The 57,671-nt window shown below is 70.9% G+C and carries 29 protein-coding genes (2 of these 29 cut by a window edge); 16 read left to right on the top strand and 13 right to left on the bottom strand.

The features are described 5' to 3' along the window. Both ACH4VO_RS10240 and ACH4VO_RS10235 read right to left on the bottom strand, forming a co-directional pair. Positions 1-5,003 carry the 5' portion of an amino acid adenylation domain-containing protein gene (locus tag ACH4VO_RS10240; RefSeq protein ID WP_398440916.1) on the bottom strand. The gene continues 4,309 nt to the left of window position 1, outside the view, so the window shows 5,003 of its 9,312 coding nt (coding positions 1-5,003); its start codon is at positions 5,001-5,003; its stop codon lies beyond the left edge, outside the window. Further along, positions 5,000-8,992, bottom strand: a complete 3,993-nt coding sequence (locus ACH4VO_RS10235) for an amino acid adenylation domain-containing protein (protein ID WP_360990948.1) — start codon at positions 8,990-8,992, stop codon at positions 5,000-5,002. Before ACH4VO_RS10235 ends, ACH4VO_RS10240 begins: the two co-directional genes overlap by 4 nt. A gap of 807 nt (positions 8,993-9,799) precedes the next feature. Between ACH4VO_RS10235 and ACH4VO_RS10230 the strand changes: the two genes are divergently transcribed. Together ACH4VO_RS10230 and ACH4VO_RS10225 are read left to right on the top strand one after the other, a co-directional pair. Next, entirely contained in the window at positions 9,800-10,273 is a 474-nt protein-coding gene (locus ACH4VO_RS10230) for an Hsp20/alpha crystallin family protein (RefSeq protein ID WP_360990950.1), read from the top strand. A gap of 479 nt (positions 10,274-10,752) precedes the next feature. Further along, positions 10,753-11,016, top strand: a complete 264-nt coding sequence (locus ACH4VO_RS10225) for a DUF5133 domain-containing protein (protein ID WP_360990953.1) — start codon at positions 10,753-10,755, stop codon at positions 11,014-11,016. A 99-nt stretch (positions 11,017-11,115) separates the two neighbouring features. Here ACH4VO_RS10225 and ACH4VO_RS10220 read toward each other — a convergent pair whose 3' ends face one another. Beyond that, positions 11,116-11,472: a hypothetical protein gene (locus tag ACH4VO_RS10220; protein ID WP_360990955.1), complete on the bottom strand. Its 357-nt coding sequence runs from the start codon at positions 11,470-11,472 to the stop codon at positions 11,116-11,118. 440 nt (positions 11,473-11,912) lie between these two features. On the opposite strand from ACH4VO_RS10220, the gene ACH4VO_RS10215 reads away from it, so the two are divergent. Both ACH4VO_RS10215 and ACH4VO_RS10210 read left to right on the top strand, forming a co-directional pair. Then, a complete protein-coding gene (locus tag ACH4VO_RS10215) occupies positions 11,913-12,323 on the top strand; it encodes an ACT domain-containing protein (protein ID WP_360990958.1) in 411 nt (136 codons plus the stop codon). A gap of 123 nt (positions 12,324-12,446) precedes the next feature. After that, complete coding sequence (locus tag ACH4VO_RS10210) at positions 12,447-14,939, top strand: excinuclease ABC subunit UvrA (protein WP_360990961.1); 2,493 nt, start codon at positions 12,447-12,449, stop codon at positions 14,937-14,939. Positions 14,940-15,003: 64 nt separating this feature from the next. Here the strand turns inward: ACH4VO_RS10210 and ACH4VO_RS10205 are convergent, their stop codons facing one another. Together ACH4VO_RS10205 and ACH4VO_RS10200 are read right to left on the bottom strand one after the other, a co-directional pair. Next, positions 15,004-16,251, bottom strand: a complete 1,248-nt coding sequence (locus tag ACH4VO_RS10205) for a metallophosphoesterase (protein ID WP_360990964.1) — start codon at positions 16,249-16,251, stop codon at positions 15,004-15,006. A gap of 12 nt (positions 16,252-16,263) precedes the next feature. Continuing rightward, positions 16,264-17,742 carry an FAD-dependent monooxygenase gene (locus ACH4VO_RS10200; RefSeq protein WP_360990966.1) on the bottom strand — a complete coding sequence of 493 codons (1,479 nt, stop codon included), beginning with the start codon at positions 17,740-17,742 and terminating at the stop codon, positions 16,264-16,266. Positions 17,743-18,044: 302 nt separating this feature from the next. Here ACH4VO_RS10200 and ACH4VO_RS10195 point away from each other — a divergent pair, with 302 nt between their 5' ends. From ACH4VO_RS10195 to ACH4VO_RS10175, 5 genes are all read left to right on the top strand, one after another. Then, the gene (locus ACH4VO_RS10195) at positions 18,045-19,061 is read left to right on the top strand and encodes a thiamine pyrophosphate-dependent dehydrogenase E1 component subunit alpha (RefSeq protein WP_360990969.1); all 1,017 of its coding nucleotides are present in this window, start codon (positions 18,045-18,047) and stop codon (positions 19,059-19,061) included. Then, complete coding sequence (locus tag ACH4VO_RS10190) at positions 19,049-19,306, top strand: acyl carrier protein (protein ID WP_360990972.1); 258 nt, start codon at positions 19,049-19,051, stop codon at positions 19,304-19,306. Before ACH4VO_RS10195 ends, ACH4VO_RS10190 begins: the two co-directional genes overlap by 13 nt. Beyond that, positions 19,303-21,450 carry a 2-oxo acid dehydrogenase subunit E2 gene (locus ACH4VO_RS10185; RefSeq protein WP_360990975.1) on the top strand — a complete coding sequence of 716 codons (2,148 nt, stop codon included), beginning with the start codon at positions 19,303-19,305 and terminating at the stop codon, positions 21,448-21,450. The genes ACH4VO_RS10190 and ACH4VO_RS10185 overlap by 4 nt, the downstream gene beginning before the upstream one ends. 347 nt (positions 21,451-21,797) lie before the next feature. Further along, the gene (locus tag ACH4VO_RS10180; RefSeq protein WP_360990978.1) at positions 21,798-22,802 is read left to right on the top strand and encodes a 3-oxoacyl-[acyl-carrier-protein] synthase III C-terminal domain-containing protein; all 1,005 of its coding nucleotides are present in this window, start codon (positions 21,798-21,800) and stop codon (positions 22,800-22,802) included. A 62-nt stretch (positions 22,803-22,864) separates the two neighbouring features. After that, on the top strand, positions 22,865-23,377 hold the full coding sequence (locus ACH4VO_RS10175; RefSeq protein ID WP_360990981.1) for a hypothetical protein: 513 nt from the start codon (positions 22,865-22,867) through the stop codon (positions 23,375-23,377). Between the two features lie 513 nt (positions 23,378-23,890). Here ACH4VO_RS10175 and ACH4VO_RS10170 read toward each other — a convergent pair. From ACH4VO_RS10170 to ACH4VO_RS10135, 8 genes are all read right to left on the bottom strand, one after another. After that, a complete protein-coding gene (locus ACH4VO_RS10170) occupies positions 23,891-26,344 on the bottom strand; it encodes a M28 family peptidase (RefSeq protein WP_360990983.1) in 2,454 nt (817 codons plus the stop codon). Continuing rightward, positions 26,325-28,181 (bottom strand): BTAD domain-containing putative transcriptional regulator, encoded by a 1,857-nt coding sequence (locus ACH4VO_RS10165; RefSeq protein WP_360990986.1) that lies wholly within the window; start codon positions 28,179-28,181, stop codon positions 26,325-26,327. The genes ACH4VO_RS10170 and ACH4VO_RS10165 overlap by 20 nt, the downstream gene beginning before the upstream one ends. A gap of 319 nt (positions 28,182-28,500) precedes the next feature. After that, entirely contained in the window at positions 28,501-31,140 is a 2,640-nt protein-coding gene (locus tag ACH4VO_RS10160; RefSeq protein WP_360990989.1) for an amino acid adenylation domain-containing protein, read from the bottom strand. Between the two features lie 80 nt (positions 31,141-31,220). Beyond that, a complete protein-coding gene (gntD, locus tag ACH4VO_RS10155; RefSeq protein WP_360990991.1) occupies positions 31,221-32,225 on the bottom strand; it encodes a guanitoxin biosynthesis L-enduracididine beta-hydroxylase GntD in 1,005 nt (334 codons plus the stop codon). Positions 32,226-32,296: 71 nt separating this feature from the next. Then, entirely contained in the window at positions 32,297-36,748 is a 4,452-nt protein-coding gene (locus tag ACH4VO_RS10150) for an amino acid adenylation domain-containing protein (protein ID WP_360990994.1), read from the bottom strand. A gap of 33 nt (positions 36,749-36,781) precedes the next feature. Further along, the gene (locus ACH4VO_RS10145) at positions 36,782-36,982 is read right to left on the bottom strand and encodes an MbtH family NRPS accessory protein (RefSeq protein ID WP_069170070.1); all 201 of its coding nucleotides are present in this window, start codon (positions 36,980-36,982) and stop codon (positions 36,782-36,784) included. A 45-nt stretch (positions 36,983-37,027) separates the two neighbouring features. After that, the gene (locus tag ACH4VO_RS10140) at positions 37,028-40,147 is read right to left on the bottom strand and encodes a condensation domain-containing protein (RefSeq protein WP_360990998.1); all 3,120 of its coding nucleotides are present in this window, start codon (positions 40,145-40,147) and stop codon (positions 37,028-37,030) included. Beyond that, positions 40,144-40,917 carry an alpha/beta fold hydrolase gene (locus tag ACH4VO_RS10135; RefSeq protein ID WP_360991000.1) on the bottom strand — a complete coding sequence of 258 codons (774 nt, stop codon included), beginning with the start codon at positions 40,915-40,917 and terminating at the stop codon, positions 40,144-40,146. Before ACH4VO_RS10135 ends, ACH4VO_RS10140 begins: the two co-directional genes overlap by 4 nt. 324 nt (positions 40,918-41,241) lie before the next feature. On the opposite strand from ACH4VO_RS10135, the gene ACH4VO_RS10130 reads away from it, so the two are divergent. The 7 genes from ACH4VO_RS10130 to ACH4VO_RS10100 all read left to right on the top strand — a co-directional run. Continuing rightward, positions 41,242-43,215, top strand: coding sequence for an AMP-binding protein (locus ACH4VO_RS10130; protein ID WP_360991003.1), 1,974 nt, complete (start codon positions 41,242-41,244; stop codon positions 43,213-43,215). A 70-nt stretch (positions 43,216-43,285) separates the two neighbouring features. Then, positions 43,286-52,597, top strand: a complete 9,312-nt coding sequence (locus tag ACH4VO_RS10125; RefSeq protein WP_398440915.1) for an amino acid adenylation domain-containing protein — start codon at positions 43,286-43,288, stop codon at positions 52,595-52,597. An 81-nt stretch (positions 52,598-52,678) separates the two neighbouring features. Continuing rightward, positions 52,679-53,404, top strand: a complete 726-nt coding sequence (locus ACH4VO_RS10120) for a GPR1/FUN34/YaaH family transporter (RefSeq protein WP_360988385.1) — start codon at positions 52,679-52,681, stop codon at positions 53,402-53,404. A gap of 60 nt (positions 53,405-53,464) precedes the next feature. Next, complete coding sequence (locus ACH4VO_RS10115) at positions 53,465-54,520, top strand: hypothetical protein (protein WP_360988387.1); 1,056 nt, start codon at positions 53,465-53,467, stop codon at positions 54,518-54,520. Positions 54,521-54,674: 154 nt separating this feature from the next. Continuing rightward, on the top strand, positions 54,675-55,739 hold the full coding sequence (locus ACH4VO_RS10110) for a methyltransferase (RefSeq protein ID WP_360988389.1): 1,065 nt from the start codon (positions 54,675-54,677) through the stop codon (positions 55,737-55,739). Between the two features lie 147 nt (positions 55,740-55,886). Then, positions 55,887-56,933 (top strand): methyltransferase, encoded by a 1,047-nt coding sequence (locus ACH4VO_RS10105; protein ID WP_360988391.1) that lies wholly within the window; start codon positions 55,887-55,889, stop codon positions 56,931-56,933. A gap of 184 nt (positions 56,934-57,117) precedes the next feature. Continuing rightward, positions 57,118-57,671 carry the start of an MFS transporter gene (locus ACH4VO_RS10100; protein WP_360988393.1) on the top strand. 1,036 nt of this gene lie beyond the right edge of the window, so 554 of the gene's 1,590 nt are visible here — the first part of the coding sequence; it begins with the start codon at positions 57,118-57,120; its stop codon lies off the right edge, out of view.

Here is a 57,671-nt window from a genome sequence, read left to right as displayed (position 1 = left end):
GCCGACGGGGTGACTGGCTGCGGGTCGGTGAGATGGCGGGCCAGGGAGCGGACGGTGACGTGCTCGAACAGGTCCGCGACACTGAAGCGCAGACCGAGCGCCGTGGTGCAGCGCAGGTGGAAGCGCATCAGGGCGAGACTGGAGGCCCCGGCCTCGAAGAAGGTCTGGTCCGGTGCGATCGACGACCCGGTGACCTCCTCGAAGGCGGTGGTGAGGCGTTCCTCCGAGGCCGACAGGCCCGTGCGGGCGATCGCGGAACGACGTATCTCTTCCCCCGGTGCCCGGACGACCGCCTGCCGGTCCAGCTTGCCGCTGGGCGTGCGGGGAAGCCTCTGCAGCCTGCGGAAGCGGTCCACGCGTACGTAGGACGGCAGAAGGACCGACAGATGCGCGGTCAGGTCGTCGGCGGACGGTGCTTCGCCACGGATTTCCAGGCCGGCCGTCAACCGGTCTCCCTCCCGTGCGACGACCGCGTTGACGACCGCCGGATGGCGCAGCAGGGCCGCCTCGACGGAGCCGAGTTCAAGCCGGTGCCCGCTCAGTTTGATCTGCTGGTCGTCGCGGCCCGCGTGGTGCAGCAGGCCCGCCCGGTCGAAGAACGCCAGGTCACCGCTGCGGTAGAACAGGCCCGCGCCGGGGAGTTCGACGAAACGGGTGTCGTCGGGTGCGGTTTCGTCGAGGTAGCAGCGGGTGGCCATGGTGCCGCCGATCAGCAGTTCGCCGGTGCACCCGGCCGGGACCGGGTCGCCCTGGGCGTCCACCACGCGCAGATCGGCGCCTGCCACCGGGTGTCCGATGGCGGGCCGCTCGGGCCATTGCTCGGGATCTCCCTCCAGGCACAGGGCGCTGACCACATGTGTCTCGGTCGGCCCGTAGTGGTTGAACAGGCGCGCGCCGGGAAGACCGGCGAACCAACGCCGGATGCTGTCGGTGCACACCAGCTGTTCACCCGCGGTGACCACGTCGCGCAGCCGGGAGGGATACCTGTTCAGGCGGACGGCGTACTCGGCGAGCAGGTGCAGGGCCACGTAGGGCATGAAGATCCGCTCGGCGCCCGTGGATTCCAGCCGGTCCAGGAGCGCGGGCGCGTCCTGACGCCACTCGGGCCGTACGAGATGGAGGCTGCCACCTGTGCACAGTGTCCCGAAGATCTCCTGGAAGGACACGTCGAACGCCAGCATCGAGAACTGCTGGGTGGCCGCGGGGCCGGTCAGGCCTCCGGGGCCGGACTGCCACCTGATCAGATCGCACAGAGTGCGGTCGTGGATCTGCACCCCCTTGGGGACGCCTGTGGAGCCGGAGGTGAACAGTGTGTACAGGGGGCGGGTGCCGTAGTGTCCTGTCGCTCCGGCCGTGCCCCGGTCATACGTGCGCTCGTCGTACGAGGCATTCGTGCCGTCGCCGTCGCCCGGTGAAGGGTCGGCGGGTGCGACGAGGTGCCGTGCCACCCCCTCCGGGAGCAGCGTGTCCAGCGCCTGCAGGCCGTCCTGTGTGGTCAGGACGCACAGCGGGTCGCTCTGTGCCAGTACGCGGCGCAGCAGGTCGGCGGGGTAGGAGGGGTCGAGGGGGACCGCGGTGACGTTCAGCCTTGCCAGTGCCAGCAGCGCCACCACGTGTTCGGCGGAGGGGGCCAGGTACAGGGCTGCCCTGCACGGGCTGTCGTCGGCCGGGATCGGGTAGCGGCCGGCCAGTTCCGTGGCGAGTGCTGCGGCACGGGCGTCGAGGGCCGCGTAGCTCAGGGTGACCCCGTCGGCCGTGACGACGGCGGGGGCCTCCGGGGCGAGGGCGACCTGCCGGCCGAAGCCTTCGGCGATCGTGGTGTAGCCGGGTGCCGGGGCGGGCCCACGCCCGTGCTCCGGAAGGGATCGCCGGTATCGCGCGACGAGTTCGCGAGCGGTGCAGCTGCCACCGGCCGCGAGCGCGTCCACGCCCCGCCGGAACAACTCCGCCATCGCCTCGACCTCCTCGCCGGTGAACCGGTCCTCGGCGTACTCCCACAGCACGTCGAGTCCGTTCGCATGCTCGACCACGGAGACCGTCATCGGGCACTTGGCCTCCGAGGCCGCCCACCACAGGGGTTGCTGGGCGCAGCCGGGCAGCCGCAGCGCCCCGAAGTCGGTGTTCTCCAGGACGAACAGGAAGTCGAACGGTGTGCTCTCGACCACCCCTTCCCAGCCGGTCAGCACGTGTGTGAGCGCCACGTCCTGGCGTTCCAGAACCTGCCCTGTGTCGGTTTTGGCGCGGGCAAGGTGTGAGCGCAGGTCCGCACCGGGCACGACGGTCAGGGGCAGCAGCACGGTGTTCGCCATCATGCCCGCGCTGTTCTCGAACTCGTGCACCGGGCGGCCCGCGACCGGAGCGGCGATGCGCGGGCGGACCAGGCCGGTCACGCCGTACAGGCACCAGGTGAACACGGTCAGCAGGACCTGGAACCGGGTCAGTCCGAACGCAGAGCACAGCTGGTCGACCTGGGCCCGCCGCAGGACGTCGAGCGATGTGTGCAGCAGGTGCGCCCGCGGTGCCGGGCCCGCCTCCCCGGCCGGCAGCGGCTCCTGCGGGTCCTCCAGATCCTGGTAGAACGAGAGCAGTGCGTCGCGCTGCACCCGGTAGGCCGTACTCGCGAACCGGTCACTCTGCCAGACGGCGAAGTCCAGCGGGGTCGGAGCGGGTTCCGCGGGCCGGGCGTCTTCGGCGTAGGCGGCCGACAGGTCGTGCAGCAGGATGCTCAACGACCAGCCGTCCACGGCGATGTGGTGCAGGTGCAGCAGGAGCGTGCCGCCGCCCTCACGTGGCAGCCAGCAGGCTCTGAGCATGCGGGGGACGGCGAGGTCGAACGGCTCGCTGAAGAAGGTGTCGGCGAAGGCGCGCGCTTCGTCCTCGTCCCAGCACTGCTGGGGGCCGGGCTCGTGCCAGGGGTCGTACGGCTCGCAGACGGTCTGCTCGAGCCCGTCCGGTCCCAGGCCGAAGCTCGTCCGCAGCGCCGCGTGGCGTACCACCAGACCGCGCAGGGCGCGCCGGAGGGCAGTGGCGTCGACAGGACCGTCCACGCGGTAGGCCTGGTTGACGGAGTAGGCCCGGGAGTCCGGAGTGCGGCGCTGTACCAGCCACAGCCGCTCCTGCTCGCTGGTCGCGGGCGCCGAGCGGGCACCGGAGACCACCGGCGCCCGCACGGCGCTCTCCTCACCCGAGGAGACCGTGACGAGGGACCGGGCGACGGCGGCCAGGTCGCCGTGGAGGACGGCCGCCGGGGTCAGCTCGCGGCCCCATCGCTGTCGTACGGCGAAACAGAACCGAAGCGCCTTCAACGAGTCACCGCCGCTGGCGATCCACCGGTCACCGAGCCCGAGGCCGGCGGCGCCGAGTATCTCCTCGGCCAGCTCGACGACCCGGCGCTCCGTCTCCGTCGCGGCCGGTCCTTCGGAGTCGGAGGAGGCGGGCCGCCAGGGCCGCTCGGCCTGCCGCAGCAGCGTGGCCTCGTCGACCTTTCCGTTGGCGTTGAGCGGCAGCCCGGCCACGCGATGGATCTGGTGCGGCCGCATGTAGGTGGGCAGGTGGGCCGTCAGGTGGCTGTCGAACTCCTCGTAGGACAGCTCCTGGCACAGGACGACGAACGCCAGCAGTTCGCTGGGCCCCTCCCGGCCGGCACGGCGGGTGCACACGTGGGCCCGCTGGACCGCCGGGTGGGTGAGAACGCGCCGTTCCACCTCACCGGGCTCGATCCTGAAGCCGCGGACCTTGACCTGGCGGTCGGTTCGTCCGACGTAGACCACCAGACCCTCGTCGTCGGCCCGTGCGAGGTCACCGGTGCGGTAGTGCAGCTGCTCGCCACCGTCGAGCCACGGCAGCCGTACGAAACGCCGCTCGGTCTCCTCGGTGAGGTTGCGGTATCCGGCGGCGAGTCCGGCTCCGCTGAGCAGGAGTTCGCCGACCTCACCGGGCGCGGCTACCCGCTCCTGGCCCGGTACGGCCAGGACCGCGCCGGTCTGCGGCAGCGGTCGGCCGATCGGCACCACGTCCCCGTCGAAGTCCTGCGGGATCGGATGGCACAGGGCGAAGGTGGTGGACTCCGTCGGCCCGTATGCGTTGAACAGACGCGTGCCGCTGTCGGCGTTGTCCCGGTACCAGCGACGCATCACCCGGGCGTCGAGCTGCTCACCGCCCACAAGGACCTCGCCGGCCGCGGCGAAGCAGTCCGGCACAGCCGTGACCACCGCGTTGAACAGCGACGTGGTCATGAAGACGGTGTCCACGCGTCCGTGCCGCAGGGCCGCGGCGAGCCGCTCGGGAGTCTGCACGTCCCCGTCGCTGAGGATCACGCAGCAGCCACCGGTCAGCAGGGGCACCCATACTTCGAAACTCAGCGCGTCGAAAGCCGGATTGGCCAGGCAGGAAAAGCGCCGACCAGGATCGACGCGGATGTAGCCCGGTTGTGCCAGTCGCCGGACTCCGGCGTCACGGACCTCGACTCCCTTGGGCTGCCCCGTTGTTCCGGACGTGTAGAACAGGAAGGACACCTCGCCGGGGACGGACGGTGCCTCTACCGCGCCGGCGGCGTCCACACATGCGGGAAGAAGGGTGTCCGCGGTGAGGGCCATCACGTCCTGCGGCAGCCCGGTGACACTCTCGGTCGTCTGACACACCAGGGCGACCGCGGCGGAATCCCCGAGGATGAAGTGGCGGCGTTCGGCAGGGCTCTGCGTGTCGAGCGGTACGACCTGCGCACCCAGCCGCAGCACGCCCAGCATCACGCAGACCAGCCGCCACGACCGCGGCAGCGCCACCGCCACGGCCTGCCCCGCGGTGACGCCCTGGCGCCCCAGTTCCTGGGCGACTGCGGCGGCTGCCCTGTTCAAGGTCGCGTAGTCGAGGATGACGTCGCCATCGACCACCGCATCGGCGTGTGGTGTGAGAAGAGCCCGGCGGTGAATCTCATGGGCCGTCCCGGTAGGGGCGCCCACGTGTTCGGCCACGTCGGTGGGGGATGTCTCGACGCGCGGTTTCATCGTGCCTCCGACGTGCCTGAAGGTGTGGTGCGTTTCGTCTCGCCCTGACCGGGTCCGGTGGTCAGCCGGTCCAGTTCTGCGGTGAGGACGGCGGCGACGCGGGGTAGTTCGTCGCTCTCCAACATGTCCCAGTGACCGCAGGCGACCGGCTCGACCACGAACTCACCGTTGACACGACGCCGCCAGAACGCGCGTACTCGAGCGGCAGCACCCTCGACGTCCGCGTCCTCCACGACCGTCGCCTGCATCAGTACGACACGGGCGGGTGAATCGGGTACGGCGTAGTCGCGCGTCGTCTCGCGATGGTGGTTGTACACGTTCAGGTACCGGGCCACCTGGTCGTCGTCGATACCCGGGTACATGCCGTTGAAGCGCACCAGTTTCTCCCTGAACTCCTCCATGCCGACCGGCGCGATCGCGGTGCGCTGCTCGTCGTCCTCGGCACCGTGGGTGTCGAGGAGGACCACGCTGACCTTTCCGTGTCCGGCCGCCATCATGCTGCGGCCCATCTCGTAGGCGATCAAACCGCCGTAGGAGAGCCCGCACAGCACCACTGCCTCGTCGGGACGGGGGTCGACGAGCCGCAGATATTCCTCGGCCATCGCCTCGATACCGGGCAGGGTGGATTCGCCGGGATTGATGCCGGGCGCCTGGAGCCCCACCACGCCGACCTCGTCGGGCAGTTCGGTGGACAGTGGCAGGTAGCAGAACGCGGTTCCGCCGGCGGGGTGCACACACACCACGCGCTGTCCGCTGCCGCCCGCCCGCAATTCGACCAGGCTGCTGAGTTCCGAGGACTGCGCGGCCTCCCCGCCGCCCGTGCGCACCCGCTCGGCGAGCGTCTCGATGGTGGGGTGCAGCATGACGGCCCGGACGGGCAGGACGACGCCGAGTTCCTCCTGGACCGCGGACGCCATCTTGATCGCCGAAATCGACGTGCCGCCCAGTTCGAAGAAGTTGTCACCTATGCCGATGTCCGGGTGCAGCAGCACCTCGCGCCACACCCGGTACAGCGCCATCTCGACATGGTCGCGGGGTGCGGCCGCGTTGACCCGCCCCGCACGGGTGGCGGTCGCGACGCGCAGCACCTCCGCCCGGTCCACCTTGCCGCTGCGGTTCAACGGAAGTCGCGGGAACTCTGCCACCACGGCGGGGATCATGTAGTCGGGCAGACGGTCCTTGAGGGCCGCACGCCACTCGTACGGCATCCGCGCACCTTCGGCGTCACAGCCCACGCCGGCGACGAGGTGGGGGCCGCCGGGAGTGTCGCGATCGGCCAGGACGACGGCCTCCCGCACACCTGGGACCGCCAGCAGTGCCGCCTCGACCTCGCCGGGTTCGACACGGAAGCCGCGCAGCTTGAGCTGGTCGTCGCGGCGGCCGACGTACTCGGCGTTGCCGTCCGGCAGCCAACGCGCCAGGTCGCCGGTGCGGTAGAGGCGTTCACCGGGGACGAACGGGTCGGGCACGAAGAGTTCGTCGGTGAGGGCGGGGCTGTTCAGATATCCACGGGCCAGACTCGCTCCACCGAGGTAGACCTCCGCGGGAACTCCCACGGGTACCGGGCGCATCCGGTCGTCGAGCAGGTAGAGGCGCGTGCCACGCAGCGGCCGTCCGATGGGACACGGCCGCTCGTACGGCTGTGGGTCGGTGTAGGCAGTGGAGTAGAGCGTGGCCTCGGTCGGGCCGTAACCGAAGCAGATGCGCAGGGAGGGCAGCAGCTCGCGCATGCGGTGCAGGGTGCTCTCGGGCAGGGATTCCACTCCGGTGAGGAGCTGACGCAGGCTGGATCCGGCCAGGCGTGTGGCAGGATCCTCGCCGATCCACAGGACGTAGGAGGGAGGCAGGAACGCCTGGACGACCCTGCGTTCGCGCATCCATTCCATCAAAGCCCGCGGGTCTCCGCGTAGTTCGTCGGGAACCAGGTGGAGCACGCCGCCGGTGGTCAACGGGACCAGGAGTTCGTGCACCGACGCGTCGAAGCCGATGCTCGACCAGGCCGACGACGCCTCACCGGGGGCATCCCCCATGAGTTCATACCAGTGGTCGAGGAGATTGACGACGCTGCGGTGCGTCACCGCCACGCCTTTGGGGCGGCCCGTCGATCCCGAGGTGTAGATGACGTAGGCGAGCCGGGTCCGGTCCGCGTGGAGGGCAGGCGCCTCGTCGCGCGTCCCCTCCGCCTCCACCGTCGCCAGGGGTTCCCAGAGCTGTCCGTCGTCGTCCGCCGAGTCCTTCTGGTCGGTCAGGACGAGGACCGCTGCGGCGTCGCTCACCATGGCGGTGAGCCGCTCCGGAGGCTGGCCGGGGTCGAGGGGCAGATAGGCGGCTCCGGACTTCAGGATCCCGAGCACACCGATGACGAGTTCGGCCGAACGTCCGGCGTGCAGGCCCACCACGCGATCGGGACCGGCACCGCGCGCGATGAGCGCGTGGGCGAGGCGGTTGGCACGGCGGTCGAGTGTCGCGTAGTCCAGCTCCACCTCGTCGGCCATCACCGCACACTGCGCGGGTCGTTCGCGGACCTGCACGGCGAAGCGCTCCAGCACGCCCGGCGACTCGGGGCCGGTCACGGTGGGCCCTGTGCTGAAGGTGGCGAGGAGAACCTTCTGCTCGTCCTCGTCCAGCAGCGTCAGGTCGGCGATCTCGGCGTCGGGTCGCTCGGTCATCAGACGCAGTACGCGGAGGAACTGACGTACGTACCGCTCGATCGTCGTCCGGTCGAAGAGCGCCACCGCGTAGTCGATCTCCCCGGTGAGGCGTCGGCCCTCGTCGGCCAGGGCCAGGACCGTGTCGAACTTCGCCGGCACGTGGGCGGCGTCGTGCCGCAGCTCGACGTCCACGTGCGGAAGTTCGAGTTCCCTCCGCATGGAGGGAACCCAGGCGAACATGGTCTGGAACAGGGCCGTGTAGGCGGGACTCCGCGGTGGGTTGACCAGTTCGACGACTCGCTCGAAGGGGAGATCGACGTGCCTCAGGGCGTCCCGGATCCGCTGGTTCACCTGCTTCAGGACATCCTTGACACTGGGTGAGCCGGAGAGGTCCGTGCGCAGGGCGAGGGTGTTGACGAAGAAACCGATCAGACCCTCCACGTCACCGCGCCGGCGGTTCGACGTGGGGGCGCCCACCACGATGTCCTCCTGCCCGGAAAGCAAGGACAGCAGTACGGACCAGCCGGTGAGGACGGTCGCGTAGAGGGTGACATCGTTGTCCGAGGCCAGTGTGCGCAGGGCCCGCGTGAGGCTCTCGTCGACAGTCACCGGCAACCGGGCGCCGCGGAAGTCCTGTTCGGGCGGGCGGGGCCGGTCGGTGGGCAGGGAGACCACAGCCGGTGTCGCGGCCAGTGCGGAGGTCCAGTAGTCGGCCTGGGAGACCGGCTCGTCTCCGGACATCCACTCCCACTGCCAGCGCGTGTAGTCGCTGTACTGCCACATCAGTTCGGGCAGCGAGACCTTCTGCCCCTGTTGAAGCGCGGAGTACACCTGGCCCAGCTCCTTCAGCAGCAAGGACCGGGACCAGCCGTCGAAAACGATGTGATGAACCGTCAGGATTATTACGTGATGGTCCGGTCGGAGCGCCACCAGGCAGCCGCGCGCCATGGGCTCCTCGCCCAGGCGGAAGGGGGCGCCCTCCACCTCCCGCCGTATGCGCGTGAGCCGTTCGGCCGCGTCGGGCAGTCCCGTCAGATCCTCGAAGGTCACCGGGAACCGCGTGTCCGGCGGATCGACCACCTGAAGTGCCGTCCCCTCCGAGGGGACCAGCCGGGTGCGCAGGGCCTCGTGCCGGGCCGCGAGCACATGAAGTGCCTCGACGAGCAGATCCCGGTCCAGTGGTCCCCGGAGATCGAAGGGCATGGGCTCGTTGTAGGCGGCGCTGGCCTCTCCGTCCATGCACGCCATGACCCACAGACGTTCCTGCGCCAGCGACAAAGGCGCGCAATTCTTCTCGTCACCGGAATGATTACTGGCTGCGTTGCGGGGTAAAGACACGAATTGTCCTTCACGAGAAAGAGAGCGCGACAAGAAGCAGTGGTGACGTTCCCCGGAGTCGCTGGAATGAAGTCCGGAACGTATACGCGTAAACAAGGTGCATTCTGAAAAAATGCCTACGCTTTCAGGACATTCGGCGGGATCCCGGTCGGTGCATTCGACTGAACGGCCTGCTCAGCGCTCCGTCCGTGCTGTGGTGGCGGACCATGCCGAGCGCTTCCCGGTGCAGGTCCCGAACCGGACTTGCGCGGACTCGGCGGAGTATGGCGCGGGCGTCCGGGAATCGTCACCTGTCTGCCCAGGCTCCGTAAAGTTGCGCGAGGTGTACGAGGAGTAACGGTTGCGTGCGCTTCTGTCCAATTCGGCCGTCCGTGCGGTGGCTCATTTGCGTTGATGCTATGTGGGCTCGGATTAGATGGTCAACCGTGACCAACGCCACACGCATTCAATGGCGGAATGCTGTTTACGCTCCGCGTGTGCATCAAGGGATCTGACCGAAGACCGCGGACTGCGGGGGACACGTTCGTGGGCCTCGCCCTGCCGCGCTCGGCCGACCGCGCGGTGGCCGGTATCGCCGTTGCCGGGGGCGCCCCGACGGCTGCCGCTGACTGCGCTCCGCCACCGCACCGGCCCGCTCGTCCCCGCCGTCCGGCAGCGCCCTTCAACTCGCCATTCGATCAAGGGGAAGAGGCTCAGCGTGTGACAACGTTGATCGCGGCGTCTGCGCACCTGTCCGACTCGCGGAGGGTCGGACAGGTGTGCACCATGAGAGTGAATGTGCGCCATCGTTTCCGGAGGTGAACCGTCATGGCTCTTCCTGTCGTACACAGCAGGCCCGGCCGAATCATGGACCGGCCTTTCCCCTCGCTGGGCTGGGGGGAACCGGCCTCGGTCGACGACTTCTTCGAACGGATGAACCGCTTCCTGGGGGCCGTCGGTGCCGAGGAAGCCGGCGATATGTGGTCGCCCCTTGCCGATCTGCACGAGACGGACGAAGCCTACGTGGTCGAGGCGGAACTGCCTGGAATCGACCGTGACGACATCGATGTCGAGCTCAGCGACCGGGAGCTGCGCATCACCGGGGAGTACAAAGTGCGCGAGCGCGAGGGCGTTCTGCGCCACAGCACGCGGCGTGCCGGCCACTTCGCGTTCCGGGCCCTGCTTCCGGCGGACGTCAAGGCCGACGAGGTCACGGCGGCTCTGTCCGACGGGGTTCTGACCGTCACCGTACCCAAGGCCAAGGCCGCCAAGGCGCACCATGTGGAGATCGATCAGGCCTGAGGGATGTCGGGCGCCGCCCGGCAGACCCCACTGACACCGGACCGGTACGGGGTCGGCCGAGCCCCGCCCGGTCCGGTGTCGACGACTTACGGCACCTGGGCAGGGGCGCGGGGGCAACGCCCGCGATGGTGGACACGCTCGGTTCGTGCGGCGTGGGCGCCACGAGGGCGTGACGATGCCGGGGATCACCGGCGTCTGTCCGCCCGGGCGGAAACCGCTGCGGGCGCAGCGGATGCCTGCGTCGTCGCGGGCGCTGTCCGGGCGAACGCCCGTACCCGGGAGACCGCGGGTATCCGTCGACGCTTCACGGCTTCCACGCCGGGGAGGGTTCAAGAGGGGAAGGGGTGGAGGCCCCGCGCCCGGTGGACTCCGTGCGAGCGGGAGCGTACTCCGCCCGGGAGCGGGTACACGCAGGGACGGCACACGCGACGACGCGTTGCCCGCATCCGGCGTGATCGATCACCGAAGGAGAACCTGCTGTGCTGACACCCAGTCCTCAGGACCTGCGAGTAGCTCTGGCACGTTACGCCGACGCCCGTATCGAGGACGCGCGCCGTTCCACGGACGCCACGGTCCGAGCGGTCGAGGACGCCACCCGCACCCTGTGCGTCATGACCGGCACCCGGGAGATCTCCGAGGCGCTCCACGTCGCCGACACCAGACTCGGTCTGCGTGCCGCCGGCGCCTCCGGCAGCCAGTCCCTGACGGGGTCTCAGCAGGACAAGCGCCTTCGGGCCGCCTGATCGGCCGTCTCCCGTTCCGCCGTCGGCGGCGCTCCTGCGCCCACCGGTCGGGACACACTACGGCGCCACCGTCATGCTGCCGGTGGCGCCGCGTCATGTCTACTGCGCGACGGTGACCAGGGATGCGTAGTACGCGCCCAGCGAGCGCAGGTAGAAGAGGTCGCCGGTGTCCTGATCGCGCTCGAAGCGAGGGGCGTCCATGATCTCGTCCTTGGTGCACGCGACCGTGATCACGCGCGCGGAGTCGTCGACGGCTGTCACCAGACCCACCGGTACGACGACGCTCCTGCCGAACTTCCAAACCCCTGCGTCGACCACCAGGTGGTCGAAGCCGGGAACCTGGGAGACCCTGACGACAGTGCCCAGACCGCCGTCCTGGGTCTCCACTCCGTAGTCGATCACTTCGTCGCCCAGTGCGCGGTTCAGATGTGCCGGGCAGTCCCAGACCGTGTCCATTGTCGCCTCCTCACGGCGGCCGTCGAATCCGGCCGCGGGACTTCCATATGCCCCTGCATTCGGAGCTGAAGCGGCCCGGGAGCCGCCCTCTGCTCGATTCACTCCGATGCGCAGGCCCGTACGTTTCGACAGGGCCTCGGCCCCACCCGGCTGCCCGGCCGCGCGGGCGTCCACGCCGGCGGCGGCGGACTCGGTCAAGACGACCTCCCGCCCTCCGCTCGTCCCGCCCGCCGAGAACCCGTCAGCCTGACCGGGGGACCGGTGGCGTCCCCGCCGAGCCCCCGCGGGCGGCCCGCGCCACTTCGGGTACCGCGCGGGGTGCGCGTCACAGGTCCGACGACACGATCACACGACCGACCGACGCCGGATCGGTCGAACGACAGCCCGGGCCGCCGCTCTCGGTGCGCCCTCTGCCGACCTGGCTGTATAGGGTGTCTTCCGTGCCTGGCGAGACTGACCTGCGACGACTCCTGACCCACATGCGGCCCGAGATGAATCCGGGGCGTTACGTGTTCACCACCGTGGCCGGTGGCATCCCGCCCGGGGTGACTCCGGTCGTCACAGTGGCCGAACTCGAAGGTCTCACCCTGGTGCTGCGGCAGGAGGAGGCCGATGCGGCGGGCCTGAAGTACGACTACGTGGCCGGGTGGTTGGTCCTGCGAGTGCACTCCGCCCTGGACGCGGTGGGCCTGACCGCCGCGGTCGCCCACGAACTCGCGCGGGCCGGCGTCAGTTGCAACGTGGTGGCCGGATTCCACCACGACCACCTCTTCGTCCCGTACGAGGCGGCGGAGCGTGCCATGGAACTGCTCGAAGGGCTCTCCCGGAGATCCGCGGCAGGCGTCGCGTAGTAGCCTCAGTGGTTCTCCGGGAAGGGCCTTCGAGGTGCTCGGGACGAACGATGCCCCGGCCCCTGCCGGGCGGCGCTCCGGGCCCGTACGTCCCCTTCCCGCCGTCGGGAGAGGACTGAAGACATGACAGAAAGCGTGCGTACCTCGGAGACCATCGAGGTGGTGGGGGCGCGGACCAACAACCTCCGCGATGTCACCGTGAGCATCCCCAAGGGGCGGGTGGTGGCCTTCACCGGGGTCAGTGGCAGCGGCAAGACGTCGTTAGCGATCGACACCCTGCACAGTGAGGCCCAACTTCGCTACCTGGAAGGGCTGTCGCCGTTCGTTCGGCAGTACATCACCCAGCGCAACCGCCCCAAGGTGGACCGGGTCCTCGGTCTCGGCGCCACCCTCGCCGTCGACCAGCGCCGGCTCAACCGTAACCCCCGCTCCACCGTAGCCACCATCACCGGCATCGACGGCCACCTGGGACTGCTCTACTCCCGGCTGCCCGGCATCGGCCCGGACGTGATTCCCGGCGACGGCCATCTCAGCACCGCCCACTTCGACCGGCACAGCCCGGAGGGAAGCTGCTCCGACTGCCACGGCGTCGGCGGACGCTGGCAGGCGCGGGAAGAACTCGTCATCACACACCCGGAGTTGCCCCTCTTCGACGGAGCCTCCCCCTGGTACGCGAAGTGGCGCTCCGGCGAACACGCCTTCATTCCCGCACTGGCCGAGAAACGCGGTGTGGACCTCGCCCAGCCCTGGCAGTCGCTGCCCGAGGGCTTCCGGCACAACGTGCTGTACGGCACGGGTGACGAGAAGATCGAGGCGACCGTCGAGATGCCGAACAAGAACGAGACGTCCTCCTGGACGTACACCTCCAGCGAGCCGTTGCGCGGAGCGCTCGCCGAGGTGGAAAGGGTCTTCGCGAACGCGGCGACACCGAGCGCCAAGGAGCGCTACCTGCCGTACATGCGGAAGATGCCCTGCACCACCTGCGGAGGCACCGGTTACGACGCGATCGCCCGGTCGATCCAGCTCGGCGGGCTCGCCTACCCCGAACTGCTGGAGGTCGACGTCCGTGAGGTACGCGCCTGGGGCGAACGGGTCACCTCCGGCCTCGGCACCGGCCAGCGCGCGGTCGGCGAACCCCTTCTCCAGGACCTCGCCCGCAGACTCCGGGTCCTGGACCGTCTCGGCCTCGCCCATCTCCAACTGTCGCGCGGCGCGGCCACCCTGTCCGGTGGCGAACTCCAGCGCACCCGGCTCGCCGCCCAGCTCAGCACCGAACTCAGCGACATCATCTTCGTCCTGGACGAACCGGGCACCGGCCTCCACCCCGCGGACAAGGCCCATCTGCTGGACATCGCGCTGGAACTGCGCGCCGCCGGTAACACCGTGCTGCTGGTGGAGCACGACCCGGAACTGATCGCCCGCGCCGACTGGGTGATCGACATGGGTCCCGGCGCGGGACGGCTGGGCGGCGAAGTGCTCGTCTCCGGCACCCCCGCGGACGTCGCCGGGCACCCGAGCTCGCTCACCGGTCACTACCTCGCCGGGAAGGGGCCGCGGCTGCGCCGCTCCCGCCGGCCGGTCGGGGACGACACCCGCTGGGTGGAGCTGCACGGGCTGTCCGCGCACAACGTGACCACGGACCTGGTCCGCTTCCCCGTGGGCAGACTGACCTGTCTGACCGGGGTCAGCGGCAGTGGCAAGAGCAGTCTGCTCGGCGCCCTCGGCGCCGGGACGGAGGCGGCTCTGGCCGGGACGGTGGCCGACACCGTCCGTCGGGTCACCGGAAGCAAGTGCTTCAGCTGGGTCGCCGTGGTCGACCAGGAGCCGATCGGCCGGACCCCCCGTTCCAACCCCGCCACGTACAGCAAGGCGTTCGACATCGTGCGCAAGCTGTTCGCGGAGACCGACGAGGCGCGCAGGCGCGGCCTCAAGTCCTCCTGGTTCTCCTTCAACGCGGCGAACGGCGGACGCTGCGAGACCTGCACCGGGTACGGCCGCAAGCTGGTGAACATGCACTTCCTGCCGGACGTGTGGGTGGTCTGCGACGCCTGTGAGGGCCGCCGCTACACGCCGGAGGCCCTGGAGATCGCCTACCAGGGCCTGAGCATCGACGGGGTGCTGGAGCTCACCGTCGCCGAGGCTGTCGAACGCCTCACGGAGAACCGGCAGCTGGCGGAGGCGCTGGAGGCCATGGACCGGGTCGGCCTCGGCTATCTGCAACTCGGCCAGAACGCCACGGAGCTCTCCGGCGGCGAGGCACAGCGCCTGAAGCTGGCGTCGGCGATCCAGCGGGGATCCGCGGGCCGGAAGGCCGGACTGGTCGTGCTCGACGAACCCGTCTCCGGTCTGCACCCCTCCGACATCCAGCGCATGGTGGACGCCTTCGACCTGCTGCTGGACTCGGGCAACACCGTGGTCGTCGCTGAGCACGACATCCCCGTCGCGGCCTCCGCGGACTGGGTGATCGACCTGGGGCCGGGTGCCGGCCCGGACGGGGGCGCGGTCGTGGCCGTGGGAACCCCGGACCAGGTCGCCGAAGCCAACACCCCGACCGCGGGCTTCTTCCGCCGGTACACGGCGGGGCTGCCGCTGCTGGGCGGGCCCGGCGACCACTGAGGCACCGGTGGCGCCCCGCGCCCGGCCGTGGGCGTACACCCGCGCCCGTCCGTGGCGTGCACGGTCAGGCGTGGGGCGACACCAGTTCCACCACGGTGATGTCCGGGTCGGCGCCCAGACGGACGGGCGGCCCCCAGAAGCCGGTGCCCCGGGTCACGTAGAGCAGGGTGTCCCCGTGCCGGCTCAGCCCCGCGACGTGCGGTTCGGCCAGGGTCGCCAGCTGGGTGAAGGGCCAGAGCTGGCCGCCGTGGGTGTGCCCGGACAACTGGAGATCCACCCCGTACCGGGCGGCCTCCGTGACCTGCGCGGGCTGGTGGGCGAGGAGGACGACGGCCCGGTCCCGGTCACGTCCGCCGAGCGCGGCCTCGTAGTCGGGGCCGTCGCCGTGGTCGACGCCGCTCGCGTCCTCGACCCCCGCCAGGTCGAACCCGGGCAGGGCCACCCGCTCGTTGCGCAGGGTGTGCAGCCCGAGTCCTCTCACCAAGCGGACCCACTGCTCGGCGCCCGAGTAGAACTCGTGGTTTCCGGTGACGTAGTACGCGCCGTGCCGCGCCCGGAGGTCCGCGAGGGGTTCGGCGGCCCGCCCTTGGGTGGCCACGTCGGCGTCCTCCACCAGATCGCCGACGAGGGCCACCAGATCGGGCTCGATGCCGTTGAGGAGGTCCACCAACTGCCGGGTGCGGGAGCGCCCCACCAGCACGTTCAGATGGATGTCGCTGATCAGGGCGATCCGGAAGCCGTGGGCCTGCGGGCCGAGGCGGGCGAGCGGCACGGTGAGGTGCTTGATCTTGGGCGGCCCGAGCGCGGTGTACGCGCCGTACCCCACGGCGGCGGTGGCGGCGGTCCCGGCGGCCAGGGCGACGGCCCGGCTCACGAACATCCGCCGGGAGGGGGTGAGTTGGTCGACGGCTGCACGCACCGGGGAGTCCGGAGGGGACGAGGGCTCCCCGCCGGTCACGGACCCCGTACCCGGGTCCCCGGGCGCCGTGTCACCGGCGGAACGCCTCCACCGGGCGCGCAGCAGGAACGGGCGGACCACCTCACCCACCAGCAGGGCCAGCGACAGATAGAGGATCCCCGCCATCCAGGTGAAGCCGGGCCAGCCCACCGCCGTGGCCAGCGGTGCGGGCAGCGCACGCTCCCCGGGCGGCGCGGCGACCAGCAGCAGGGCCAGCAGGACGGTCAGCGCCGTACCGGTCCGGCGCCACCACGAACCGGGAGACGTGGTGTCGCGGACCGTCCGCCGCCACACGTAGTAGTGGACACCGGCCAGCACCGGCAGCACGAGCGCGACGAACACCGCGGAGGACACCGGACCTCCGGATCAGCCGGCGAGCGGGCGCGGCGTCCCGCACCAACGACGCAGCGCCCTCGTCAGCCCCCGGCCGGGTTCGACGCCCGCCCAGGCCACATATCCGTCGGGCCGGATCAGCACATGTGGGGGCCACCTGTCGCCGAGGGGTTCGGCGAGCACGCCCGTACGCAGCCGGGCCTCCCAGCCCGTGGCGGCGGGCGGACAGCCGTGCGTGCCGGTCAGCACGAAACCGCCTTCCCGGAACAGCTCGTACAGCCGCTCCGGGCCGCCGGGAGCAGCCACGAGTGGCCGGTCGGGGACCCGCAGGCCCGTCCACCGCTCCCGCCCCGCCGCGGGGTAGCGCAGGGCCAGCCCCGACAGGTGCCGTACGTTCAGCCGGTGGACCGGCTTGATCCGCATCGACCACATCGCGGCCTTCCGCAGGGTCCGCGCCGGAAGACTGTCGGAGGTCTCGAAGCGGAAGGAGAGATCCGTCTTGCGCAGCGTCTCCGCCGCGATCGGGTACCGCTCCGCCTCGTAACTGTCGAGCAGCCCCTCCGGCGCCCACCCGTCGAGTGCCGCGCGCAGCTTCCAGCCCAGGTTGAACGCGTCCTGGATACCCGTCTGGAGCCCCTGTCCGCCGGACGGGATATGGGTGTGCGCGGCGTCCCCGGCGAGCAGCACCCGGCCGACCCGGTACTTCTTCGCGTGCCGCTGCGAGCTGCGGAACCGGGACAGCCACAGCGGATCGTGGAGGCCGATGTCCAGGCCCAGGATGGCGGCGCAGCTCTCGCTGAGATCCTCCAGGGTCAGCGGCTCGTCGGCGGGGACGGTGAACTTCTCCCGGTCCAGCACGATGACCCGGTACGTGCCGTCGCGGAACGGGAACAGGGCCGCCATGCCGCGCCGGGTGATCCGCGCGTACTCGGCGGGCCCCGGCGGACTGCTCAGCCGGGCGTCGGCCATCATCAGCGACTGGTCGTAGTTCCAGCCGTCGAAGCTCACGCCGATGGCGTCACGGACGGTGCTGTTCACCCCGTCGCAGCCGACGACGTACCGGGTCCGGACGGTGGTCGGGCCCTCCGGTCCCATCAGTTCGACGTCGACACCGTCGTCGTCCTGCGACAGCCCGGTCATCTCGGTGCCGGGCAGCAGGACCGCGCCCGCCTTCTCGGCGGCGGCCTGCAACGCCTCCTCGGTCCGTACCTGCGGGATGGACAGGCTGAACGGGAAACCGGTGTCGAGCAGTCCGTAGTCCAGAAAGCCGTCCTCGTTGCCGAGCGGCGGATGCGGGCACTCCCGGCCCGATGCCAGCAGGTCGCCCACCCGCCCCCGCATGTCGAGGAGTTCCAGCGTGCGAGGCTCGACCGTGCAGGCGCGGGACAGCCGGCTGCGTCCGGCGCGCTTGTCGACCACCTGGCAGGAGACGCCGAAGCCGGCCAGCTCCGCCGCGAGCGCGAGCCCGGCGGGTCCCGCGCCGACGATGATCACCTGGGGGGACGGCGGCATCTTCTGACTCCTTCGGATCGGCCGGACCCGCCGCACGGGGGGTACGCGGGGTGCGCGGGGTGCGGAACGACGGAAGGGACGGGCCGGAAGAGGACCACGGCGCCGCTTCCCGTCGGGACGCCAGCCAGTTAACGGGCGGGTCCGCGGCGGGCGCAACCACGCTGAGAACGAGGTGAGAGGCGCCGGAGAGCGAGGGCCCGAGGATGAGACCGGACCGAGCACCGGATTGAGAACGGGGAGTCCTAGCGTGGCGACCGATCAGGTGGTGTCCATGTCGTCCAGCCCGCAGGGGGAGTCCCGCCATGACCGCGCGCCCGCCGGAACCACGCCGTACACCGGCCGCCCCGGCCCCCGCGCACCCACCGGGCGCCCTGTCCTTCGCGGAACCCCCGGCCGTTCCCGGCCGCGAGGACCTCGAATCGCTGCTGGGCATCCGCCACTTCGAGCACCTGCTGCTGCGGATGTTCGCCGAGGGCAGGCTCAACGGCACCACGCACACCTGTCTGGGACAGGAGTACGTGCCGGTCTCCCTGGCCCCGCTGCTGGCCGGCGACCACGTCCTCAGCAACCACCGGGGCCACGGCCACTACCTCGCACTGTTCCGGGACCCCGCCGGGCTGCTCGCGGAGATCATGGGCCGGGCCGGCGCGGTGTGTTCGGGCGTCGGCGGAAGCCAGCACATCCGCCGCGACGGCTATCTCTCCACCGGGGTGCAGGGCCAGAGCCTGCCGCTCGCCGTGGGCATCGGACTGCACTGCAAGCGCACCGGGTCCGGCCGGATCGCGGCCGCGTTCGTCGGCGACGGTACCTGGGGCGAGGGAGCGGTCTACGAGGCACTCAACATGGCCGCGCTGTGGCGGGTGCCGGTCCTGGTGGTCGTCGAGCACAACGGGATCGCCCAGTCCACCCCGACGCGTCTGCAGATGGCCGGTTCGATCGCCGGCCGGGCCGCCGCCTTCGGCATCGACTTCGTGGAGATCACCGGTCACCACGTACCGGAGATCCGGGAGCGGCTCATCCCCGTGGTCCGCCGGGTCCGCGAGGAACACCGGCCGGCTGTCGTGCAGTTCACCACCCACCGGCTGGGGCCGCACAGCAAGGGCGACGACACCCGCGACCCGGCGGAGGTGGAACGGCTCCTGGCCGGCGACTGGCACCGGGAGCTGACCGACCGGCTGGGCGCGCCGTTCCGGGAACTCGACGCACGCGTCCGCGCCGACCTGGAAGAACTGGCCCGCGAGGTGGAGGCACGGCCGCCCGCCACCTGGACGGGGTCCGGTCTCCCGGACCCGAGGATGGAGGACCGATGGCCGAACTGACCGAGCCGACCGACCTGAGCGGACTGACCGACCTCGTGGCCGATGTGCTCCAGACGCCCGCAGTCGAGGTGACGGAGGAGACCGGGCCCGCCACCACGGCGGCCTGGACCAGCCTGCGGCACGTCCAGATCGTCTCCCGGGTCGAACGGACCTACGGCATCCGGCTCACCGCCCGTGAGGTACGCGCCTGCCGGAGCGTCGGCGCCCTGCGCGCGGTGCTGACCGCGAAGCGGGGGACGCCGTGACCCGCCCCGCACCCCGTGTGGTGGAGACGCTCAACGCGGCCCTGCACCGGCTGTTCGAGGAACGGCCCTCGCTGCATCTGCTCGGCGAGGACGTGCTCGACCCGTACGGCGGTGCCTTCAAGGTGACCCGCGGTCTGTCCACCCGTCACCCGGACCGGGTGTTCGGCACCCCGATCAGCGAGGCGGGCATCACCGGCGTGGCGGGCGGTCTGGCGCTCGCGGGCGATCAGGCGATCGTGGAGATGATGTTCGGCGACTTCGCCGCCCTCGCCTTCGACCAGGTGCTGAACCTGATCTCGAAGTCGGTGACCATGTACGGCGACCGGGTGCCCATGCCGGTCGTGGTGCGCTGCCCCGTGGGCGGAAACCGTGGCTACGGGCCCACCCACAGCCAGAGCCTCCAGAAGCACTTCCTCGGCGTGCCCAACCTGGCGCTGTACGAGACGAGCCCCTTCCACGACCCGTACGCGCAACTCGCCGAGGGCCTCGACCGGGGGCCCGCGATGCTCTTCGAGGACAAGGTCCTCTACACCCGGCGGATGTTCCGCGACGGGGCGGTGGACGAGCACCACGGGTACGAGCTGCTGGGCGGGCCGGCCGGCTGGGCGCACGTCTCCCCGGTGGACGGCGCCCCTGCTGACGTCGCACTGATCTGTCCGGGCGGCACCGCGCACCGGGCCCTCGACGCCGCGCGGTTGCTGCGCGCCCGAGGGCTCACCGCGCACGTCCTGGTCCCCGCCCGGCTCTACCCACCCGATCTGGAGCCGGTGCTGCCGCTGCTGGCAGGGGCCCGGTTGGTCGCCGTGGCGGAGGAGAGCACCGAGGGCGGCACCTGGGGCACCGAGATCGCCGCCCGGGTGCACACACGGATCTGGTCGCACCTGCGCGCGCCCGTACTGTTGTTGTCCTCGGCCGACTCGGTGGTGCCGACCGCACCGCACCTGGAGGCGGGTGTGCTGCTCGGCGCCGAGCGGATCGCCGAGGAGATCGAGGCCGCCGCGGCCCGGTCCCTGCCCCGCGCGCCGGCCGCGTCGCCCGTGGCAGCCGCCGGGCCGGGGACCGCCGCGACGAGGGCCGGTGAGCCACAGGCCGCCGCACCCGAGAGTGCCGGGCCCGTGACCGGGATTCCGGTCGCCGTACCCAAACTCAACAACAACGACACCGCCTACCTGGTCCTGCAGTGGCTCGCCGAGGAGGGCGCGCACGTCGACGAAGGAGACCCGCTGGTCGAGGTGGAGACCTCCAAGGCGGTCGAGGAGATCGCGGCTCCGGCTGCCGGGCACCTACGGGTGCGCGCCGCAGAGGGCACCGAGGTGGGTGTCGGGGAACTCCTCGCCGAACTGCTCGCCGAGCCGCCCGCCGCCCCGGCGCCCGGCACGTCGGCAAAGACCGCACCGGGGACGCGCGGCGCCACACCCGAGTCCGTACCCGTTCCCGCCGAGGAGCCGGGCCCCGCCGCCCGTACCCAGGTCCTCGACCGGGCTCAGCGGGGGACTGCCGCTGTCGTGACCCGTGCCCACCGGGAGGTGCCCGCAGCCTTCGCCGCGGTCGAGGTCGCGGTCGACGCGGTGCTGGCCAGGCTGCGGGCCCTGTCCGACGAGACCGGTGCCGAGGTCGGACTGCCGGAGGCGGTGGTGAAGGCCGTGGCCGCCGCACACCCCGCGTTCCCGCACCTCTTCGGCACCCTGCTGGACGAACGGACCGTACGGCTCGCCGACACGGCGGACATCGGCGTCACCATGGACGCCGGGAACGGCCTCTACATCCCCGTGCTGCGGGACTGCGCCGCCCGTTCCCTCGCCGACCTCGCCGACGACCTCATGGACTTCCGGATGAAGGCGTTCCGCGCCGAGTTCACCGCGGGTGAGCTGTCCGGCGGTTCCTTGAGCGTCTCGCTGAACACGGAACCCGGCGTCCTGCTGGTCCAGCCGATCGTCATGTGGCCACAGCTCTGCATGGTCTCGGTGGGCGGCCCGCTCACCCGGCTCGTCCTCGCGGACGGGGTGCCCGCCCCCGCCACCGTGGTCACCCTCGGACTGGCCTACGACCACCGGGTGGTCAACGGCCGGGACGCGGTCGCGTTCCTGCGCACCGTCGCGGACGCCCTGCACGACCCGGAACAGCTCGTCAAACTCATCGACTGACAGCGAGGACGTGACGTGGTGACACCGCGGGAGGGTCCGCGCTTGCGACGAACCGACCTCCCGGCCGCCCTGGTCGGGAGGTGCGGGCCTGCCAGGCGTCACCCCGCACGAGGGCCGGCGGAGCACCGGCGGTCCGGCCCCCGCCCCGCGGGCACCGACCGGGCCGGGCGGGACCTGGCCCACCGGCAACCCCCGGCCACCCGGCCCCATCCACGGCATCGCCTCCCGCGAGGCGCCGCCCACGCGGTCTGCCGCCGTCCGACCGGCACACCGCCCGAACGAACTGCCCGGACCGGTCCGGCTCCAGCGGCTCGACAGCCGCGGGAGCGTCTCAGTGAGGAGTTCTCGTGGCGTACGGGTTGACCGCCTTCGGTACCGCCCTCGGCGAGGAGACCGCCGTGAAGGACGTGGTGGCCGAGTACACCGAGGACGTGGAACGCGTCCTCGGGTACGGCTACGACTACATCCACCGGGCCGCGCCCGGCACCAGCGTCACCGATCTCGCCGTCGAGGCGGGGCGGCAGGCGCTGGGGCCGGTGCATCCACGCGAGGTGGACCTGCTCGTCCTCGCCCTGACCGACCTCGCCGACCATCTGTACTGGGACGCGGCGGCCCGCGTCCAGTGGGAACTCGGCCTGAGCCGCGCCGAGGCGGTGCTCGTCGACCAGGGCTGCGTGGGCGGGGTCACCGCGTTCGACACCGTCGCGGGACGCTTCGCCACCCATCCCGGTTACGGTACGGCACTGGTCGTCGGCGCCAACCGGACCGTCGAGGCGTACTGGAACCGGCTGGACACCCACTCGCTGCTCTTCTCCGACGGGGCCGCCGCCGCCCTCGCCGTACGCGACGCACCCACCCTGCGCTGGCGGTCGTCGTACGCGGAGACCGACGGCCGGTACGCCGACTTCTTCCGGATGGACGTCGGCGGCGCCCGGCAGCCCTTCGTGCCGGGCAGCGAGACACCCGCCGTACGGGACTCCTGGGACGTGGTCGAGCACTTCGAGCACGACGCCGAGCGACTGGCCGCCTACGCCGAGGAGATCGACGACCGTACCGCGCGCGCCGTGCACCGGGCCTGCCGTCAGGCCGGGTGCGCCGAGGAGGACCTGGCCCGCCTGCTGCTGCTCAACGACAACGCCCGGGTCCTGGCGGCGCAGGCGGGGCTGGTCGGGGTGCCGCTGGAGCGCACCAACGCCCGACTGGCCGCCCGGTACGGGCACTTCGGCGCCGCCGACCACCTGTTCTCCCTGGCCCGGACACAGGAGGCCGGGGAACTGTCGCCCGGGGACCTCGTGGCCCTCGCGGCCAACGGCCGCGGCATGCACTGGGCGTGCGCGGTCCTCCAGTGCTGAACACCTGGCAGGCCCTGCCGGGGAGCACTCTCCCGCCACCTCACAGATCGGAGTAACACGCTATGAGTCGTCATCCCGCCCGGCGTGCTGTGCTGGCTGCCGCGCTGGTCTGCGCCGGCCTGGGGCTGGTCTCCTGCGGGGGCGACCCCGACACGGCCGTGCAGTCCTCCGATGCCGCCGACACCCCCGCCTGCAAGCTACTCCGGCCGGTGTCCGTCGAGTTCGGCCTCGGAGAACCCTCGGTGAGCCAGATGTCCGGGGAGGGCTGTACCGCACACAGCCACGAGTTCGGCACCCTCACCGTGACCATGCGGGACCGGCCGCTGGAAGCGGCGGCGACCGGACAGGGCAAGCGGAGCACGATGCGCTTCGGCGACCACGACGCTGTGATGCTGATGGGTTCGCTGAACGGTGTCTGCAAGATCTTCCTGGACTCGGGGGAGAAGAACACCGTGGAACTGCGGCTCGGCCGGACCACGGCGATGACCCCGCAGGTGTGCACCTCACTGAAGAAGGCGACGGCGAACGTGGCCGATGGGCTCGACGCGCAGGCCCCGGCCTCCGCGTCCGGCTGACGCGATTCGAGGATTGCGGGGGTGGTGCTTTCGGCGCCACCCCCGGTTGTCATTCCCGCACGACCTCTCCTTCCTCTGGCCCCGAGCGGGCCCGGGAGGGGTCGTGTGCGCCGCCGCACCCTCTCGGGTCCCGCGGGTCACGGGCACGGCCCGGCGCCGTCGGTGTCGGCGTCGCCGGCGTGGCGCACCGGGCCGCCGGGGCCCGCCCCACTGCCGCGCGGCAGCGTCGACGGCCCGTTCCGGAGCCCGGACGCCGTCAAGGCCCCGGAACGGAGGCGCACCGGACATGCCCGTAGCCGAAACCGTGGACCCACCATGACGCGCTGGACCGACAGAGGACCGCGCCGACGGAGACCCGCCTCCGGAACGGGGCGCACTCGGGCGGGCCCGGCCACGCGGGGAGCGGTTCACCCGGACCGACCCGGAGGGGAGGGCGGAGCACCCCGTGGTCCGCGCACCGGGCGAGACGCAGGGACATACGGGGACTTAGGGGGACTTACGGAGACCTCGTCCTCACTCCAGCTTGCGCGTGGTCGTGGCCAGGGACGCCTCCGCGAGGGAGGCGACGCCGAGCGCGGGTGGCCGCGCGCCGTCCGGTCCGTCGGCTGCCGGCCCCGGCAGGCCCTGGGTACGGTCGATGACCCGTACCGTCGCCGGCCCCCTCCCCAGCTCCAGTACCAACGTTGCTCCGCTCGCCGGGACCTGACGGACCCACAGCTCCCAAGGAGCGTCGCCGGCCGGGTCGTCGGCGTGCTCTCCGGGCACCCCGGACACGGACCACCCGCGGACAGCGGCTCCGCTGACGAGGACCACCAGTTCGTGGGCGCCCCGCCTGGAGGCCACCGTCAGCCGGACCCGCCGCCCGCCGTCCGCCGTGTGCCCGACCACCGTCGTGGTGACCCGGGGGCCGGGCAGCGGGAACGCCTGGGCCGGACCCCGCCGTACCGGCACCCGCCAGCCCGGCCAGAGATCGGACACCGAGCCACGCTCGGTGCCGGCGGGCAGGAAGTCGTCGCTCCAGTCGTCCGAAGGAGACCCGCTGATCCAGTGGGCCGTACTCCGGTCCGCGTCCCACAGGTACAGAAGGTCGGCGCGCACCGGGTTCTCGTGCTCCCGGGGAAGCAGTGCGGTGCCGGCCAGCACGGCCGTCGCGACCACGGCCGCAGTCACCGGCACCAGCCGTGGCAGGACGGGCAGCACCCCAGGCAACAGAGCCGTGAGCAGTGCCGCCACTGCCACCGGCGCGGCTACGAGGCCCAGGCCCAGCGCGTTCGTGAGCAGGGGCACCAGCGGGAACACCAGCAGGGCGGCCGGGACCGTGCCCAGTGCCGCGGCCAGTACCCGGCCCCGTACCGTCGTCCCGGCCCGCGAGGTGAGCACACCGGCGGCGGTGAGCAGCCCCAGCGTCGGCCAGACGAACACGTGGCTGCCGCCGGGCAGCATCGCCGCCGACACGACGGACAGCAGGATCCACAGCAGCGCGGCCCCCGCCACCTGCGCCCCGGCGCCCGCCCACCGGCGGGCGAGCAGCGCGACTGCGCTGCCGACGGCCAGGGTGAGCACCAGGAACCCGGCGAGGGCCGGACCGTGCCCGCCGATGTCGTAGTAGTGGGCGAACTCGGGATGCCCCGCCGCGGCCGGTGGCGCCAAGGCGAACGCGGCCCCGGCGGCGAGCACCACCTGGCCGAGGGCGACGGCGAACCCCCGGAGGACGGCACCCACGGTGAGCGCGCCGCGCGCCCGCAGCCGCAGCAGCAGCGCCAGGCCGAGCGCGGCCGTCGCCAGCGCGGCCGGCAGCGCGGCGCCCAGCGGGTAGGAGACGAACCACCCGGCCGCCTGGAAGTACGCGGAGTTTCCGGCCGGGGGGCGCGCCAGGTCGGCCGAGGCCAGCGCGCGGGCCAGGCCGAGGGCCTGTTCTCCCTGGTGCTGGACGGTGGCCGGATCCACCCGGTCCGGGGTGTCACCGGTCCCGTGGTAATGGGTGTAACCGTCGAGATAGGCCAGGTTGAGACCTTGGTGCCCGGCCTCCTGGAACACCGTGAAGTCGGTGAGGTTGGGCATGTACTCGTACGCCGCGTCGAGGAGCGAGTCGGTGCGTGCGCCCGGCACCGTCCCGGCGAGTGTGCTCACCAGCCAGCCGGCGTCCGGTCCCGCCTCGAACATGAGGCTGGGTCCCCTGGTGCCCCTGGCCTCGAAGTTCAGGACCACCGCGTCGGGCGGCAGTGTCCCCGGCGCGTCCACCAGGGCCTGCGCGCCGAGCAGCCCGCTCTCCTCGGCGTCGGTGAACACGAACAGGACGTCGTTGCGCGGGGGCGGCCCCTCCCGCAGCGCGCGGGCCGTCTCCAGCAGGACCGACACCGGAACCCCGGCGTCGTTGGCGCCGGGCCCGGCCTCGGTGGAGTCGTAGTGGGTGACCAGCGCGACCGGCCGGGTGTTCGCTGTGCCGGGGATACGGGCGACCACGTTCTCCAGCCGCAGGCCGGCGTAGCGGGAGTCGGCGCCGGTGGGAGAGAGGTCGGGGCGGTGGGACGCCGCCGCACCGGTCTGCACCCGGGCGTCGATGCCCAGCGCGGTGAGGGTACGGACGATGTACTCCCTGGCCCGTGTGTGTGCGGCGGAGCCACTGGGCCGGGGGGCGGTGGCGATCTCCCGTACGTGTGCGGTGGCACGGGCCGCCGAGAAGGTGTCGGTGGGCGCGTCCAGCCCTCGGGCTGCGGGCATTCTGCCGTTCCAGGCGACCAGGGAGAGACAGAGTGCGGCAAACACGGCGACGGCCGCCGGGAAGACCCAGCGCCCCCCGGTGGCACGGGTCGTTCCGTCCGGCCCCGAGCGGTCGGTGCGGGGGTGCCCGGGGCTGTCGCCGGCCCCCGCACCGGGGCGGGGACCGCGCAGACCGGCCACGGCGGACCGGTCGCGGTCCTCGGGCCGGGGGCCACCCGCACGGTTGTCATACCGTCTGGGCGTCATAGACCGTGCGCTCCTCCTGCGACCGGTGTGCGCCGGACACCCCTGCGGTGTTCTTCCGCCCGCCCGGCGCGAGCGCGATACGGTCCACCACGTCCTGTCCGGCGACGGCGCCGAGCTCGTCCGCGGCGCGTTGCCGGGCATGGTCGCGGACCAGCGTGTTGAAGGAGTAGGTCGGGCTGCCCGGCGCGGCGCCCGGGTCGACCGCCAGCAGATGCAGGGTGACCAGGGTGTCCAGCAGCCGCTGGGTGTCCTCACCGGGACGGTCGGAGACGGCGGAGGCCATCCACTCGGGAACGAGATCCAGATCGCAGAGACTGAGCCGGAGCCACAACCGGTATGCGGCAGGCGACAGGTGCTCCAGGGTCGAGGCGAGCCGCGCCCCCATGTCCAGGCAGCCGATGGAGAGTTCGGCGATCCGGTCCTGCCGCGTCCCCAGACGTTCGGTGAAGCTGCGCAGGGTGCAGTGCGGGCGGGCCCGCAGCCGCGCTCCGGCGGCCCGGAGGGCGAGCGGCAGATGCCCGCAGAGCTGGGCGATTCGCCGGGCGCTGTCGATCTCGGCGAAGACCCGCTCCACGCCCACCAGGGAGGCGAGCAGGTCCAGTGCCTCATCGGTGGGGAGGCCGTCGACGCGGTACTCGGTCAGGCCGGGGATCTTCAGCAGACTGGCCCGGCTGGTGCACAGGACCGCGCTCTCACCGCTGGGCAGCAGGGCCTCGTAGCGGGTGGACTCGGCCACGTCGTCCAGGACGATCAGCAGTCGTTTGCTGGCGGTGATGCTGCGGAACAGTGCGGCGCGGGCGGCGAGCCCCGCGGGGATACGCGGCTCGGGGACCCCGAACGCGTCGAGGAACCCGTTCAGCACCTCCTGCGGGGACGCGGGGTCGGTCTGCCCCCGCAGGTCGGCGTAGAGCTGGCCGTCCGGAAAGTGCTGCTGAAGAGCGAGACCCGCGTCGATCGCGAGGGCGGTCTTGCCCGTGCCGCCGCATCCCGCCAGTGCCACCACGCGTGGCCCGCCGTCCGCGCGCAGGTCTGAGGTGATGCGCTGGAGCAGGTCGCGCCGGCCGGTGAAGTCCTTGGTCCGGGGTGGTAATTGGGCGGGTACCTTGACCGATGGCCAGGGCTGGGGTGCCGCGGCGGTGGGGGGCGGGGCGATCGGTTCACCGGAAAGGATCTTCTGGTGCAGTTCCTGAAGTCCCGCGCTCGGCTCCAGGCCGAGGTTCTTGATCTGGGCCAGACGGCTGTTGCGGTAGACGGTCAGGGCCTCCGCGCGGCGCTGGGACTGATGCAGTGCGGTCATCAGCTGCGCGCACAGCCGCTCACGCATCGGATATTCGGCGACCAACGGTTTGAGTTCGCTGATGAGTTCGGCATGCCGGCCGAGGCTCAGTCCCACATCGAGCCATTCCTCCAGGACCGAGAAACGGCGTTCTTCCCAGTGCGCGGCCACCGCATAGGTCAGCGGTCCTGAGATATCGGCGAGCGGCTGCCCTCGGTAGAAGGCGAGTGCCCGCTGGTATTCGGCACCGGCGGGCTCCAGTTCGCCGGCAGCCACCAGCTCCCGGGCCCGGCGCACTGCCTTCTCGAACGCGTGGGCGTCGAGCTCCTCCTCGTCGAGCCGTATACGGTAACCACCCTGTCCGGTCTCGATGAGATCGACCGGCGCGCCGGCCGCGGTGAAGGCGTTCCGCAGCCGCCACACGCAGGTCTGGATCTGCTTGTCCGCCGTGGCGGGTGGCGCCGAACGCCATACGGCGTCGATGAGCGAATTAATGGGAACGATGCGGTTCGCGTGAATCAATAAGGCCGCAAGAACGGTCAGTTGGCGATTTCGGCCCACGCGAATGGGTTTGCCCTGGACGATTGCCTGTAGCGGCCCGAGAATGCGAAAGAACACTTCGCGGCCATGATCGTCGAGCCCCTCTTGTGGATGACCTGTATTGAGAGATGAATACTCATTGCGGATCGGCAAGATCATCCTCCAGGTGGGGGGTCCTTTTGGGGCCGGTGGGGAATCTTACAGAGCAGCACTTGACATGTCTATACCCAACTTGGGGGCTGGTATGGGGTTCTCTTGGCCAGAACTTTTCCGTGCAGGGGATTCCATGCATTGCGCAAGAAGGTGGACCGGCCTGAATGCGGTGGCGTGCTGCATGCGGCTATCGGAGATGCCCGAATCGACCCCCGCCTATGCCCGTCTGGCCTGAAACCGACATCGCGCGAAGAGCCAGTGCGTCCACTTTTCCGCCTGCTGTCCTTGGGAGTTCCGGCAGCACGAGGATGTGATCGGGACGCATCTGCTCAGGTATCGCTTCGGCGATTCTCCGGTGTAACTCCGGGACGGTCGCACCGGATCCCAGCACCACGAAAGCGACCAGCCGTTCCACCGCGTCGTCCGCTCGCTGCAGTACCACGCATTCGCTGACGGCCGGATGGCTGCGGACCGCCGCCTCGACCTCACCCAGTTCGATCCGGAAGCCGCGCACCTTCACCTGGTGGTCCATCCGGCCGAGGATGCGCAACCGGCCGTCCTGCCCCCACAGCCCGCGGTCCCCCGTCCGGTACAGCCGCCCGCCGGGCTGGTACGGATCGGGCAGGAACCGCTCGGCGGTCAGCGCCGCCCGCGCGTGGTAGCCGCGGGCCACCCCCGGCCCGCCGAGATGGATCTCGCCAGGCACTCCGGGCGGGACCGGCCGCAGCCCGCCGTCCAGGACGTACGCCCGGTAGCCGGGTACCGGACGTCCGATCGGGATGCCCGCGCCGGCCGCCTCCGCCGGACCGCAGCGGTGCGTGGTGGCCCACACCGCGCACTCGGTCGGCCCGTAGTCGTTGAACAGCGGTGCCTGGGGGCACAGCCGCAGGTGTTCGGCGACGATCTCCGGGCTCAGTGGCTCCCCGCCAACGGCCACCATCGAGAACCGGCCGAGCACCTCCCGGTCCGCGACCTGGAGCACGATCCGGTAGTGCGAGGGCACGGCGTGGACATGGGTGACGAACGCGGACTCCAGCAGCTTCCGCAGTGCCATCGGGTCGTGCGCCTCGTTCTCGGTGGGCAGCACCACCGCGCCGCCGGAGGTCAGCGCCCAGAACATGCCGCCCGCCGCCCCGTCGAAGCACAGCGGTGGCAGCACCAGGTCCCGGCCGGGCGGCGGGCCCGCCACCGCGCGGGCCGCCGTGGACGCCACGATCGCCCGGTGGTGCACGCCGATGCCCTTGGGCTTTCCGGTGGAGCCGGACGTGTAGATGACATACGCCAGGTCGTCCGGGGTGACCGGTACACCGAGCGGAGTGCCGGGCAGCCCGGCCGCCTCCCCGGCCGTCAGCACCGGCACGGGCACCGCGAACTCCGGCACCCGGCGGACGAGCAGCGCCACGGCGCCCGAGTCGGCAAGGATGTGCCGGATACGCTCGGGCGGATACGTCGGCTCGATCGGGACGTAGGCGGCACCGGCCTTCAGGGTGCCCAGCATCGCGGTCACCGACCAGGCGGCGCGTTCGGTCAGCAGCGCAACGAGCCCTCCCGGGCCCACTCCGGCCGCGCGGAGTCGGCGGGCCACCCGGTTGGCGGCCTCGTCCATTTGTGCGTAGGTCAGTTCGGTCTCTCCGCACAGCACGGCCGGCGCGTCCGGGGTCCGGACGGCGTGTTCCTCGACCAGGGTGTGCAGGCAGACGGCGGGAAAGGCCGCCTCGGCACCGCGCGACCACTCGGCGAGCGCGGTCCGCTCCGACGTCCCGGCGCCCACGATCCCGTGCACCGGCCGGTCGTCGAGCAGCCCGTCCAGGACGGCGAGCAGCCGCGACGCGAACGTGGCGACGGCGCCCTCCTCGTACAGACCGGTGTCGTGGTCCATCCGCAGCAACTCGCCCTCCAGCCGGACCAGCAGCCCGTGGTGGGCGGCCGCGTCCGGCGGCCGGACCGCCAGAGCGGTGTACGCGCCGACCTGTTCCGGCTCCGTTTCTCCGCAGGGGGCCACCGCGAGGGCCGCGTGGAATCCCGGGTGGACCCGGGCCCCGGAGGCGATCGTCTGCCCGACCGCCCGCAGCGCGACCGACCCGGACACGCTCTCGGCCACCCGCGGGGCGACCCCCACGGGCACGTCCGACGCGACGACCAGCCCTGTCCCGGGCGAGCCGCCGCAGCGGACCAGCAGCACCGCCAAGGCCGTGGCCAGTGACGCCTCGACGGGCACCCCGGCGGAGCGCAGCCGCACGGCGGTCCGCCCGGCCGGGACCCGTACCGTCCGGGCGTACCCGGAGGCCCGGTCACCGCCGCCCGGCAGACCGGGCAGCCCCGGCACCGCGCCCTCGGCCTGCGCGTCCCCCGCCACCGCGGCGGACCGGGAGAGCGCCTCAGACCCCGGACCGGCCGCCGGGAACGGAGCGTCGACCGTCAGCAGCCACCGCATCACCGCCGCCGGAGACAGCGCATCCTCGGTGACCACCACCAGGAGGAACCGTTCCTCACCGAGCCGGGCCACCAGCACCCGGGCAGGGACCGGCTCCGCCTCGGCGGCGGCCGTCTCCTCACGGACCAGCTCGCCCCACTCCGTACGGTCCGTCCCCCCGCTCCCCAGGTCGTGCACGGTGAGCGGAACCTCCCGGCCACCGTCCGCGACCCGCGCCCGCAGCGCCACCGGATCCGGCCGGCCGCCGACCACCCAGCACCCGCTGGTGAGCCCGGCGCGGCCACCCGCCGGGACCCCGGCCGGGGGCCTCTCCGGAGGAACATCCCCCGGACCGGCTGCCGGAACGGGCGGGTGTACGGACAGGGACGCGGGCACGGGCACGGACGGGGACATGGTTCGTTTCCTCCTGGTGTGCAGTCGTGGTGAGGCGACCGGGCGGTGCACCCGGTCGCCTCGCTGTGCTCACACGCCCGTCAGAGCAGCACGCGCTCCGCCGGGGATTCCCGGTGGGCCCGCGACTTGCGCAGGTCCCGGGTGACGACCGCCTTCTTCAGCCAGCGGTCCGTCCCGTCGAACCGGGCCTTGAACGCGGCCCGGCCGTGCACCGCCCGGTAGTTGTCGATCACCAGCAGGTCGCCGGGGTTCAACGCGATCCCGGTCAGATTCCGCTGCAGCTCCCCGGTCAGCGCGTCCAGCGCCACCGACGCCTCCGCATCACCCGGCAGCGGTGCCATGAACGCCGGATCGATCCGCAGGTACGGCCGGTCCGGGTGCCCGAACAGCACCGCGCACGGCTCCGGTTCGTCCTGCATCCGCTGCACCGCGTGCAGGGTTCCCCGGTTCGTGGTCAGCTTCCGGGCGTGCCTGAGGTGTTCGGTGTCCGGCCGGATCAGGAACCGGGGCAGACTCAGCACCTCCCGATGCTCGTCGCTCAGCACCACCTCGTCCACCCCGGCCACGCCCGTGGGCACCGCGTCGTGGTTCCGCAGCCCCAGCAGGAGCAGGTAGTCGCAGCGGTACGGGTGGAAGCCGTCCTCCGTGTGCCAGGCCAGTTCCACCGTGCCGTGACCGCTCTGATCGTTCTCGTGCGACGGGACGGGCAGCACGTCGTGCACCAGCCGCCCGTTCTGGAGTGTCGACCAGCCGAAGACGTCACCGAGGTGCGCCGTCGCCAGCATGAGGAACACCTCGTGCACCTCCGACTCCGGTTCCCGGGGCGGCTCCCGCCAGTCCAGCGGAGTCGGCCCGAGCCGGCTGTCGTCCACCGGAAGACCGCGCACCACCAGGCACGACGCCTCCTCGGCGGTCCGGAACCGCCGCAACTCCCTGATCAGGCGCGGTGGCAGCCGGTGGGCCACCACCGACAGGTCGTCCAGCAGGGCAGGGGCACTGCTCGCCCCGTGCTCCCGCAGGACCGAGCGGGTCAGTTCGTCCAGCGCGGCTCCCTCGGCCGCGTCCAGGTCCACGTATCGGATCACCGGCGATCATCTCCCGGTCGGCCCGTACGGGAGTGTCCTCGTGTCTTCACGAGTTCTCCTTGTCCTGACGGTCAGTTGACGGAGTCCTGAGCGACGACGACGTCCTCGGGCGCGGGCAGGTAGCCGCCGTCCACCAGGAACCGGAAACAGGCGTGAGCCCAGTCCTCGGCCACCGGCGGGCAACTGATTCCCGACCCTTCGAGGGCCTCGGTCAGCACCCGGCACTCGTCCTGGGGGTTGATCTGCTTCTGCAGCTCCGGGTCGAGCGCGGCGTGCCGCATCGAGGCGACGCGCAGCAGCGGGGTCATCGGGAACAGGACATGGTCCTCGCCGACGCCCAGCGCCCGCTGCCTGGCGTCCTCCTCGTCGATGACGTTGAGGTCGTAGCCGAACGACCGCAGCCACTGGTAGCACTGCGTCATCGTGGTGGGCGCCGGGTTCGTGATGTTGAAGTTCTTCCCGAAGTTCTCCTCCCGGAGCGAGGTGTAGACGATGGCCTGCGCCGTGAAGTCCACCGGCACCGCGTTGATGACGTCGTTGTAGAGCGGCAGCACCCCGAGGTCGAGGAAGCCCCGCAGGTACACGTACAGGTAGTCGGTGTGGTGCGAGGCGCCGGTCTGGGTGTGGCCGGTGATCATCCACGGGCGCTGCACGGTGACCGGGATGCCCCGGTCACGGGCCAGGTAGACGATCTTCTCGGCCAGCCACTTGCTGCGCGGGTAGCCGGTGGGGATCCGGATCGGACGGCTGTCCAGGTCCTCCTCGGTGAACGGCCGCTCCGCCCCGGTACCCATGAACACGTCCACACTGGACACGAAGTGGACCGACTTGAGCGTCTCGGTCGTGGCGAGCCGCAGCACCTCCTTGGTGCCCTCGACGTTGGCCGGACGGGCCGCCTCGTACGGGTAGGTGAAGTTGACCACCGCGCCGCTGTGGTAGATCACATCCAGCTCGGCCGCGGCGGCGGCGAACTCCTCCTGGTTCCAGCCGAACCGCGGCTTGGCCAGGTCACCGACCACCATCCGCATCCGGGAACGGTACGACTCGTCCCACGCGTGGTACTTGCGGAGCGTGGCCTCCATGCGCTCCCAGGCCGCCTCCTCGTTCTCCGCCCGGATCAGGCAGTGCACGAGCGCGTCGGTGCGCAGGATCAGCTCCACCGCCAGGAACGCGCCCAGATATCCGGTCGCGCCCGTGACCAGCACATGCCGGGGGTTGAACCACTCCGAGTGCGGCAGGTCCCCGGGCGTGATCTCCTCGGGCAGCGTGATCTCCGCGTGGAGCTCCTCGAGCTGCTGCGCGTACAGGACCTCGCTGTCCACGTTGTCCCGCTGCCGCCGGTCCTCCTCGATCGCCGCGGCGACGCCGGCCACCGTGGGCACCCGGAAGATCTGCTCCACCGGAAGCGTCACGTCGTGCGTCCGGGAGAGCTGTGCGGTGAGCCGCGCCACCAGAAGCGAGTTGCCGCCGAGTTCGAAGAAGTCGGCCATGGCGCTGACCTTGGGGACGCCCAGGAGCGAGCAGAACGTCTCCGCGATCTCCGCCTCCAGTTGCGTCCCGGGCTCCACGAAGTCCTCGATGCCGAGGTCCGGGGCGGGCAGCGCGGCGGTGTCGATCTTGCCGTTCGGTGTGAGGGGCATCCGCTCCAGCGTCACGAACGCGCTGGGCACCATGTAGTCCGGCACCTGCGCGAGGACATGCTTGACCAGGGTCTCCTTGGTCAGCACCCGGCCGACGACGGGCACCACGTACGCCACCAGACGGGGCACACCCGGCTGGTCCTCCCGCGCGATCACCGAGGTCTCGGAGACCAGCGGGTGGCGCAGCAGCACGTTCTCGATCTCGGTCAGCTCGATCCGGAATCCGCGGATCTTGACCTGGGTGTCGGCCCGGCCCAGGAACTCGATGCTGCCGTCCTGCCGGTAGCGGGCGAGGTCCCCGGTCCGGTACAGCCGGGCACCGGGCTCCTCGGAGAACGGGTCGGGCAGGAAGCTGCCCGCGGTCATCCCCGGCCGCTTGACGTAACCGCGGACCACACCGCCGCCGCCGATGTACAGCTCACCGGGCACACCGGGCGGCACCGGGCTGAGCCGCTTGTCCAGCAGATGCAGCCGGGTGTTGGGGATCGGGCGGCCGATCGGCACCCGGCCGGCTCCGGCGTCCTCGGCGGTCACCTGGTGCACCGACGCCCAGACGGTCGCCTCCGTGGGACCGTACTCGTTGAACAGCGCTACGCCGGGGGAGCGCCGCCGGTGCGTCTCGACCAGACCGGGCGGCAGCACCTCACCGGCCAGTACGGTCGTCCGCACCGAGGGGAACGGTTCCGACTCGGCCTCCATCAGCACCGAGTACTGCGACGGCACCCCGTCGACATGGGTGACGTCCTTGGCCCGGATCAGCTCACCGAGCAGCCGCGGGTCCAGCACCTCCGCCTCGGAGGGCACGACGACGGTGCCGCCGCGCCGCAGCGTCCAGTACAGACCGCCGCCCGAGGCGTCGAACGTGAACGGGGCCAGCACCAGGTACCGCTCCGGCAGCCCCGGCTCCTCGATGACCGAACGGGCCAGCGTGGAGTGCGTGATCTGCCGGTGTTCCACCGCCACACCCTTCGGGCGGCCGGTGGAACCCGAGGTGTAGATGACATACGCCAGGTTGTCCGGCGTGATCTTCACGGCGGGCCGGGTCACCGGGCCGTCCGGGTCGGCGGTCGGTACCGCCAGCCGCTCCAGGCCCGGCGCCTTGCCGTCGAGCCCGTCGAGCGTCGCCCGGCTGCCGACGAGCACCCTGATCCCGGCCTCCTGGGCGATCGCCGCGATACGGTCCGCCGGGTACGACGGGTCCAGCGGCACGTACGCGCCGCCCGACTTCAGTACACCGAGCAGGGCGACCATGGTGTGCACCGACCGGTCGGCCAGCACGCCGACCAGGGACTCCGGGCCCGCGCCGAGTTCGGTGAGCCGCGCGGCCAGCGCCTCGGCCCGCAGATCCATGGAGGCGTACGTCAGCTCCGCCGTACTCGACGTCAGCGCCGGCGTGTCCGGATGGGCCGCCGCCGCCTCCCCGACCAGCTCGTGCAGCAGCCGGGGCCCGGTGTGCTCGGTCGCCGTGGCGTTCCACGCGGCCAGCCGTTCCCGGTCCGGGCCGGACAGCAGAGACAGGTCGGACAGCGGGCGGTCGGGGTCCGCGATCGCCGTCTCCAGGAGCAACAGCATCCGCTCCAGGAGCTGTTGGGCGGTCGCCCGGTCGAACAGCGAGGTGTTGTAGTGGGCGCGCAGCGACAACTCCCCCTCGCGGCGCACCGCGTAGAGGTCGATGTCGTGCGGGGTCCAGGTCACCGGCAGGTCGAGCGGCCGGGCGGTGGCACCCGGCAGCTCACGGCTGCTCCACTCCTCCTCGAAGCCGAACAGGACCTGGAACAGCGGGGTGTGGCTGAGGTCGCGCGGCGGGTGCGCCGCCTCCACGATCTGCTCGAACGGCAGCCGGGCGTGCTCCAGGGCTTCGTCCAGGGCCGAGTCGGTGCGCCGCAGCAGCCTGTTCAGGGTCTCGCCGGCCTCCAGGTCGAAGCGCACCGGCAGGGTGTTCTCCAGCGGGCCGACCAGGTCCCCGGCACCCTCCTGCCACGAGGGCGGAACGGGCACACCGACCGCGAACACCTGCTGCTGGGCGTGCCGGGACAGCACTGCGGTGTAGCCGGCGAGCAGCAGCCGGGACAGCCGCTGACCCGTACCGGACGTGAACGCGTCCAGTCCGGCCTGCAGCTCTCGCGGCACCGGCACCGTCACCACGTCGGCGTCGATGGTCTTCACCGGCGGCCGGGGCCGGTCGGTGGGCAGCTCCAGGGTGCTCAGGCCCGTCGTACGGTCGCGCCAGTACTCGATGTCCTTCTCGGCGTCGTCGCCGGTCAGCCAGGCGCGCTGGGCAGTGGCCAGCGCCTGCGGCTCGGCGGCGCGTGCGGCGGCCTCCCCGCTCCCGCCGAGCAGGTTCGCGTAGCCGGTGAGCACCTCGTCGGTGAACAGCCGTACGGAGCGCCGGTCGGCCACCAGTTGATGCACCGTCAGTAGAAGGACGTGGTCGTCCTCGCCGAGCCGCAGCAGACTCGCCCGCACCAGCGGGCCCTGCGCCAGATCGAAACGGCGGCGGCTCTCGGAGGCCGCTATCCGGGCCAGTTCCGCGTCGAGCCGCTCCGGGTCCACCTGGACCACCGGCAGCCGCAGTGACGCCACCGGTTTGACGGTGGCCAGCGGGTGGCCGTCCACCGTGCGGAAAGTCGTACGCAGCACCTCGTGGCGCTGCACGGCCGTCGACAGCGCCTGCTGGAGTACGGCCGCGTCGGTCCGGCCGGTCAGCCGCACCGCGGTGCTGGTCTGCCACGGCCGCTTCTCGTCCAGTTGGATCAGCAGCCAGAGCCGGCGCTGTTCCAGGGTCAGGTTGCTGGTGACGTTCGCGGAAGCGTCCAGAAGGCCCGCCAGGAGCGCGCGCTTCTCCTCGGACGTCAGGGAACTGATCTCGTGCTGCCCGCTCATTCGGTGGACTCCCGTCCTAGCTGTCGGATGCGGTCAGGCGGAGCGTTCGCGGATCGAACGAGGACGCATGTCGGTCCACACCCGCTCGATGTGCTTGAGGCATTCCTGCTTGGTGCCGGCCGGTCCGTCGGCGGCCCAGCCCGCGGGCACCGCCCGGTCGGCGAACCAGATCGAGTACTGGTCCTGTTCGTTGATGACGACCTGGAAGACGGTGTCGGCGTCGTCGATACCCATGAGGGCTCCTCGTGGTGTGTCGGATGACCGGTCCGGATGTTCCGGTCAGTTCAGATGGCGAAGGAGCTGGTCGACCTCGTCGTCGGACATCCCGGCGAGCTGGGCGAGCAGCGCCTCGTCGGCGGTCGGTCTGCGGTCGCGGGCCCGTTCGAGTTGCTCGATGGCCGCGGCCAGCCCGGCCGGGGTCGGCAGACGGAAGAAGTCGCGCACCGGCACCTGGAGGCCGAACTCGGCCCGGACGCGGCTCAGCATCTTCGCTGCGAGCAGGGAGTGCCCGCCGAGACCGAAGAAGTCGGCGTGCACACCGACGACCGACAGCCCGAGCACGTCCTGGAAGAGGGACAGCACCCGGCGCTCCACCCCGTTGCGGGGCGGCACCTGTGCCACCGGGTCGCGAGGTGCCTGCGCGGGCGGTTCCGGCAGGGCACCCCGGTCGGGGGTGCCGCCGGGTCCCAGGGGCAGTTCGTCCAGGACTCCGAAGACCGCAGGTACCCGGTAGCCGGGCAGCGCGGACCGGGCCCGGCCGCGTACGTCGGCGGTGAACGCCTCGCGTTCCGCCTCGGTTCCGGCCGCGACGGTGCCGTCCGGCACCAGCCAGGCGACCAGCCGGCTCCGCGCGGCGTCGGTGGTCACCGCGGAGGCGGCCACCCCCGGGAACCCGGTGAGCACCTCCTCGACGGCCGCCGCCGGTACGGCACGGTCCCCGGCGAAGAGCCGGCCCTCACCGGGTCCGACCACCTCCAGGGCACCGTCCCCGGTCCGGCGGCACCGCAGCCCCACCGGTACCGCGGCGCCCGCCCCGTCGGCGACGCACAACTCGCCGACCAGGCCGGCGGGCACGGGCCTGCCCAGCACGTCCAGCACACTGCGCACCACGCCGGCGGGTGCCGGTCCCAGTCGCCGCCCCAGCCCCTCGTCCAGCGGGGCGAGCGCGACCGGGGCCGAGGTCGCCCCGGTGCCGGGGCGGCCCAGGAACACCGGGCGGCCGGTCCGCGCCAGCATGTCCACCAGGTCGGGCGCCAGCACCTCACCGACACACACCAGCCGCGCCCCCGGCGGGGGCTCCCAGCCCTCGGTCAGTACCCGCCGCCATGTCGGCGGATCGGCCAGGACGAACGCGCCGGGCGGCGCGGCCGGAGCCAGCTGCACCCCGGAGAGCATCAGACTGCGGGCGTACGCCAACGGCATCAGCAGATCCACCGGGGACGGCGGGCAGCCGCCGTCGAGCAGCAGTACGTCGTCCTCCGGGGTCACGGACAGCCGGTCCGCGACAGCCGCCATCGCCGCGGCCAGCGCCCCGTGCGACAGCGCCGACCCGGCACCCTCCGGGTCCGTGTCCTGCGCCGACCAGGCCGGCGCGTCCGGGCCGGACGTCCCGGCGTGCTCCACCGGGTCGAACCGCGGCCCGGTGGTGATCAGCCACCCGCCGTCCTCCTCCTCGGCGCGCCGGACGAAAGCCCCTGCCCGGTCGTGCCGCTGTCCGTAAGCGGGCACCGCGCCGACCTCGAACACCGCCAGCAGCACGGCGACCAGCGCCGCCGACGGCACCGGGGGAGTGGTCACCCGCATGTCCGGTCCGGCGATGCCCTCGGCGCGCAGCCGACCGGCCAGATCGGCCGCCCACTCCCGCAACTCGCCCAGCGTCAGCACCGCGTCGGCCGACGACAGCACCACGCTGTCCGCGCCGCGCTCCGCGAGCAGTTCCGCCACGGTCACCCGCGCCGGAACCCCTGCAGGGTCCTGTCCGTCCGCGGTCTCCGCCGGGGCCGGGTCCGCGGCCGGGTCCGCGGCCAGGGGCAGCGCCCCCACCGGGACCGCCGGGTCCCGCAGCGCGTCCGTCAGCACCAGCCGGTGCAGCTCCACGATCCGGGCCGCTGTCGCCTCGTCGTACAGGCCCCGGTCGTAGTCCAGTTGCAGCCGCAGTCCGTCCCCGTCCGGCAGCACCGTCAGCCACAGGTCGAACTTGGCCGCCGTACGGGTCAGTTCCACCGGCGCCATGGTCAGTCCGGGCAACCGCACCTCCGCTGCCGGGGTGTTCGGCATCGAGAACATCACGTCGAAGAGGGGGTTGCGCTCCAGCGCGCGGGTCTGCCGCATCTCCTGCACCAGCCGGTCGAACGGCATCCGGTCGTGCGAGAAGGCGCTGAGACAGGTGTCCCGCACCCCTTCGGCCGCCGTCCCGAACCCGCCGAGCAGAGGCAACCGGGCGCGCAGCACCAGGGTGTTCGCGAAGAACCCGACCAGCCGCTCCGCGTCCGGGTGGTGCCGGCCCGCCACCGGCGTGCCCACCACCACGTCCTCCTGGCCCGTCACCCGGGCCAGCGTCGCCATGAAGCCGGTGAGCAGCACCATGAACAGCGTGCCGCCGGACCGCTTGGCCAGCTCCTCCAACGCGGCCGTCGTCACACCGTCCAGGCGCTCCTCCACCCGGCCGCCGTCCCCGCCCCGGCCCAGCTCCCGGGGACGGTCCACCGGCAGTTCCAGTGGCGTCGTGCCGGCCAGCGCCGCCTGCCAGTGCTCGATCAACCGCTCCATCCGGTCCCCGGCCACCTGCTCGTCCAGCCAGCCGACATAGTCGGCGTACTGCACCGCCAGCTCACCGAGTGCAGCCTCGCCCTGCTCCCGCAATCCGCGGTAGGCAGCGGCCAGGTCCCCGTAGAACACGTCCATGGACCAGCTGTCACACACCAGATGATGGATCGTCACAATGAGTGTGTGCCGGTCCGAGGCCTCCCGGACCAGGACCAGCCGCAGCAGCGGAGGCGCGTCCAGTGCGAACGGCGCCGCCGCCTGTTCGCGGGCCAGGGTCTGCACCCGGGCCTCGGCCGCCGCGGGCGGCAGGCCCGTGCAGTCGACCACCGGCAGCGACACCAAGGCCTCCGGCAGCACGAGCTGGTGCGGATCGCCGTCGACCAGGCCGACCCCGGTGCGCAGGCTCTCGTGCCGCTCCACCACCGCGTTCACCGCCTGCTGGAGCAGCACGACGTCCAGCTCACCGGTCAGCCGCACCGCGCTCACCACGTTGTACGCGGAGTTGCTCGACGGGTTCAGCTGGCAGACGAACCACAGACTGCGCTGCGCCGGAGCAGCCGGCAGCACGAAGTAGTCGCTGTAGTCGCGGGACTCGCCGCTGCCGGTACCTCCGGCGTACGAGGAACTGCTCACTGGGTTCCCGCCTCCCTCGCGGCCGATACGCCGAGCGCCGCCCCGATGTGGGTCACGACGCTCCTCTCGTGGTCCTGCACGAAGAAATGACCTCCGTCGAACTCGTGGACCGAACAGCCGGCCGAGGTCTGCCGGGACCAGCCCGCGTCCCCGTCCCGCACCAGCGGGTCCTGCCTGCCGCGCAGCACCCGGACCGGCACCGGCAGCGGCGGCCCCGGCACGTACGTATAGGTCTCCGCCAGGGTCAGGTCGGCCCTGATGGTGGGCAGCATCAGCGTGACCAGCTCCTCGTACGTGGAGAGGTCCTGCGGCTCCATCCCCTCCCAGGCCCGCAGCCGCTCCAGCAGCTCCGCGTCCGGCAGATGGTGGACCTGCTCCTGGTCCCCGTACTGCGGGGCATCCCGGCCGGACACGAACAACGCTGTGGGCAGCGGCAGTTCCAGTTCCCTGAACCGCCGCAGCACCTCGAAGGCGACCAGCGCGCCCATGCTGTGCCCGTAGAACGCGTACGGCCGCCGGGTCAGTGGTCCGAGCGCCGGCGCCACGCCGTCCACGAGCGCCGCCATCTCCAGGAACGGGCGCTCCCCGAGGCGTACCTCCCGGCCCGGCAACTGCACCGCGGTGATCTTCAGCGCCGAGGTGTACCGCTGCCAGTTCTGGAACATCGCGGCGCTGCCCCCGGCATGCGGAAAGCACACCACTTCGCTGACCGGATCGGTGACGTCACCGAAGGATCGGAACCAACGGGAACTCAGTCGGGTCGGGCGCACCTCTACCTCCGTCGGAGATGGCGAACGCGGAACGCGGAATGCGGTGGACCGGCACCGGATCGGAATCTGCGTCCGGACCGCGGCGCGCAATCAAATGCCGCCGACCTCATCCCTACCAGTTCCCTCGGAGGGCACTCAATGACCCCGTGCCCGACTGAGAGGCGAGCGATAAGGAAGTGAGAGCCGAGTGAGAGACAGCGCACTTTTAATTGCGTCGGCGCCGAAGTGTGCCGCCGTCATGCCGTCCCGTCACCGAGCCCCGCGCTCTCCTGATCCGCCGATCCGACACCGGGCCGTCCGCGGCCGAGGGAATGGAGTCCGCCGATGTCGAGCCCCGCTCGCCCCACACTCGTGCACACCCTCGTCGCGCACGCCGCCACCCGCGGCGACCAGACGGCCTACGAGTATCTGCACGACGACGGGCGGGTGGACAGCCTCACGTACCGGGAACTGCTGGTGCGAGCCACCGGTGTGGCGCCACGCCTGCGCGCCGACACCGGGAACGGGCCCGCCCTGCTGCTCTACCCGCCCGGCCTGGACTTCGTCGTCGCCGTCTGGGCCTGCTTCCTCGCCGGGGTACCCGCTGTCCCCGCCTACCCGCCGATCTTCGGCTCCACCGACCGCATCGCGGCCCGCTTCACCCGGATGCTCGAGGACTCCCGGGCCGGCACCCTGCTGGCGGACCCGGCGGTGCTGGAACTGTTCACCGCCGGCATGAGCTCCGAGGACATGCCCCGCGTCCTCACCCTCGACGACGCCGACAACGGACAGGGGACGGCCGACGGGAACCCCGACCCGGAGGTCCTGGCCGACCTCCTGCGTACCGCCGCCGCACCCGAGGACCCCGCTCTCATCCAGTACACCTCGGGCAGTACGGGACAGCCGAAAGGAGTCGTCCTGGAACACCGGAATCTGCTCGCCAACATCAAGGCGATTACCGAGGTGTTCCAGCTCGACGAAACCGCCCGCGTCGTTTCCTGGCTGCCTCCCTATCACGACATGGGACTCATCGGATTCATCCTCACACCCGTTCACGGGGCATTTCCGGTCCGATTGATGTCCCCCGTACATTTCCTCAAGAATCCGCTCGCCTGGCTGCGGCAGATCAGTGAACTCGGCATCACCCACACCGGCGGACCCAATTTCGCCTACGACCTGTGCGACCGGCGCGCCGCCACCGCCGACCTCACCGGACTCGACCTGAGCACCTGGCGGCTCGCCTTCAACGGCGCCGAACCGATCCGCCCCGCGACCCTCCACCGGTTCGCCGACCGCTTCGCCGCCCACGGCTTCCGCCCCGAGGCCTTCCTACCCTGCTACGGCCTGGCCGAGGCCACCCTGATCGTCACCGGACACCACTGGACCGGGCCCGACACCGGTGTGGACGAGGACGGCCGCGTCGACTGCGGCCCCGTCGTCGACGGACACCTCCTCGCCCTGGTCGACCCCGCCACCGGCACGCCCGTCCCCGAAGGCGCCGAGGGCGAGATCTGGATCAGTGGCCCCAGCATCAGCAACGGGTACTGGAACAGCACCGGCACCCCCGACAGCGAACTCTTCGGCGTCCTCGACGGCACCCGTCATCTGCGCACCGGAGACCTCGGACGGCTGCGCGGCGGACACCTCACCGTCACCGGCCGTCGCAAGGACGTCCTCATCCAGAACGGCGTCAACCACCACGCCCACGACCTGTGTACCGCCGCGACCGAGGACAACCCCGCCGTACGGCCCACCGCCGCCGCCTTCGGCGGACCCGACGACGAAGTCGTCATCGCCGTCGAGGTCGCCGGCACGGACCACGACACGGCGGCGATCGCCGCCGACATCCGCACCCGTGTCCTCACCGCCACCGGTGTCCGCGTCCACACCGTGGTCCTCTGCCCACCCCGTTCCATCCCTCGCACCACCAGCGGAAAGGTCCAGCACTCCCTGGCCCGCGCCCGCCACCTCGCGGGCGACCTCAGAGGAACCGCCGTCACCGCCACACCGGTCACCTCCCCGGCCGAGGACACGGAACTCCTCACCCTCTTCCTCTCCTCCATCTTCGCCGCCGTCTGCCAGGTCCCCTCCTGCGGACCCGACGAGACCCTCGCCGCCATGGGCGGGGACTCCCTGCGCGCCGCCGAGATCGCCGCCGTGGCCGAGGACGCCCTCACCCTCCAGGTACGCGTCGAGGACGTGCTCCGCGCCCAGTCGCCCCGCGAGCTGACCGCCCGCCTCGCCCAGCGCTGGGCCGACCACGAGGTGCCCTACGCCGACGCGATGGAACGCGTCAGGAGCCTGATGTCCCACGAATGAGGCCCACGACGCCCACGCCCGGCAACCAAGCGGAGGACCACGTCCGGTGACAACACGGAGGACGACGCCTGTGTCAGACAACCTTCAGGTACCCGCCGACCTCGGCCGCGACCTCCTCGCCCGCTGGCGTGCCCGCACACCGGACACCACCGCACCTGCCGACCCCCAGGTCAGTCCCATCCAGCTCGGCCTGCGGCTGTTCGAGGAGATCCATCCCGGCACCGCTGCCAACATCCTCCGCTTCGACGCCGAGATCGACGGGCCCCTCGACACCGACCGCCTCGCCACCGCCCTGCTCACCCTCGCCCGTCGGCACGCGGTGCTGCGTACCACCTTTCCCGACGGCGACCGGACCGTGTGCGCCGTCACTCCCGAGGCCGAAGCCGTACCCGATCTGACGGTCACCGGCCTCGGTGAGCTCGACGCCCACGCCGGCCGTGCTCGGGCGCGTGCCGAGGCGGACGCCCGCGCCGCCGCCCCCATGGACCTCGCGACCGGCCCGCTGTGGCGCGTCGCCGTCTGGACCCTCGCCGACGGGACCGCCCGGCTGCAGCTCCTCGCCCACCACATCGTGGCCGACGGCTGGTCCCTGGGCGTGTTCCTCGCCGAACTCGGCACCCTGTACGCGGACCAGCCCCTCGGCCCGCCCACTGCGCTGCCCGCAGTCCCCACCACCCCTGACCCGGCCGACGTCGCCGCCTGGCGGGATCGCCTGGCCGACGCCCCGCCGCTCTCGCTGCCCACGGACCGGCCCCGTCCGGGCAACCGGCGCTTCTGCTCCGACCATGTCGATGTCACCGTGGACGCCGCACTGACGGGCCGGGTCCAGGACGTGGCCGACAGCACCGGAGCGACGCCCTTCATGGTGCTGCTCGCCGCGTTCCATCTGGCTCTCGCACGGACGGCCGGACACTCGGACATCACCGTCGGGTCTCCCATTGCGACCCGCGAACGCCACCGTGCCCCGGGCGCCATCGGTCCCCTCGCGACCATGCTCGCGCTGCGCACCGACACCACCGGTGCCCGTACCGTCCGTGATGTGCTCGATGCCGTACGGGACACCTGCCTGGACGCGTACAGCGGCGCTCATGTGCCGATCGAGACCATCGCGGAACAGGCCGGGCAACGGGGCGCCGCCCTGTTCGACGTGCTCTTCGTGCTCCAGCCGCGACCGAACGAGGCCCGCCTGGGAGACCTGCCGGTCCGGCCGATCGTGATGGCGCCCGCCGCCATCCGCAACGACTGCGAGCTGTACCTCTGGCAGGGCGACGACGGCATCACCGGATTCCTCGGCTACGACACCGACCTGTACTCCGCCGACACCGCGGACCTCCTCGCCGGCCGCTTCCACGCCGCTCTCACCGCGTTGGTGGGTGACCTGGACCGTGAGTTGGCCGAGGTGGATGTGCGGTCGGTGGGTGAGTGTGAGCGGGTGGGTGTGTGGTCGGTGGGTGTGCCGTTGGTGGGGTCGGTGGGTGGTCGGGTGGAGGGTTTGGTGGAGGGGGTGGTTGACCGGTCGGGTGGGCGTGGTGTGGCGGTGTGTTGTGCCGGTGAGGTGTTGTCGTACGGGGAGTTGGAGGAGCGTGCGAACCGGCTGGCCTGGGGTTTGCGGGCTGTGGGGGTGGGGTCTGGTGATCTGGTGGGTGTGTTGCTGCCCAGGTCGGTGGATTTGGTAGTTGCTCTGCTGGGTGTGTTGAAGTCGGGTGCGGGTTATGTGCCGATGGATCCGGGTTATCCGGGTGAGCGTGTCGAGTTCATGGTGGAGGACTCGGGCGTTTCGTTGGTGCTGAGTTCGGTGGCGGAGTTCCCGGACGGTGGACGTACGGATCGTGTGCCGGCGGTGGGGGATTCGGGCGATGTGGCGTATGTGATTTATACGTCGGGTTCGACCGGTCGTCCGAAGGGGGTGGTGATCGAGCATGCGCAGGTGGTGGCGATGCTGTCGTGGGCGGGGCGGGTGTTCTCGCGCGGGGAGTTGGCGGGTGCTCTCGCGGCGACGTCGGTGTCTTTCGATCTTTCGGTGTTCGAGATCTTTGCTCCGTTGTCGGTGGGTGGGACGGTTCATCTGGTTCCGGACAGTGCTCTGGATCTGATCGCGCATCCTGAGCGGTATCTCGATGTGACGTTGGTGAACACGGTTCCGTCCGTGGCTCGTGAGTTGTTGGCGGCGGGTGCGGTTCCGCCGGGTGCGCGGACGGTGAACCTTGCGGGTGAGCCGTTGGCTCCGGGGCTGGTGGACGCGTTGTACGCGCATCCGGTGATCGATGTGGTGAACAACCTGTACGGGCCCAGTGAGGACACCACCTACTCGACGCACGCGGTCACGGTCCCCGGTGATGTCCGGACCCCGATCGGTGGACCGGTGGACGGCACCACAGCCCACGTCCTGACCAGCGATCTTCGCCCGGTTCCCTTGGGTGCGGTCGGTGAGCTGTATCTGGCCGGGGCAGGTGTCACCCGTGGTTACCATGCCCGTCCCGCTCTGACGGCCGAGCGTTATCTTCCCGACCCGTTCTCCTCCGATGGCGGTCGGATGTATCGGACGGGGGATCTGGTTCGGTGGCGTCCTGACGGTCAGTTGGAGTATCTGGGCCGGGTGGACGGGCAGGTGAAGGTCCGTGGCCACCGCGTCGAAGTCGGCGAGGTCGAGGAGATTCTCCGCCGACACCCGCGAGTGACCGAAGCCGTCGTCGTCGCCCGGGAGGACGTGACCGGGTCGCTGCGGCTGGTTGCCCATGTCGAGGTACCGGGTGCAGAGGTGCCGTCCGACCTGGCTTCCCACGCACGCGCCTGGCTCCCCGACTTCATGGTCCCCTCCGTCTTCGTCGGCCTCGAGGAGTTCCCCCTCCTGCCGAACGGCAAGATCGACCGCTCCGCTCTCCCCGACCCCGAACCCGGCACAGGCCGGGCGGCCTACCGCGCCCCCTCCGGGCCCGCCGAGGAGCTGATCGCCGAGATCTGGCGCGACCTGCTCGACGTCACCGAAATCGGCGCCGACGACGACTTCTTCGCCCTCGGCGGCCACTCCCTCCTCGCCACCCGGCTCACTCACCGGCTGGGCGAGGCCCTCGGCACCCACGTACCGCTCCACCTCGTCTTCGAACACCCCACACTCACGGACCTCGCCGCCCATCTGGACCTACTGGGCGACGCCCGCCCGCCCATACCGGTCGCACCGCGCATTCCGCACGGCGACGGCACTGTCACCTTCCCCGCCACATCCGGCCAGAAGCGGCTGTGGCTGCTGTGTGCCCTGGATCCGCAGGCGAATCTCGCCTACACGCTGAACGGCGGAGCCCGGATCACCGGCCGACTCGACGCTCCGGTCCTGGCACGGGCGATCCAAGAGGTCGCTCGTCGTCACGAGGTGCTGCGTACCACCTTGCGGGAGGAGAACGGCGAGGTCGTCCAAGTCGTCCATCCCGTCTGGTCCGGGAATCCGCTTTCGTCGGCCGGTACGGCGGAAGGGGCGTCCTCGGACGATTCTGACGCGCCCACGGAGTACGACGAGGCCGGATTACTGACGGACTGGCGTCACTCCACCGTGGACCTCGCCGAAGGCCCGCTCTTCCGCGCGCGGATCGTCCGCCGCGCTGAGAATGCCCACCTACTCCTGCTGTCCCTGCACCACACCATTGCCGACGGCTGGACGCTCACCCGCCTGCTGGACGAGATCGCCGCAGCGTACGCCGCATTGGCTGAAGGCTTTTCCCTCCCCCCTGCTCCCGCTCTCCAGTACGGCGACTTCGCCCACATGCGAGCTGCCGAGCCGATGTCCGAGGGCGACAACGGGCTCGTCCACTGGCGTGAGCGGCTCGCGGGCGCACACACTCCGGACCTTCCGACCGACCGCCCGCGTCCCGCCCGTCGTACCCACAACGGCGCGGCCATCCCGGTGGAACTGAGTGCCGAGGCGGTCGGGGGCATCGCACGCCGCAGCGGCACCACCCCGTTCGCCGTGGTCGCCACCGCGGTCACTGTCGTCCTGGGCGCCCTGTCGGGCGGCGACGACGTGACCATAGGCATCCCGACCAGCGGCCGCACCCACCCCGACACCGCCGGCATCTTGGGCTTCTTCACCAACACCCTCCCTCTGCGTCGGACCTTGGATCCGCGGGCGACACTCGCAGGTACGCTACGGGTCACTCACGAAGCCCTCGTGGAGGCACACCAGCACGCCGAGACACCGTTCGAGGAGATCGTCCGCCACACGGCGCTCGCCGCCGACGGGCAGGCACGCAGCCCCCTGTTCCAGGTGATGCTGGCGCTCAACGAAGCACCGACGCGGAATCTGCACCTGCCCGGTCTGACCGTCAGTCGTCTCGATATTCCGCCGGCGGGGACGCAGTTCGACCTCTCGCTCCACCTGGAGCAGGGCGAGGACGCCATCACCGGCTACCTCACCTACAACACCGATCTCTACGCCGACAGCACCGCACGTCTCTTCCCCGAGCGCCTCGCTTCCGTCGTCACCGCGTTGGCGGAATGCCCGGACGGTGAGTTGGCCGAGGTGGATGTGCGGTCGGTGGGGGAGTGTGAGCGGGTGGGTGTGTGGTCGGCGGGTGTGCCGTTGGTGGGGTCGGTGGCTGGTCGGGTGGAGGGTTTGGTGGAGGGGGTGGTTGACCGGTTGGGTGGCGGTGGTGTGGCGGTGTGTTGTGCCGGCGAGGTTTTGTCGTACGGGGAGTTGGAGGAGCGTGCGAATCGGTTGGCCTGGGGTTTGCGGGGTGTGGGGGTGGGGCCTGGTGATGTGGTGGGTGTGTTGCTGCCCAGGTCGGTGGATTTGGTAGTTGCTCTGCTGGGTGTGTTGAAGTCGGGTGCGGGTTATGTGCCGATGGATCCGGGTTATCCGGGTGAGCGTGTCGAGTTCATGGTGGAGGACTCGGGTGTCTCGTTGGTGCTGAGTTCGGTGGCGGACTTTCCGGATGGTGGACGTGCGGATCGTGTGCCGGCGGTGGGGGCTTCGGGTGATGTGGCGTATGTGATTTATACGTCGGGTTCGACGGGTCGTCCGAAGGGGGTGGTGATCGAGCATTCCCAGGTGGTGGCGATGTTGTCCTGGGCGGGGCGGGCGTTCTCGCGCGGGGAGTTGGCGGGCACGCTCGCGGCGACGTCGGTGTCTTTCGATCTTTCGGTGTTCGAGATCTTTGCTCCGTTGTCGGTGGGTGGGACGGTTCATCTGGTTCCGGACAATGCTCTGGATGTGATTGCTCATCCTGAGTGGTATGCCGATGTCACTTTGGTGAACACGGTTCCGTCGGTGGTTCGTGAGTTGTTGGCCGCGGGGGCGGTTCCGCCGCGTGCGCGGACGGTGAACCTTGCGGGTGAGCCGCTGGCTCCGGGGCTGGTGGACGCGTTGTACGCGCATCCGGTGATCGATGTGGTGAACAACCTGTACGGGCCCAGTGAGGACACCACCTACTCGACGCACGCGGTCACGGTTCCCGGTGATGTGCGGACCCCGATCGGTGGACCGGTCGACGGCGCCACCGCCCATGTCCTGAACAGCGATCTGCGCCCGGTTCCCCTGGGTGCGGTCGGTGAGCTGTATCTGGCCGGGGCCGGCGTGACCCGTGGTTACCATGCCCGTCCCGCTCTGACCGCTGAGCGTTATCTTCCCGACCCGTTCTCCTCCGATGGCGGTCGGATGTATCGCACCGGTGATCTGGTTCGGTGGCGTCCTGATGGGCAGTTGGAGTATCTGGGCCGGGTGGACGGGCAGGTGAAGGTCCGTGGCCACCGCGTCGAGGTGGGTGAGGTCGAGGAAGTTCTTCGTCGGCACGCGCAGGTCAAGGGTGCTGTCGTCGTCGCCCGGGAGGACGTGACGGGGTCGCTGCGGCTGGTTGCCCATGTCGAGGCACCGGGTGCAGAAGTGCCGTCCGACCTGGCTTCCCACGCACGCGCCTGGCTCCCCGACTTCATGGTCCCCTCCGTCTTCGTCGGCCTCGAGGAGTTCCCCCTCCTGCCGAACGGCAAGATCGACCGCTCCGCTCTCCCCGACCCCGAACCGGGTGCGAACCGCACCGCCTACCGCGCCCCCTCCGGGCCCGCCGAGGAGCTGATCGCCGAGATCTGGCGCGACCTGCTCGACGTCACCGAAATCGGCGCCGACGACGACTTCTTCGCCCTCGGCGGCCACTCCCTCCTCGCCACCCGGCTCACTCACCGGCTGGGCGAGGCCCTCGGCACCCACGTACCGCTCCACCTCGTCTTCGAACACCCCACACTCACGGACCTCGCCGCCCATCTTCCAGCCGAAGAGAAGCAGGGGGGCACACCACCGATCACCCTGCTCGACCGGGTCCCGGAACCGGACGGCAGCCTCGTACTGCCGACGTCGCTCGGCCAGGAACGCCTCTGGGTGCAGTGTGCCCTGGACCCGCAGGCCAATCTCGCCTATCACATCAGGGGCGCCGTCCACCTTCACGGACCTCTGAACGAAGCCGCCTTGACCACCGCCTTCCATCACCTCGCACGGCGCCATGAAGCGCTGCGTACCTCGCTGCGCCAGATCGACGGCGTACTCCGCCAGGTCGTGGCGCCCGATCCCGACGTGCCGCTGACCCGGGCCGCCACCACCGACTGGGAAGCGGTGATCGAGGCGGAGACCCGGCGGGCTTTCGATCTCTCCGTCGGCCCTCTCTGGCACGTCACACTCGTGGAGGCCGGGCCCGAGCACCAGGTCGTCATCATGAGCCTGCATCACGCCATTGCCGACGGCTGGTCCCTGGACATCATCCTCCGGGAAGTCGCCCGGAGTTATGCCACTCTCCTGCGTGCCCCCGGCACCGAAGCGCTTTCCCCTGCGCCCGTCCAGTACGCCGAAGCAGCTGCCTGGCAGCGCGAAACGGCTCCGAAGGAATTGGAGTTCTGGCGTTCCCACCTGGCAGGTGCCTTGTCCGCCGACCTGCCGACCGACCGACCCCGCCCCCCTCAGCAGACGTTCCGAGGCGACGCGGTCCCGCTGCCCGTTCCGCAGGAAGCACTGGGCAGCGCGGCTCGGGAGGCGTCAACCACCTCGTTCACCGTCCTTGCGACAGCTCTTGCCGTCGTCCTCGCCAAGCTCACGGACCGGTACGACGTGACCCTCGGTGTACCCGTCGCCGGCCGCGACCACCCGGACACGGCGGAAGTCGTCGGATACCTCGTCGACACCCTGCCGCTCCGCCTGCGCCCGGCCCCGGACAGCACTCTCGCCGAGGTCCTGGGCGCGACACGGGCGCTTGTGGACGACATCCGCGCCCACCCGCGTATTCCCCTGGAAGAACTGCTCCGGGAACTGCGCCCGCACCGCGACCGCGCCCCGCTGTTCCAGGTGCTGCTGGCGGTCAACGGGACGCCGCCCCGTTACGAACTGGCCGGTCTGGAGGTGAGCCCGGCCCCGGTCCCCTTCCGCACCACCCCCTACGACTTGGTGGTCCAGGCGGAGGAACACGACGGTCGTGTCACCGGACATCTCCTGTTCAACACCGATCTGTTCGAGCCTTCCACCGCAGTTCTCATAGCCGACCGGATCGCCACGGTCATCCGCACTCTGGCTGACAGTCCTGGTCGGACTGTCGCCGAGGTGGATGTGCGGTCGGTGGGTGAGTGTGAGCGGGCGGGCGTGTGGTCGGTGGGTGTGCCGTTGGTGGGGTCGGTGGGTGGCCGGGTGGAGGGTTTGGTGGAGGGGGTGGTCGACCGGTCGGGTGGGCGTGGTGTGGCGGTGCGGTGTGTCGATGAGGTGTTGTCGTACGGGGAGTTGGAGGAGCGTGCGAACCGGCTGGCCTGGGGTTTGCGTGCTGTGGGGGTGGGGCCTGGTGATCTGGTGGGTGTGTTGCTGCCCAGGTCGGTGGATTTGGTAGTTGCTCTGCTGGGTGTGTTGAAGTCGGGTGCGGGTTATGTGCCGATGGATCCGGGCTATCCGGGTGAGCGTGTCGAGTTCATGGTGAAGGACTCGGGTGTCTCGTTGGTGCTGAGTTCGGTGGCGGAGTTCCCGGACGGAGGCCGTACCGACCGTGTGCCGGGTGCCCGGAACTCATCTGATACCGCCTATGTGATCTATACGTCGGGTTCGACGGGTCGTCCGAAGGGGGTGGTGATCGAGCACGCGCAGGTGGTGGCGATGCTGTCCTGGGCGGGGCGGGTTTTCTCGCGCGGGGAGTTGGCGGGTGCTCTGGCGGCGACGTCGGTGTCTTTCGATCTTTCGGTGTTCGAGATCTTTGCTCCGTTGTCGGTGGGTGGGACGGTTCATCTGGTTCCGGACAGTGCTCTGGATCTGATCGCGCATCCTGAGCGGTATGTCGATGTGACGTTGGTGAACACGGTTCCGTCGGTGGTGCGTGAGTTGTTGGCGGCGGGTGCGGTTCCGCCGGGTGCGCGGACGGTGAACCTTGCGGGTGAGCCGTTGGCTCCGGGGCTGGTGGACGCGTTGTACGCGCATCCGGTGATCGATGTGGTGAACAACCTGTACGGGCCCAGTGAGGACACCACCTACTCGACGCACGCGGTCACGGTCCCAGGTGATGTCCGGACGCCGATCGGTGGACCGGTGGACGGCACCACGGCCCACGTCCTGACCAGCGATCTTCGCCCGGTTCCCTTGGGTGCGGTCGGTGAGCTGTATCTGGCCGGGGCAGGTGTCACCCGTGGATACCATGCCCGTCCCGCTCTGACGGCCGAGCGTTATCTTCCCGACCCGTTCTCCTCCGATGGCGGTCGGATGTATCGGACGGGGGATCTGGTTCGGTGGCGTCCTGACGGTCAGTTGGAGTATCTGGGCCGGGTGGACGGGCAGGTGAAGGTCCGTGGCCACCGCGTCGAGGTGGGTGAGGTCGAGGAAGTTCTTCGTCGGCACGCGCAGGTCAAGGGTGCTGTCGTCGTCGCCCGGGAGGACGTGACGGGGGCGCTGCGGCTGGTTGCCCATGTCGAGACACCGGGTGCAGAAGTGCCGTCCGACCTGGCTTCCCACGCACGCGCCTGGCTCCCCGACTTCATGGTCCCCTCCGTCTTCGTCGGCCTCGAGGAGTTCCCCCTCCTGCCGAACGGCAAGATCGACCGCTCCGCTCTCCCCGACCCCGAACCGGGTGCGAACCGCACCGCCTACCGCGCCCCCTCCGGGCCCGCCGAGGAGCTGATCGCCGAGATCTGGCGCGACCTGCTCGACGTCACCGAAATCGGCGCCGACGACGACTTCTTCGCCCTCGGCGGCCACTCCCTCCTCGCCACCCGGGTCATCAGCCGACTAACAGCACGCACCGCCACCGACATACCTCTCCATCTCATCTTCGAGCACTCCGCACTCGCCGACCTCGCCCGCCGGCTGCCCGATCCGGCGTCCTGGTCGGCGGCCCCCACCCAGATCCGGCGCATCCGGCGCGTCAGGGGAGGAACGACCGCGGGGTGACATCCGGGCTCTTCTTCTCGACCCCGGTACACCCCGCTCCGACCATCCCAGCTCCACTCCCTACCAGACCAGGAGAAAGCGATGAAGCAGGAAGAGACAACACTCGACATTCCGCCGGCGCCCGCCGCCGGGACGTCTCACACGGCGAGGCCGTCCGCGCCCGTGCCGGACCTGTCCGACGGACCCCGGGCCAACGAGCCCGCCATGCTGGGCTTCGGGGGCTTCCTGCTGGGCTCCATCTCGCTCGCCTTCTACCTGAAGGACGTCAGTATCCCGGCCAACTCCCTGGTGGCCTCTCTGCCCATCATGGTGTTCGCCAGCACCATCATGCTGCTGATGGCCTCGGTCTGGGCGATGCGTCTGGGCGACGGGGTGTTCGCGGCGGTGTACGGCCTGTTCGGGACGTTCTGGCTCAGCTTCTCCATCCTCAGCCTCGCACTGAACAACAACTGGATGGGAGAATTCGAGAACATCGAACAACGTCAGGCCACCGCCAACTTCGTCCTGGTGTGGGCCATCGTGATCGTCCTCCTGACGCTCACCACCCTGCGCCTGCCGCGGGTCTTCACGCTCCTCTTCACCGTGGTCTCCGCGACCCTCCTCGTTCTGTTCGGCTCGATCGAGCAGGCCATCGACCAGACCGTCAACAACCCCCTGAAGCCGAGCGACCCCTGGCTGATCTACATCGGGATCACGACGATGTTCCTCTTCATCGCCGTCGGTATGTACGTCTTCGCGAGCTTCATGCACCGCGCGACCGGCGCCAAGAACCTCCCCCTCGGCAAGCCGCTGATCAAGAGCCGCTGACCGGCACGGCCGCTGTGTACGGACCGTTGCCGACCGCCCCGCAGACGTAAAGGAGGCACGATGACCGACTACCTGCCGCATGTCGCCACCGTCCCCTTCCCCATGCCGTGCCCGGAGGACCTGCCAGGCGACGCCCCGGCCATCGCGGCCGCGGCTCCCTCCGCCCTTGCCGCGCTGGCCGACGGGATGGCCGGCCCGGTGCACCGGACCGTTCTCGCCGACATGCTTGCCGCCGTCCGGACCGCTCGCGCGGATCTCGGCCCGGTGCCCAGCACCCTCGTCGTGGACGACCCGAGGGAGTCCCGGCCGAATCGGGACAACGACCTGGCGTTCGGCATAGAGCGGCACCATGGCGACCCCCTCACCCTGTTCGTCGCAGCAGCCCTCAACGCCCATCTCGGCATCCTCGAGATCGCCGAGGAACGAGGCACGGGCTTGGACGAAGCCGCGTGGCACGACCTGATCAAGGGCTTCGACACCCTGGTGCGGTGGCCGGCCGATCCCACCCGGCTGCCGGCCCCGCTGCCGGTGCCTGCCTGCGGACGCTCGGGGAAGCCGGAACCCCTCGACGGGCTCCGGCGCTGGGTCCGCGGCCACCACGTCTTCATGGTGCTCGCGCAGGGCGGCACCCTCGCCGTGAACAGTCTCACGGCGGCGGCCGAGGCAGGCGACGAGGAAGTCGCCGCCACGGCGGCCGAAGTGGCCTCCCGGATCATGTGGGCCTGCCGCGCCGCGCTCCAGTTCGCCGGAGACGCCAGCCCCGACCAGTACCAGGCGGAGATCAGGCCCACCCTCATGCCGCCCGTCGCGCCCCCGCAGATGAGCGGGCTGCGCTGGCGGGACCATGAAGCCCTGGTGGTCGCGCTCACCGCCTCGAGCGACGCCTGGTCCTGGCTGGCGGAGCGCCGCCCCGACGCCCTGAGGGGCTTCCGGACCGCGCTCGACGCCACGTACGAGTCGCACAAAGGCGTGTGCGGACACTTCGTCGGCAGCCAGTCGCCGAGTCTCCTCGCGACCAGCAGGTCCCACCGGCCCGCCGTCGGCGTCATCGAGCAGTTCCGCCGACTGCGCGCGGGCACCCTGCCCGCCGCCCCGCATCCCGGCGCCCACACGTGACCCCCTCACCGCCCCCGACCGTTCGACCGCGGAAGTCCGCGCCCACGGCGCTCCGGACGACCGCGAGCACTTCTCGACCACTCACACGTACCACCACCGGTCCACCCCCCGGTGACCGGCAGGAACTCACTCACATCCGAGAGGCAGGGCACTCATGACCGAGACCGCATCCACCCAGCACGGCGGGCCCGTCGAGCTCGATATGGACGGCCTGTCCCGGATTCTCTTCGGGCATGCGGCCTTCCAGTACCTCAACGCCGCCTGCGAACTGGGCCTTCCGAACCTGGTCGCCGAGAAGCAGGAGCTGACCCGGGACGAGATCCGCGACACACTCTCCCTCCAGGACCGCGCCGTCGACATCCTGCTTCTGGGCTGCACGTCGCTCGGTATCCTCGTCAAGCAGGACGGACGGTACCGACTGGCCGAGGTCGTCAAGAACCTCATGGACGAGGGCGACTGGCAGCGCTTCGAGGACACCGTCGCCTTCGAGCAGTACATCGTGTACGAGGGCCAGCTCGACTTCACCGACTCGCTCCGCGAGAACCGCAACGTCGGTCTCCGCCGGGTCCGCGGTTCCGGGCGTGACCTCTACCACCGGCTCGCAGAGAACCCGCACATGGAGCAGGTGTTCTACCGCTACATGCGCTCCTGGTCCGAACTGGCCAACAAGCACCTGGTCCAGGAACTCGACCTCTCCGGCCGCCGGCACCTGCTGGACTGCGGCGGCGGCGACGCCGTCAACGCCATCGCCCTCGCCCAGGCCAACCCCGACCTCAAGGTCACCGTCTTCGAGATCCCGGCATCCGGCTCCATTGCCGAGAAGAAGATCGCCCAGGCGGGAGTCGGCGACCAGGTCTCCGTCATCACCGGCGACATGTTCCGCGACCCGCTGCCCACCGGCTGCGACGTGGTGATGTTCGCCCACCAGCTGGTCATCTGGACACCGCAGGAGAACACCGAACTCCTCCGCCGGGCCTACGAGGTCCTGCCCGAAGGCGGCCAACTGGTCATCTTCAACTCCATGTCCAACGACGAAGGGGACGGCCCCGTGGTGGCCGCCCTCGACAGCGTCTACTTCGCCGCGCTGCCCGCCGAGGGCGGCATGATCTACTCCTGGGCGACACACGAGCAGTGCCTGCGGGACGCCGGGTTCAGCACCCTCAAGCGCATCCCCTTCCCGGGCTGGACCCCGCACGGCGTCATCGTCGCGACCAAGTAGGCGCTCCCTGCGGAGGCCGACCTGCCTCGCACGCGGAATCCACCGGGCCGGCCACCACGGCGGCCCGGTGGCACCCCACCCGGTGATACCCACCAACCCCAGCAGACCACGACAACAGAGAACCGCGACGAACAAGGAGGTGACCGCATGCTCCACCCACAACTCCGGGACGACGCCGCACGGATGCGCATGCTGCTCTACGGCCGGCTCGTCTCCCAAGCGGTGTGTACGGCGGTAGAGCTCGGTCTGCCGGAGGCACTGGCCGGCGGTCGGCGCTCGGCCGAGGACCTCGCCGCCGAGGTGGCGGCCCACCCCCTCGCCCTACGCCGGCTGCTCCGCGCACTCGTTCCGTTCGACGTGTTCACCGAGGAGCCTGACGGCACCTTCGCGCTGAGCCGCCTCGGCACCACCCTCCTGCCGGACACTCCTGGCACGGCACGCCCCAGCGCCCTGCTGCTAGCCGGTGAAGTCGGACGTACCTGGGGGGAGTTCGGGCACACCGTCCGGACCGGCGACTCGGCGTTCACCCTGCTCCACGACTGCGGACTCTTCGAGCACCTGGAGCGGCGACCGGAGCGGCGCGAGGTCTTCGACCGGTCCCAGGAGGCCGGACTGAGACTGGAACTGGACGAAATCTTCGACGCGGTCACCTTCGACCGGTACCCGACGATCGTGGACGTCGGCGGCGGCAACGGCCATCTGATGTGCGAACTGCTGCACCGCACCCCGGGCAGCACCGGCAGCGTCGTCGACCTGCCCGGGACCGTACAGCTCGCGGAGAAACGCATCGTGGAAGGGGGCCTCACCGACCGCTGCACCGCCGTAGTGGGAGACTTCTTCGACAGTGTCACACCCGGCGCCGACCTCTACATCCTCAGCCATATCCTGCACGACTGGGGCGACGACAGCGCGGTCTCCATCCTCCGCACCTGCGCCGGCGCCATGCCTGCGCACGGGCGGATCATGGTGATCGACCTGCTCACCGACGCTGCCGCGGACGACCGGGGCGGACGCCACCGGCTTCCCGCGCTCATGGACCTCTACATGCTCTCCCTCTTCGGAGCTGCGGGCGGCCAGGAGCGCACCGGCGGAGAGTTCGCCGCGCTGCTCGCGGCCGCCGGACTGGAACCGGAGGAGACCAGAGTGCTGCCCAGCGGCATGGGGGTCATCACGGCCCGGCCGCGCGCCACCTGAGTGGTGCCGCATTCCGTCCGACGGGTCGTCGGCACCTGCCCAGCTCCTGATCCGCCCGCACTCCCACGGACGCCGGTGCGGTGTGCCACGACCCGTCGCCCCGGGGCCGAAAACCGCTCCCAGGGCGGTCATGGACCGTTCAGATGGGCGTACCACCCCTTCGTCTCCGGATAGGCACTCCCACATGATTCACGACTCCGCCGCCGCCCCGCCCGCCCGCGCCGGCAAGCGCGAATGGACAGCCCTCGGCGTCCTCGCCTTACCGGCGCTGCTCATCAGCCTCGACAACACGGTGCTGCACCTGGCAGTTCCGCATCTCAGCGGGAGCATCGAGCCCAGCGGACTGCAGTTGCTGTGGATCGTCGACATCTACAGCTTCCTGATCGCCGGTCTGCTCGTCATCGCGGGGACGCTCGGCGACCGGTTCGGCCGTCGGCGGCTGCTGCTGGTCGGTGCGGCGGGCTTCGGACTGGCCTCCGTGCTCACGGCGTTCTCCTCCAGCGCGGAGATGCTGATCGTCAGCCGCGCTCTGCTCGGCATCGCAGGGGCGACCCTGATGCCGTCCTCGATGTCCCTGATACGCAACATGTTCCTGGACTCGCGACAGCGGTCCGTCGCCTTCAGTGTGTGGATCGCCTGCTTCCTCGTGGGAGGGGCGCTCGGTCCCCTGGTCGGCGGTGCGATGCTGGAACACTTCTGGTGGGGATCGGTCTTCCTGCTGAGCGTGCCCGCGATGGT

This window comes from Streptomyces sp. NPDC020780 (genome assembly GCF_044334475.1).
GTDB lineage: Bacteria > Actinomycetota > Actinomycetes > Streptomycetales > Streptomycetaceae > Streptomyces.
Note: the sequence above shows the minus strand (reverse complement) of the source record. Positions and strands in the feature narration are given on the sequence as shown.

Excerpts from the sequence above, each read along its gene's own strand:
- ACH4VO_RS10230 (WP_360990950.1), top strand. The coding sequence starts at position 9,800 with ATGGCTCTTCCTGTCGTACACAGCAGGCCCGGCCGAATCATGGACCGG.
- ACH4VO_RS10220 (WP_360990955.1), bottom strand. The coding sequence starts at position 11,472 with ATGGACACGGTCTGGGACTGCCCGGCACATCTGAACCGCGCACTGGGC.
- ACH4VO_RS10210 (WP_360990961.1), top strand. The coding sequence starts at position 12,447 with ATGACAGAAAGCGTGCGTACCTCGGAGACCATCGAGGTGGTGGGGGCG.
- ACH4VO_RS10200 (WP_360990966.1), bottom strand. The coding sequence starts at position 17,742 with ATGCCGCCGTCCCCCCAGGTGATCATCGTCGGCGCGGGACCCGCCGGG.
- ACH4VO_RS10195 (WP_360990969.1), top strand. The coding sequence starts at position 18,045 with ATGACCGCGCGCCCGCCGGAACCACGCCGTACACCGGCCGCCCCGGCC.
- ACH4VO_RS10190 (WP_360990972.1), top strand. The coding sequence starts at position 19,049 with ATGGCCGAACTGACCGAGCCGACCGACCTGAGCGGACTGACCGACCTC.
- ACH4VO_RS10175 (WP_360990981.1), top strand. The coding sequence starts at position 22,865 with ATGAGTCGTCATCCCGCCCGGCGTGCTGTGCTGGCTGCCGCGCTGGTC.
- ACH4VO_RS10170 (WP_360990983.1), bottom strand. The coding sequence starts at position 26,344 with ATGACGCCCAGACGGTATGACAACCGTGCGGGTGGCCCCCGGCCCGAG.
- ACH4VO_RS10160 (WP_360990989.1), bottom strand. The coding sequence starts at position 31,140 with ATGTCCCCGTCCGTGCCCGTGCCCGCGTCCCTGTCCGTACACCCGCCC.
- ACH4VO_RS10150 (WP_360990994.1), bottom strand. The coding sequence starts at position 36,748 with ATGAGCGGGCAGCACGAGATCAGTTCCCTGACGTCCGAGGAGAAGCGC.
- ACH4VO_RS10145 (WP_069170070.1), bottom strand. The coding sequence starts at position 36,982 with ATGGGTATCGACGACGCCGACACCGTCTTCCAGGTCGTCATCAACGAA.
- ACH4VO_RS10130 (WP_360991003.1), top strand. The coding sequence starts at position 41,242 with ATGTCGAGCCCCGCTCGCCCCACACTCGTGCACACCCTCGTCGCGCAC.
- ACH4VO_RS10120 (WP_360988385.1), top strand. The coding sequence starts at position 52,679 with ATGAAGCAGGAAGAGACAACACTCGACATTCCGCCGGCGCCCGCCGCC.
- ACH4VO_RS10115 (WP_360988387.1), top strand. The coding sequence starts at position 53,465 with ATGACCGACTACCTGCCGCATGTCGCCACCGTCCCCTTCCCCATGCCG.
- ACH4VO_RS10110 (WP_360988389.1), top strand. The coding sequence starts at position 54,675 with ATGACCGAGACCGCATCCACCCAGCACGGCGGGCCCGTCGAGCTCGAT.
- ACH4VO_RS10105 (WP_360988391.1), top strand. The coding sequence starts at position 55,887 with ATGCTCCACCCACAACTCCGGGACGACGCCGCACGGATGCGCATGCTG.